The sequence below is a fragment of the Nitrospiria bacterium genome (assembly GCA_036397255.1).
GTDB lineage: Bacteria > Nitrospirota > Nitrospiria > DASWJH01 > DASWJH01 > DASWJH01.
Genome location: DASWJH010000026.1, coordinates 1 through 57,671 on the forward strand (window position 1 = coordinate 1; position 57,671 = coordinate 57,671).

The following is a 57,671-nucleotide window of genomic DNA, read 5'->3' on the forward strand; positions in this document are numbered from 1 at the left end:
GACCGCCCAGTGCGGTTTCTCAAGCGTGAAAGAAAGTTCGTTCAAAAGCTCCATTGATCCTCCTTGCTGATTTTGTTTCCCTACTATACTTTTTCAACGCAAATTCAGCAAGTTGAATGTTAAAATACAGACTCTAATTAAACTAAACCCTTTTCGACCGTTAAACAACTTTACCGCTCTAGTGCTTTTCAATTTAACCTCCTTTAAACCTGATTCCGATCACGGAAAACTACATCTCGGATTAATCCATCTTCGTATTTCCTTTTTTTTAAAAAAAACCGTTAAGGACATCCTTCCCATGTTTTTTTCTTTTAATCTTTTTAAAAAAAATTTTCCTTCACAAACTACGAAGCTCTTTAAAATATTTATTGAAATTCCTATCACGCCCGAAATACCTTGTCAAAAAAGTTTTACATGAAAATCGGGCACTTATTCTAAATCCTTTAGATATCATTTTCCCAAATCATTTACAATAAAAGGAGATTAAAGATATAATGCCTGGGTTACCAAAGGATCCTTCATGTGGAAAAAAATTGACCGGTATTTTTATAAGGAATTACTATCCCCTTTTCTTATCAATTTAAGCTTTCTTAGCGCTCTTCTTCTAATTCACCAGTTATTAAGATTAATGGAACCCTTCCTTACACGTGGAGCGAGTTTTCTCTTTCTTGGGAAAATTTTTCTTTCTTTACTTCCCGTTTTTTTAATTATAACCATACCCGTATCGATGCTTATCACGGCTATGGTCACATTTAGCCGTTTTACCGCTGATGGAGAATTGATTGCCCTAAAATCTGCGGGAATCAGTCTCTATCGAATCCTTCGCCCCCTTTTTATTTTTTCTTTCATCACCATGGCATTGACTTATCTCATATCGTTTAACACCACCCCATGGAGTGGAACCTCCTTTAAGGATATGGCCCTGAACTTACTCAAGGCCAATGCAACGGTGGGTCTGGAAGAGGGAACTTTTAATGATCTTTCAAATAAATTGATGATATATGTTGATCATATTGAATCAGACACGCAATTAAATGGAATTTTTATTTCCGACCTTAGAAAATCCCAAGAACCCATTTTAATTATCGCCAAGGAAGGTCTCTTGGTTTCTTCCCCAACGCCTAATTTAATTGCATTTCGCCTAACCCAAGGCACGATTCACCACAAGGACAAAAACCCTAAAAGTTATGAACGGATTAAGTTTGCCACCTATGATTTAAACTTTGAGTTAGACCCGTCCCTAGATTCTCCATCAAGGAAACAACCCTCTTTAAAAGAAATTAAAAAAATGCTTGCTGAATCCAATGGGGAGGATGTGCAGGCCTTAAGATACCTTCAAGAATATCACCGAAATTTTTCACTTCCTTTTGCCTGTTTGGTTTTTGGGTTATTGGGTGCCCCCCTTGGAATAGGGTTTAAAAAAAGTGGTCGTTTAGGAGGATTTTTCATTGGTGTTTTCGTGGTCATTCTATATTACAGCATTGGGGTCTTCGGCGATATTTTGGTAGCTTCAAAATTTATCCCCCCTTGGTTTGGGGCATGGTTACCAAATATTCTCGCAACGATTATTGCTCCATTTGTGATTTGGAAATTTTCGAAGCGAATTGGATGAAATATATATGAACCGATTAACACGTTATTTGGTTTCTGAGCTTCTAAAATTTTTCTCAATTTGTTTGGGAGCTCTGGTTACCCTTTATTTGACAATAGATTCTTTCGAAAAAATCAGGGTTTTTGTTACCCATGAAGCCACCGTCTCAAACATCCTTTTCTACTTTCTCCTTAAACTCCCAGGTATCGTTTTTGAAATGTGCCCTATCGCCATATTACTTTCTACTTTTTTAACATTGGGTTTGATTTCCCGGCGAAATGAACTCACCGCATTTAAAACCGGAGGAATAAACATTTCCCGGATTATTATTCCGTTTCTGGTTTTTGGGTTGTTGGCCAGTTTGATTATGCTTTTTCTAAATCTCTCCCTCATTCCTTCTTTGAATCGCAAGGCCCAATTTGTTCGGAAGGTCTTAATCGAAAAGAAAAACCCAGATGTGTTTTTCAAACAGGGAAAATTGTGGTTTAAACAAAACCAAAACACCATCTACAATATACAATTAATTGAACCTGCCAAAAATCAATTTTTGGGTATTACCGTTTACCAACTAGGAAGCGATTTTCAGCTTTTGGAAGAAATTGAGGCAAAAGAGTTACTTTACCAAAAAGGAGAATGGATATTAGTCAACGGAATTCATCGACATTTTTTAAATGATGGGAGCATTAATTTTCGTTCTTTTCAAGAAGAGCCGGTCATTTTAAATAAAACCCCAGACGAATTTAGACAATTGAATCTACACTACCAGGAAATGACTCTCCCAGAACTATCCAGCTATGTATCCCGTTTAAAAAAAGAGGGTTACTCTTCCACAAAATATGCGGTTGATCTTCACCGAAAATTTGCTTTTCCTTTTTCGAGTTTTATTATGGTGGTGCTTGCCATTCCCTTTGCTTTGAAGGAAGGGGTGAAAACTCATTTAACCAAAGGGATCGGTTTAAGTATTTTAATTGGCATGACCTATTGGATACTCTTTTCCTTTATTCTTTCCCTTGGGCACGGGGGTATCCTGCCCCCCTGGATTTCAGCCTGGCTTTCAAATATTTTGTTTTTTGGGTTGGGCTCTTTTCTTTTTATAAAAATAGGGCAATAAAAATCCTGTAAGAAATTTTGAGATTGCAGGAAAAACTAAGATAAAAAAAGGGAGGTTTTATGAAACCAGTTTTGAAATTAAATTCATGTCAATATGGTTTTTGACGAGTTGGGCTAAGCTTTCATAATCGGTATTCCTCCGGTGAGAAAAACTACCCTTTTCATAGGATTCAGGAATTGCTTTCTTTTTTCTTTTTTCGTTTAAAAACCAATGCCGGAAAGAATCATTTTCAAATAGCCCATGCAAATAAGTCCCCCAGATCAGTCCGTTTTTTCCGTAGGCCCCTTCTTTTTCCGTAACTTCCCCCCCCCCGTGCTCAATTTTCTTAAAAAGGGGTTTGGCCCCTTCCTGAACCCTGGTTTTTCCAGAATGAATTTCGTAACCGGATAAAGCAAAATCCTGTGGCCAAGGCCCGTCGGAACAGGGTTCTACTTTTACTTGAACGGTCACCTTGTCCTTTTCTAAGACTGTTTCAACCTCCAAAAGGCCCAACCCCATTACCTGCTCTTTCCTATTCTCCACGAAATAGGGATCCCTGATGGATTGTCCCAACATTTGATATCCACCACAAATTCCACCAATTTCTCCTCCGGATTGCGCATAGTGTTTAATCGCTTTTGCAAAACCAGACTCCCAAAGAAAAATGAGGTCATCGATTGGATTTTTACTTCCGGGGATAAGGAGCAAATCCAATTCCGATAAATCTTCATCGCCTTTCAAAAATTGAAGGGAAATTTGAGGCTCACGTCGAAGTGAGTCAAAATCAGTTGAATTAGAGATGTGGGGTAAATGAACCACTCCGATCCGGATCCCATAAAAAGAAACCCCTTGAGGGTTGGTTATATTCCGTGGTTTATCCTCCAACCCCACACTATCTTCATCCGGCAGGAATAAGGCCTCATGATAGGGAATAACCCCCAAAACAGGCTTTTTACATCGGCGTTCTAAATCCGCTAAACCTTTTCGCAGGTGTTGAATTTCCCCACGAAATTTATTAAAAATAAGCCCTTTGACACGGTCCCGGTCCAACTGGGGTAGCAATTCTAACGTCCCAAACAGAGAAGCAAAAGCCCCTCCCCGATCAATATCGGTTATTAACAGAACCGGAGCATCCGCCATTTGTGCAATCTTCATATTGGCTAAATCGGAATCCATTAAATTTATCTCTGCTGGACTTCCGGCCCCCTCAATCACAATCATGTCATACTTTTCAGAAAGTTTTTTATAGGAATCTCTTATAATTTTAAAAATTTCATCATGGTACCCTTTGAATTCTGAAACAGCCATATGGCCGCGGACCTTACCCCGAACGATCACTTGGATTCCTTTTCCAGAATCGGGTTTCAACAAAACGGGATTCATATGGACCGTTGGGATTAAATCACAGGCCCCTGCTTGAACGGATTGGGCATATCCAATTTCCTCACCCTTTTGGGTCACAAAGGAATTTAATGCCATGTTTTGTGATTTAAAAGGAGCAACCCTGATTCCCTCCTGATGAAAAATTCGACACAGAGCGGTCACCAGCATACTTTTACCTACAAAAGAGGCAGTTCCTTGAACCATAATGGCTTTAGCCATAGAGATTTCCTCTCGGAAAAAATTCTTTTTTTTAAATGGAAGAACGATTCAAGCACCAAGGGCACTTTCGGCCCCGGGTGAAATTGATTATTTATCGCTTCCTGTGGGAACCCTGATGGCTTGGTGAAGAAAGAAAAAAGAAAGGTATCTTTTTTTAGATCATTATTCAAATTTAAATATCAAAAATTTTGGGAACCTCTTTTGGAGGCCAAAAAAAAATTCTCAAACAGGTCTCCTTTATTCAACTTTCTATGGGTTCCTTTTTAGAAACAAGAAGAAAAGTGGGATGGAAGGTATTTTGAAAATCATTCATTCCCCTTCCCTTTCTTGAGACCATAATAGAGATATCTTCTTCATCAAAAGAATTTTCAAGCAAAAAAAGTTTCGCTTCGCTTAAAATATCCAAGGAATAGGTATGAATGACCATTATACCGCCGGGTTTCAGGCGATCATAAATGGGCTTTAATAAACGAGGAGTGGAGTTTTCCCAAGCACCAATTAGGACTCGATCGGGATCCGGGATATCTTTCAAAACATCCGGAACCTCCCCTTCGATCACAGTAATAATATCCGCATCAAAACGGTGTATATTCTCGTAAAGATGTCGGGCTTGAACAAGGTCCCTTTCAACCACATAGACTTCCCGAAGGGGAATCAGTCGGCTGGCTTCCACGGAAAAAGCCCCTGACCCTCCTCCGATTTCCCATAAAAGATGTTCAGATCGAAGCTGCATCTTCGATAAGATCACTGCTCGAATTTCAGAGGGAATGATCATCCCCTCTCGATGGGCAATGCGCTCATCTGGAATGCCAAAAGACCATGCCGGGGTTATGGGCTCTACCACTTCGGAAGGGGCTTTTTTAATTAGAATTAAAATACAAAGAGGGGAAAAACGCCGTCGCCCAAGTGGTTCAAGGGGTAGTTCCTGGATTCTTTGCCGTCGGGTATTTACGTCCTGACATAAAAACACCTTGTAATCTTTTTGCCCATCTGCCACAAGGAGTTGAACAATATCATGAGGGGAAAACGAGGGGTCCGTAAAAAAGCCGATCCTTTCCTCTTCCCGTACAAGTTTTACCAAGGCCGATGGTTCAATATCATGAACCGAGGTAATCACAGCCCCTTCCATGGGTTCTTTGATGGCAGAAAAAGCCAGTTCCATGGAGGTAGGATGTGGAATAATTTTTAGATCTTTTCTTGAGAAACGCCTTAACAGATACTTTGAGATTCCAAATAAGTTGGAATCCGTGGAGGCCAAAATAACGGCTTTTTTCTCAGTATTTTTCTTTAAGAATCTTACCAGATCATCCAGATAGTTTGGTAGGGGGACTTTCTCCCCTTGTGCATCTTGGAAAAGATCCGTTAATTTTTGGATTCCCACTAATAATTGAGCATTGTTGATTAATTCTAAGGTCTTTTGGGGGAGGCTCTTTCCCTCGTCTGTACCTACGCCAACTAGTGTAATGACATTGACCATCTTTTATTTGCCTTTCCCTTTGAACTGTTTTATTTTTAAAAATTGGTCCAATATTTATATGCCCCCATTGTTTTTTCCCACCACAATCATCCGATTCCCCTAGAATGTTGAATTTGGACGGGATGTTTTTTTTGTTTAGGAAAAATGGAATGCCTTTTAAATGGTCCAATTTTTGATCCATATTTTCATTCATCTGTTAAATGGTTGCGGTTTGGTAAAAAAGTCAAATTTTATTAAATGGGATTGTAAGAAAGGATGATGCCTTTCTTTTTCCTTTACTTTCTTTTTAAAACTTTATCAACAGCTGCCTTGAATGCGATGTCCATTAATTTTTTGTGATGCCCTTCTCCTGTTTATCCTGTTTGTCTTCTCCGTTTGTTTTTCCAGAAATAAAATAGCTTCCCTCAGCCCAATTGCCCAAATCGATCACTTTACACCGCTGGGAACAGAAGGGCCTGTACGGATTTTCTTCCCACGTGACCTTATGATGACATGTGGGACATTGAATCAACATAATACCGAATTATAAAATAAAGTAGAAAAGGATTCAAGCCTTGTAAAAAGAGGTTTATTTGACTGAACAGTCGGTCCAAACCCAAGGGAACATTGGGGTTTTTATAAAAACTAATGAAAATTTCATGAGGACTCAAAAGAAAAAAAGGACATAGGACGAAAAACTAAAATCCAAAATCAGCCCAAATCCTTACCCAAATTTGATTTCTACTCCCCCAATATAACTGATCCCCGGTGAGGTAAATCCAAAAACCTCTTCAAAATTTTTATCAAAAATATTTAATACACGCACAAACAATTTCATCTGCTCCAGCCATTCCTGATTCTTTAAAACCGTATAAGAAATATTTCCATTCCAAACCACGAAACTCGGTTGGACGACCCGCGTATTACTGTTAAAATTAACATCATCCCGTTTTCCGACATATTGACCGCCCACTCCAACAAATAATGCCTGACCATGATATTCGAACCCCCAAGTAGAACTCCATCGTGGTCTCCGAGTTAACTCGCGATTGATTTGAAAATTCGGGTCTATTATCCCACCATCATTCGTCACCTTTGAAATGAGATAGGTAAAGCCCCCTTGAAACCGAAGGAAATCAAAAGGGTCTAATTGGAAGTGGGTCTCCACCCCATGGGTTTTCGCTTTTTGTATATTCAAAAAATCAGGATCACCGAAGTCTGGATCATTCACAAAAGCAATCAGGTTTTCCATCTCATTCCTAAAATAGGTAATACGAAAACTTCCGGTGCTGAATAAGGCCTGATCTAGCCCTATATCCCAGCTGAAGGACTCCTCTGGTTTGAGGTTTGGATTCCCTACCGAAAAGCTCGTTCCGAATTGCTCGCTAAACCTCGGATTTTTGATCCCTTCTCCGATGGAAGCGCGGATTTTTAAATCAAGGGGTTCAATGAGATAAGCAATGGATCCTTTTCGATTCAAGTGATTCCCGAAAATACTATTATCTTCTACTCGGATTCCTCCCGCTAGGAAAAGCCTTTTCCAAAAACCCATTTGGCCTTGAAAATAATAACCCCAATTGGTTCTGGAAACATCAGTAAAATCAAAAGAAGGACCAAAACCAAAATCCGAAGCCAAGGTCTGAACCAATTCCTCCAGTGTGTACTCCACCCCAAGATTGGCAACCACATGGAATTCCTCAGTGGGATCCCCTTCAAAAGTCCCCATATAATCCGACATAAAACGGCGCTCCCCGGATTGAAAAACGGTCGTAGAGACCCCATCGCATGAAAAAGGAAATCCCCCGAACACGCACGTCCTACCGGGGTTCGGGGGGTCCGTTGAATTTCGGTCCTGGTCCGTTAATCCCAAACGAAGCTGGTGAGTCAGGCCGGGAATAATTCCCTGGCGGATTCCCGTTGAGATGGTTAAGTGATCCTCTTCTAGGAATTGATCGGGGTCTAAAGGGTCGAACCGGTCCCCCGCAGTTTCCGTTGGAAATTCAATCCGCTTATCTTCCAAACGAACCACCAAATCCATTGCAACATTTTCGCTGGGCGAAAAATCCACCCTCCCGCTAAACGAATTCCGGGTTAACCGGTTATTGATGGGAAGGATCCCCGGATCATCTATTCTGGCATAAGACAAAGTGAATCCCTCTCCGGACAAACCGATTCGATTTTCAAAAATGGGTTTATTGTCCTCCAGTCGGTGTCCCGCTGCGGAGGAAACCATACCCTTTAAGGGGCCCTTCCCTTTTTTTGTAATAATTTGGACCACGCCGGCCAAGGCTTCGGAACCGTACAGTGCCGACTGCGGGCCGAGAACCACTTCAATACGTTCAATATTTTCGGTAGACAATTGAGAAAAATCGAATTCTCCACCCGATTTATTGACGGGCACCCCATCCATTAATACTAGAAGGTGGTCACTCTCTCCCCCCCTCGCAAAAACCGATGTGGTGCTGCCCGGACTTCCAAGGGAGGACACGTTCAATCCGGGGACCTGCCTTAAGGCTTCGCTTACATTCCGGATATTTTTCTTTTCAATTTCCTCTCCTGTAATTAAAAAAGTCTGCAGACCGATTTCCTCAACCGGAGTTTCCCCTTTTGTGGCGGTAATCAATACTTCTGATAATTCTAAGACTTCCTCCCTTTCCGATTTTTCAGATCCAAAAACATATTCGTATGGAAAGAAGATACAAATCCAAAATAAAATAATCGCTTTCGATGAAAGGCGCATCCATTCCTCCATTCTGTTATTTGAAAATGCAAAGCCTGCCGCACTCTCCCCGGTTTGGTGAGGATTCTTCAAATATGAGATGTCCCTACAAAAATCCGATTCTTCATTCCCGAATGTTTTAATCGGGAATCCAGAATTTAGAAAAATCAACGTCTCCTAGATTCCCGCTTCCGCGGGAATGACAATCCATTGCAGATTTTTCCATCACCCTGAGGGCCTTCTGAGGCCGCGTCATACTATGCTGAACCCTTTGAAATCGCACAGCCCGGCGAAAACTCCCCGTTCCCTCGACCGAGCGTTCGAACGATCTCACCCCGATGGCCAGTCGAGGCCTTTCCGGGGGTTCTTCAATTAAAAAACCACCCTACTCATCAGTAAGGTTAAAACTTAAAGGAATTCGGACTTTGACCGTTGTGAGACCCAGCACTTCCGGAATCGGCGGCAAGGGAGATGAACGGCGGATCGTATCGATCGCTTCCTCGTCCAAAATTTTTTGGTGGGAGGATTGAAAAATTTTAATTCTGTCTACGTCCCCTTCGGCACCGATGGTAAAATCAAGAGACACTCTTCCCTCAATTCTTTTTTTTCGGGCCAGAGGGGGATATTTTTTTGTTTCCATGATTCGCCGAACGATCTGTTCCTTGTATTTTATTAAATAGTCTTTTTTCCAGTCCCGATTTTTTTCATTCCCCACACCTCCCTCACTTTTCCACACCTCTTCGCTCAGGTGAAAATGGGCCGGTTGCTTTAAAACTTGAAATCGGTTGGGGTATTCTACCGGGATCGCCAAATCCGTTTCAATAATCTTTTGATCCAAAGGTTCCGCATTGCCTTCTTTTTGGGGGAACGGTTCCTCAAAAGATTCCTTGGCCTCATTTTTTGGGGCCTCTGGTTCTTTCTGTTTTTCCTTTGCCTTTTTAGAGACCGGTGTTTTCATTTCCGTTTTAAATGGTTTTTTATTTAGGGCCTCCTCTTTTCCTGATGGAGGGTTTTGGGAAACCGATTCATCTTCATGGTTAAAAAGAAAAACTTGAATTACTCCCTGAGATTTCATGGGTTCAGACTTTTCCAAAACACGGAAATGAAGAAGGCCAAAGTAAATAACCATTCCATGAAAAAACAGGGAGATGAATAAAAATAAAAAAAAAGGTCTTTGAGGGTTAACCATTCCGGATCACATTGGATAATGGCGTTATTCTGGGTTTGCCTGTAACGGGATGAACATCGATTTCTACCTCACAGTGATACACTTTTCGGAGCCACTCAGCCGTTAAAACATTCTCGGGGGCGCCAATATGGGCCATCCTCCCTTGATCCAAAAGGAGGAGCCTTGGACACAATTGAGAAGCCATATTTAAATCATGGGAAACCAACACCAAGCTCATCCCCTGTGTTTGGTTTAAATCCTGTATGATCTCCTGTATCCCCAACTGATGCTGCAGGTCTAGAAATGTCCCAGGTTCATCCAGCAGAAGAATTTCCGGTTCCTGAGTCAGGGCCCGTGCAATAATAACCCGTTGCTTTTCCCCGCCGGATAGATCCGAGAACAAACAATCGGAAAACCGGTCTACCTCGAGAAGTTTCATGGAAGAATAGGCAATGTCATAATCCCTTTTCCCTTCGAAAGACCATCCCCCCAAATAGGGGTATCGCCCCATCAACACCACTTCCAGGACCGTATAGGGAAAAGGAATCATATATTCCTGTGGAATAATTGAAATATGTTGGGCAAGCCTTTTTTTTGAAATTTTATTTAAATCTTCTCCTCTTAAATAGGCTGCCCCCTTTTCAGGTTTGAAGAGCCCCGAAAGAATTTTTAATAGCGTTGTCTTCCCCGATCCATTTGGCCCGATAATTCCTAAAACGTCTCCCAGTTGAATGGAAAAATCGATGTCCTTTAGCACCCAGTCCGCGCCGTAACGGAATCCGAGATCTTTTACGAAAATCAAATCATCGCTTTTCATGGGTTAAAAAACCTCATTCGACTCCTACGCAACAGGAACAAAAAAAACGGCCCCCCGCAAAGAGCGGTAATGATCCCCACGGGGATTTCGGTTGGGGCAATTAAGACACGGCCAAGGGTATCAGCCAACATTAAAAAGATTCCGCCTCCCAAAAAGGACGCCGGGAGCAGGAGGCGATGATCGGGACCGATCAAAATCCTTAAAACATGGGGTATCATGATCCCGACAAAGCTAATCAATCCACTGACCGAAACCACTGCCCCCGTCAACAGGGCCGTTCCCAAAAAAGCCTTTTTTTTGGTCTGTTCCACCCGCAAACCCAGTCCAGACGCACCCTCTTCCCCAAGGGTTAATAAATTAAGCCCTTTTGCCAGGCTCAGCAAAATCGCCATTCCTACAGTTATATAAACCGCCAATACGCCCAACGTTTTCCCCTCAACAGATCCGATATTTCCCATCAGCCAATAAACAATTCCAAAGACCTTTGTGGAATCAACCATATAGGTGATAAACATGATGACGGCCGAAAACATGGCATTGAGTATGACCCCGGCAAGCAAAAGGGTGTGGACTAAAATTTTTCCATGGATTTGTGCCAACCGATACAGGAAAAGAAGGGTGATCAATCCCCCCAGGAATCCAAACAGGGGGGTTGCCGCAAAACCTAATAAAGTAATTTGAAAACCCATCAGCAAAGAAATGACTGCTCCCAAGGCCGTTCCGCTGGAAATGCCGATCACAAAGGGATCTGCCAGGGGGTTTCGCAGTAAGGCCTGGAGGACCACACCCACCGTTGCCAAGGTCCCCCCCACCATGGCCGCCAGAAGAAGACGTGGCAACCGGACCTGAAAAAGGATCACCTCTTTAACCTCGCTTAATTTAACTCCCCCCTGGAGGGTCCATCGATTTTTAATCATATCCAAAACCTGCCCCATCGAAATGTCCTCGGTACCCTGAAGAAGGCAAACCAGGAGAGAAACCACCCATACGGAAAATAAGAACAAAAGAATCTTTAGCCAACGTGAAAAAGTCAGGATCTTCATTCATCAAATTTCATTTTTAATGAGGGGTGAAGCACTCCAGCCAATTCTTCTATCCCGTCTATAATTCGCGGACCTGGCCTGCTCAATAAATCCCGGTTGACCTTATAAATTTTTCCCTCCCGGACCGCCGATATACTTGACCATCGGCTCCAATATTGAATTTGCTCTTTCGTAAGGGGTTGGTCTGGGTCCGTTCCAAGGATAAGAATTTCCGGATCCCTTTGAATCACAAACTCCATTGAAACCAGGGGGTAGGCTTTCGGAATATCTCCCGTAATATTGACACCTCCAGCCTCAAAGATCAGGTCATTTAAAAAACTTTTATTTCCCACTGAAAAAAGGGGGGTTCGGTCCACCACATATAAAACCCGTGGCCTTGAAAAGGGAGAAACCTTTTCACGAAGACCCCTTAAGCGGAAACGAAGCATTTGAACCTTTTGGGTTGCGATTTCCCTCACGCCCCCAATGTCTCCCAGTGTTTCGATCATGCTAAAAATGTCCTCCAACGAGGAGGGTTCAAATAAAAAAAACGGAATTCCAAACTGTTTAAATCTCACCATATTTTCTTCTTGGTAAACCCCAGCGGTCCCAACAATAAAATCAGGTTGAAGGGACAAAATCTTTTCCAAATTTGCTTTCAAACTTCCCACTTTTTCCTTTTTCAAAGCTCCAGCTGGAAAATCGCAGAAATCCGAAACCCCGATCACCAGGTTATCCAGGTCCAAATAAAAAAGGATTTCCGTAACTCCCGGGGCGAGAGAAATAATCCGCTTGGGAGAAACGTCCATTTTAACCTCCCGGCCTAGGTCATCGGTGAACACTTCACCGAAAGCCATTCCTGGAGCTAATAATAAGAGAATCGATAGAAAATGGATAGTTTTCAAACGTACTTTTTTTGAATTTATCATTATAAAAAAGCCCCAAAAATAAAAAATCCCCAAAGTCCCATTGGACCTTGAGGATTGTTCCCTGGTTCTTCACCCCAAAGGTTAATCAGCCATCTCCTGCCAACGAGGATGGAAGATTAAATTGCCCAGGCCGGTCTTCTGACTTATGGATCAGTCTACTTCCCCTACCTTCCCGGCCGGAGGTTTTTAAAACCTTCGGGGCATTTCCCTTTTAGGAAAGAGCCTTTAACCAGTGGTTTTCAGGGGTTTCGTCCCCATATACAGCGGCGGGCCCGTGACGGATTTACACCATCTTCCCGAGCGCCTGGACTTCTAATGTGAAACCTGTATAAAACAAAATCCTTTCGGATGTCAAGAAAATTTTTTGGAAGAAAATTCCTCCGGCCAAAACAGCACAACCGCTCTGGGATCTCTGTTTAGGTGAGGCGTCCTTCATTCGTACCGAAAAAGAGTGTGGAGTCTATTCCGCCGGGATCTTTTTTACCTTCAGAAGGGCCTTGAGGCGGGTCATACTCACCGGCTGATTCTCGAACGCCATGGATTGGACGACTCGCTTCAGCAACACTTTCCGGTGCGCGGCGGCAACCTTTTCCGGTGTATCGTGCCGTCCTTGCCACCTCTGTAGCTTGGCGTTCAGCTTGGCAGGGATTATTGATCGGACCTATTTACAAAGTTGCTTCACTTGTTTCAACCGTAATGGTCTTGGTTCCAGGTTCAGGTTTGTAGTACAGGCGTTCAAAACCGATAACTTCTTGTGTTCGGGCATCCTTAATGAGAACTACTCCCTCACCCGTTTCTTCGCAAACTTGATCTGTTCGAGGCGCTTCCCAGTACACGGTCAGTGTTTCTCCGATGGGATCGTGTATCACTCGGATGTGGGCCATATCTTTTCTCCTTCCTTGATTTTATCCGTCAAATAACATGTTACCACAAAACCTATGTTGTTTGTTCTTTTTACAACTACACACATATGGTATGGCGGTCGAGGGCGGTAGAAAAGATAGACGGTTTTGTCCTGTTTGCTCTGTCTGATCTGATCGGGCAACCGTATGCAATCCTTTGCCGCTTCTTGTTGATCGACAACCTCAGGATGTTTCCCTTGGATCAATGCCCAATAGGTCGCTGTCGTGTGAACTGAGAAGCCAAGTGGGGTAATTAGTTCAAATAGGTACGGAACATTCTCTGGCATTCGCTACCTTCCGGTTACCCTCCCTCGTGTCTTATCCACCCATTATGACAAATCATGAAAGCCGCATGCAGAACCGATTTCCCTGGGAAACCACATCGTAATTAGTGGGGAATGATATCCGCATCAATCCCCAAGTATTCATGAATGAGGATATCGCAAAGGCCGGCGATCTTCTTCCAATCCACCTCCGAATGTTTCCAGCGGGTCTTCTGCGGGATCTTCTTGACCGCTTCACCGATCACTTCCAGGTTTCGGACCACGGCGTCAACGGTCTTTACGTCATGGGCAAAGGTTTTAGATGACATTCCCTTTGTATACCCATTGATCTTTTGAACTTGCTATTCCCCGTAGCTTGCTCCGGGATAGCTATTTAGTTCCCCCTTTGAAAAGGGGGTTAGGGGGATTTGAGAGTTCAGTTTTTTCTCTGAATACCCCGCAAACTTGCTGCGAGGATCTTTATTCATTTCCGAGATATCTTCCAGCCAAACCTTATAGTCCCTGGGCATGGACCGCCTCTTCCAGGATAACACCGCGAAGCCTGGGTTTGATCGCATCGGCAATCACCAGATCCACCCGGCATCCAAACAGCTTCTCCAGAAATGCCTTCAGGTCCATATAGGCATCAAAAGATTTCCTCTCAAACTCAACCACGAAATCAAGGTCGCTCGTCTCGGTGGGTTCTCCTCGGGCGGAGGACCCGAACAGACCCAGCCGTCGGACACCGTAACCGCGAATTTCCTCCCGGTGTTTCTGAAGAACCTTCAAGATCTCCTCACGACTTTTCTTCATTGTCTCTCCATTTGAAACGGACCATGATCATCTCCGATTGATTATAAACTTTCATGACAGAGGATTCAACACCACCCTTACCCGTCCCAAGACAACAATTTATCAAAACGGCCCGCCGGGTATAGTCCCGTCCTCTTTGGGTTCTCTTCATCCGTTTCCCAATTCATGGGATTGTCACGAATATATTGTCGGATGCGGTTTAAATCGTCTTCGGTTCGGAGGATGTGTTCGTAGTAATTACGTTGCCAAAGGGATTGTCCTGAACGCCCAAACCGGCGGTTTACGCCAATTGCAGACAGGGATTTAAACGCACGAATAATGTCCCCCAACGTAGGGGCGCTGCTTGCTGCGCCCTGTTTATTTGGCGTGATGTTTTGATTGGACAGGGCAAGCCCTGCCCCTACATGATCCGTGAAAACCACAATTCCGTGAACATGGTTCGGCATCACGATGGAAGCATCGGTTCCGACGCCTGGGTAGCGTTTCGGCAATTCCTCCCATACCGTCTGGACAACCCGCCCTACATCGTTCATTTGAACCTTTCCGTCCACCATATTCCCAAACAAACATTCCCGGTTCCTTACACATATCGTCACAAAATAGGCACCGGCCTGGGAATAATCAAACCCTTTCAATCTGATCGAATGGCGCTGATGGATGTCGGGGTTGTATTTCATGGATTTTGCCTTTCGTAGGGGCGCTGCTTGCCGCGCCCTGATTGGGGCGAATGTCCTATGTAGGGCGAATACGAGATTCGCCCCTACGAAAACCAACGGTAATCATCAATCCGGTTCAATCATCAAAACGGCCTGCCGGGCACTGATCAATGAATCCTGTCATCATCAATATCAATACCTTACGCTCCGAAAGGTGACAGGCACCTTTTATAATCAATCCGGGTCAATCATGCCAACTGTCAGAACGACCCGCAGGGCACGGTTACACATGACCATCGAGGAAGTTTTCTAACCCGCATCGGTAAACATTAGGTGAAAATGGTTCTAGTACTTTCTCCAATGGTTCCTGTTGATTGTTTTTGCAAACTATCGTGACGCCAGTTTTCTTGGCTTTTTCAATTATCTTGATTAGCCATGCCATCATATAATGATCAGCAGGTGGAAGGCTATATCCTAGAAAATAAAACTGATTGGGACTCTTTTCTAAAAGGAATCGTTCCGCATTTTGCCAATGTCCCGGAAAAATACAATTCCACCCTCCACTTTCACCAACCCAATGTTCCTTTTGGTAGAAAAACGGAACCAAAATTGGGCCATAGGTGTTGTGAGTTTGTTCATTTTCCATATATTGTTTCCACCTAAATAAATAAGCCCATTGTCTATTGTTTCCTTTACCCGGTTTTGGTAGCAATCTCCTAACCGGGAAAACGACAGGTAACCGTGTCTGGGAGTGTTTTAGTTCTTTTCTTTCGAACCAAAGCTTTTCAAGCCAGTTAACTGACCCGTGGAGTTTGTAAATGGGTACTCCCTCTTGTTTGTTGGAAATTCCAGGATAATGATATCTATATTTTGAGCTTAATAGTAATTTCTCCAATATAAGGTCGTAGTTAGTGGTTATAATGACGATAATGCCGCTTTCGTCATGAAGCTTTTTAAACCACTTAAGAAATTTTATTCGAATATCGCGCTTTGGTCTGGAACTCCTGAGATAATCTGCAATGGCCACACGCATATTAACAATCGCTCTTCTGGCATTTCTCTTTGATTTGCTAGGACTAGAATCTGCATAATCTGCCCTGTTATGAAGATAGGACATACATAGTTCAACATCGCCTACATCTAGCATCCAGGATGAAAGACGTCTGTTACCAATTTTAATTTTCCTATCTACACCGCAATTGTCGATCCACCGAGCTTTCACATTATTTAAAACTGAACACAAAAACTCACTCTGAGGGGGAATGCCAGCCAACGCATAGCTCGCACCGGAGCCGAGAAAGAGACAGGTTACGGACTTGGTCATCTCGACGTGGCTTCCTCTACAATCTCTATCTCCTCCTCCGTCAACCCATAGAGTTCGTAGACCAGTTGGTCAATCTGTTTATCGGTCGCGTCAATCTGGCGCTGGAGCCGTGTTTTGTCATCCGGGGTCTTTGCTGCTTTCAACCGCTTATGTAGATCCAGTATTTGCTCGACCAGCATCACCATTTTGTCGTGGAGATCTTTATCATAGGGGTCTGTAAAATTAATAGAGCGTAAAGGAAATGGATTTAGATACGCAGTCTTCAGTCGGAAATATCCTCCTCGCAGCGCCGTGCCCGTCTCCTTCAGGAAATAAGTAAGGACGGGGGAGTTCAGTATCGCAAGAATGAACCGTTGATCACACTGGGTATTTGGCTTAACCACGATGGCATAAGCGGTATCCAAAAGCCACCGACCTTTAGTATCCAGTGTACACGCACCACGGTTGGCTACGTCTGGAAAGACGATTTTCTCTGAAACTTCAAATCGGTTAAGGTTCTGCGGACGCCCGTAGCGATACCAACCTTTTCCTTTAAAGCGGCCTTTCTCCCGCTCATCTAATCTTGGTTTACATTCACGGAGATATTCCAGTGTCCTCGGCGCAAGAGAAGCCAGCTTCTTTTCCAAAACAAGCACGCTTTTTCCATTGATAACTTCATAAGGGACGATAAGAAGTAACTCTTCTTCTGCTATTTCGTAGGCGCCGATGCTACGACCACGTAGAGCTGGTTTTAAAAAAGTAGACTCTAGCAAATATTCAGCGTCCTTTTCAGGGGAGTAAACGCGAACGGAATTCCCTTTCCTACCTCGGAATTCTACCAGGTAAACACTGTCTGCTCTTGTTCCTGTCCCCTGAAAGACATGCGCTATGCTATCCAACCCAGGCCATCGTTTAAGCTTTTCAAGAAATTTTCCATTAGATGAAGGAACCTCCCAAGGGCCCGCCATCAGCTTTGCGGCAAGAATTTTGGAAGTTTTCCACAAGACTGGTGCGTCTTCAGGAAGGGGGCACGGTATCCTCGAGTTATTGACTGGCCCGATGTAGCGTGCCACATCGGCTGAATCTTTTCCGTCTCGGTGTAAAAAGAGGAGACATGTATAATTCGTCGCTCCACGGAAAATCTGAAAGGCTCCAAAGTGAATAAGTCTCTCGAGGTACCTCCCTTCAGAAAGAACAGCCCGCAGATTTTCTCCCACCTGAGAATTTAAGAACTTGTTTGGAAGGATATAACCTAACTTGCCGTTTTTCTTTAGGAAGCTAAGACCTTTTTCAACGAAAATGAGGTAAATATCCCATTCCCTTGAAGATGCTGACCGATAGTGTGACCTGTATAGATCCCAAAGAACAGGATCGCTTTCCTTCAGGGTAATACTTCGCACATACGGCGGATTACCAATCACCGCATCGAAGCCGCCCGCCTTCATAATTACCGGGAACTCAGCCTTCCAGTCGAAGGCATTGACCCGTTGGACCTCTTCATCATCAAACATCGTGGTTTGGCGGTCTTCATAATAATCCGGACCTATGAGGCTATTGCCGCATTTGATGTTACTTCCCAAATCAGGCAGGGCGCGCTCCCGCCACATTCTTAACTGCTTGTTTAGCGTCTCTTGGTTCTCTCCTTCCAACACCTTGAGGAGAAGACTTAACTTGGTCACCTCCACCGCCTGGCTGTCGATGTCCACGCCGTAGATGTTATTGAGGAGAATACGTTTCTTTTCCTGTGTGGTCAGAAACCATTGGCCGCCCGCACCCTGGTAAATTTCCTTTGTGTGCTTCTCAGACCCATCCTTCACATACCAGTCTCGATGGTAATCCAGGAGATAGGTATAAGCCCCGATGAGAAACGAACCGGAGCCGCAGGCGGGGTCGAGAATGCGCAATTTCGAAATCTGTTTTGGGGTCATGCGCTGTAGGGGCGCACCGATGTGTGTGCCCTTGTTATTGGTGTCCGTCCTGTCAGGGCGGACACGCAGATCCGCCCCTACGATTTTTCCCACCGTATTTTTAACGATATAGTCCACAATGTAGGTTGGGGTATAGTAAACCCCGCCGGCTTTCTTGACCTCGGGTTTTTCCTCGATCACCGCCCGATGTCCCGCCGTCAGACGGATGACCTTGCCCAGGAATTGTTCATAGACATTCCCAAGAATATCGGCGCTCAGGACCGAAAACTCATAGGGACTTTCCGGGTAATAGAGGCGTCTAATAATGTCTTTAAGGACCTTGTCGTCAATGGAGAGCATGAGGGTTAACTCATCGGGAGCTTCCGCCCTTCCCTTCTCCGGCTTGAAATGAAAGAGACCGGAGTTATACCGGTCATCTGCAAGGCCGTAAATGTACTGCAATCGCTTATACGTGTTTTCCCCGTTGAGCAATCCCATGAGTTGTCCATAAAGCTCGATGCCGCGGTCCTCGCACATCCGCAAGAAAATGATCCGGTCGATGGTCCGTTGAACGGCGAAATTAAGGTCACACACGGAGAGGTCGGGATTGCGCAGTGCCAGATTACGAGCCAGGGAATCGCGCCAGGTTTCAATCTCGGTCAGGAACTCGGAATCAACTTCGGAAGTGCCGCGCTTTCCCTTTCTCGATACTGCAAATTTATCAAAGGAGCCTTTGAGGACGGCATCCTTAGAAAAAATGGAGGCAACCTCACTCCACCGCGCCGCATATTCATTGTAGGTAAGGTAAAGGATACGGCCTACGCTTGGTTTGTCGTTGGGTTTGGGGGGAATCCGGCAGTCGTAAACGGCAAATTCTTCAAAGTCGGTCAGGATGGAGAGCGGAAGCTTGGCACTCCAGGCATAGCGCCGAAGCTGATAGGCAGGACTGATATCGTCTTTGATACGGATAGTCGGTTTTTTCGTTTCAAGGAAAAATTTCCGTGCCCCACCGATGCGAAAGCAATAGTCGGGGGCCTTGGTCGCGCTGCCGACCTTGATCGCATCTTCATGGATGACGTCCTTGTAAGCCTCGGCATAGCCCGCTTTATTGGTCACGTCCCATCCAAGTGCCTCGAAGAAGGGATCGATGAACTCGCGTCGAAGCTGGGTCTCATTATAGGCCGGACTACGGTAGGATTCGATATTCTGCTCGAACCGATTGACCAACTCGATGACGGCTTGAGGGGGTTGAGCCATAGTTAAACTTTACGCCTTCCTGTGCTTGATTATTGAGAGTTGCAAAACTAATGTCCTATGGTCAACTGCTGGCCACCCCCTCTCCCTCCCCTCTCCCCCTCGAAGGGGGAGAGGATAAAGGTGAGGGGGATTGAATTGATGAGGAAGAGGACACTAGAAATGCAGTTCTCAATAGTATGAATTATTCTAACAATATGAAATTACAGGTATAAATGTCAAACGGTGGAAAAATTTGTAAATTTTCTATCGGGCTCTTCTATTGAGGTTTTCTTCATCCGTTCCCCCATTCATGGGATTGTCACGGATATATTGTCGGATGCGGTTTAATTCATCTTCATTGCGGATGATGTGTTCGAGGGTGGGGCGCACCAATGTGTGCGCCATCATTATCGATACCCGTCCCATCGGGGCGGACACACAGGTCCGCCCCTGCGATTACAATGATGCGGTAAATGTGATCGGACATAATCATCAAATCATCCGTCACAACATTTATAAAATAATTTGAAAAAACAGGCCGCATGCACTAGACTGATCTCCATGAATCCTCATTTTTAAAGGAGAACCCGTTGAAAACGTTAGAAACATTAAAGGAACTTACCTCTTTCTTACTCGAGATTCAACACATCTCCAGTGCAGCAGCCGTTCTTTCCTGGGACCAGGAGACCTACATGCCCCCGGGAGGTGCGGAAGCCCGAGCCGATCAGCTTGCTACGCTTCAAGGCATTGCCCATCAGCAATTCATATCGCCAAAAATGGAAAATCTCCTTTCCCAATGGATCGATTTAAAAACCGGGGCGTTATTGGAAAACGCTGATGAGGCTTGGGATCTCCAATCAAAAGCCCTTTTGAGAGAGACCTGGAGAGACTACTCCAAGGCCAAAAAACTTCCCTTGGATTTTGTAAAACGAATGGAAAAAGAAACCTCCCTTGCTCTTCAGGTTTGGGTGGAGGCCAGGGAAAAAAATAATTATTCCCTTTTTAAGTCACACCTTTCAACCATTATTAAATTAAAAAAGGAGGAATCGGATTATCGAGGATATACCGAATCTCCCTATGATGCTCTGCTGGATACCTATGAACCGGGAACAAAGGCCTCACAAATTGCCCCTCTTTTTGATTCTTTAAAAAAGAGCATTCTTCCCTTATTGGAAAAAGTTCGGCAGGCTGCTCACCCGCCCAAAGATGAAATCCTCTTTGTCTCTTATCAACCGGATCGCCAACTGGAATTTGGGCATAAGGTTTTAAAAGCCATGGGATATGATTTTTCCCGTGGACGCCAGGATCTTTCCCATCATCCCTTTACAACCTCCTTCCACCCAACTGACGTTCGGATTACCACACGGATCTTTGAGAAAGGACTTCCCTCCGCCCTATTTGGATCTATCCATGAAGGGGGGCATGCCCTTTATGACCAGGGACTGGACCCCAAGTTTTTCGGGACTCCCCTAGGGGAATTCTTATCATTGGGTATTCATGAAAGCCAATCCCGTCTCTGGGAAAATTGTGTAGGACGATCAAAAAGCTTTTGGAAATTTTTTTTTCCTTATCTTCAAAATACCTTTCCGGATCAGCTTTCCAAAATTGACCTTCAAACCTTTTACGGGGCCATAAACCTGATTAAGCCCTCCTTGATCCGCGTTGAGGCGGACGAATTGACCTACAACCTTCATATCCTGTTGCGCTTTGAAATTGAAAAAGAGGTCATTGAGGGAAATCTTGAGGTGAACGAAATTCCCTCGGCTTGGAATTCTCGAATGAAGACCTATCTGGGGATCGTACCGGAGAAAGAAAGTGAGGGCCCGCTTCAAGATATTCACTGGGCCCATGGCTCCTTTGGTTATTTTCCCACCTATACCCTAGGAAACCTTTATTCCGTTCAATTTTTCAATCAGGCCAAAAAAGAACTTCCAGATTTACTGGATCAGATTGAAAAAGGGAACCTTCTTCCATTAAAGAAATGGCTCAATCAAAAAATTCATTGTTGGGGAAGGACGTTTCCCACTGAAGAACTTGTAAGAAGGGTTACGGGGGAACCTCTCAACCCCAGTTATTTTATTCGGTATTTGGAAGAAAAAGTAAAAGAGATCTATCATGATTAAAAGTCAATAAAAACTCCAGGAACGGATGTTCGTCTTTTCCCTATATCCCATGAATTGAGAAATGTTTAAACCCAATCTATTTAAAAACAAAACCATCGTTACTACCGGCGGAGGAAGCGGACTGGGAAAAGCCATGGCAGAAGAATTGCTGGGGTTAGGAGCCAACTTGGTTTTGATAGGCCGAACCTCGAAACGGTTAGAAAAAACAGCTCACGAATTGGGCTCTGAGGAAAACATTTTAACTCTCCCCTTGGATGTTCGGGATGCGGAAGGAGTAAAAAAGGGGATGGGAAAAGCCATGGAACGGTTTGGGAAAATTGATGGGCTCATCAACAATGCTGCGGGGAATTTTTTATGTCCTACCGAAAACCTGAGCATCAATGGTTTTAATGCAATTGTGAACACGGTTCTCAATGGGACTTTTTATTGTACCTTGTCGGTGGGGAAACATATGATCCAAACGGGGGGAGGCGTGATTTTAAATATCCTCGCAAATTATGCGGAAACGGGGGCCAGCTATGTTATACCCTCTGCAGTTGCTAAAGCGGGGGTGTTAAATTTGACCCGTTCTTTGGCTGTGGAATGGGGAAAATTCAATATCAGACTGAATGCAATTGCCCCAGGACCCACCCCAACCGAGGGAGCTTGGAAAGCACTTATGCCCGATCCCACCATTGAAGAAATGACTCTTTCAGGAATTCCCTTAAAACGATTTGGTCAACCAAAAGAAATGGCCTTGTTGGCCTGCTATTTACTGTCCGATGCCGCGGCCTACATTACGGGAAACTGCGTCCTAATCGATGGGGGGCAATCCCTATCCGACAATCCTTTTAACCGTCTTGCTGTCCAGCATCCTGACCTTTTAAAGGCTTTTTTAAAAGAAAAATAAAGAAGAGGCTCCTGCCATTTACTGTACCAGCAATTGGCCCCCAACATGTCCCTTGTGGAGATGGCAAAAGTACCGATAAACCCCTGCTTTAGCAGGTTTGAGGGAAATTTCCTTAGATCCGCCTGCCTTAATGACCTCTTTCACATCAAGGCCTTCGATGGTAAACCCATGCTCCTTGTTCACCAGGTTATTCAGGCTTAGTTTGACTTCTTTGCCTTTTTCAACAATGATCGTTGAAGGCAGCCAAATATTTCCCCCTTCACCCACCAAAACCGAAATCAATTTAAAATCTTCATCGGCGTGAGCATTAAGGGGAAAAAAGGAAAGGGATATCAGGAATGCCCCAATAAACGCTTTCTGGATTGTGTTTCCAAACATGAGTATCCTCCTTTTCTTTAGGGTTGGGCGCTTGTTTATCATGGATCATTGATCAGAGTCAATATTCCTTTATCAAGGGGCAATTCTAATTTCATTAAGGGTGAAAGCCACCTATCCTATTCCAAAAACCTGTATTTTTATTTTTTAAAAGATTAACCTTTAAAAAAGGGTCTGTGAGAAAAAAAGTTTTCATCATACATTAGGTTTGACAGGAAAATTCAATTTCGCTATGTTCAATTACACACTTAAATTTTTAAAATAGGTTTTTATCTTAACCTGTTATTTTTACAACAGATTTTAGTTTTTTTTCAATCCATTTTGAATTAAATGGGGAGGTATACTGGATGAGCTGGTTTTTCCTTTTACTCGCGATCCTATTGGAGGTAGCCGGAACCGTATCAATGAAAATATCTCATGGTTTTACAAAAATAACCCCCTCTTTATTCATTTTCATTTTTTATGGGTTAAGCTTCGGATCATTAACCGTAGCCCTCAAAACCATTAATCTCAGCATTGCCTACGCACTTTGGGCAGGAATTGGAACCGCATTAATTGCTGGGGTGGGAATATTTTGGTTTAAAGAGCCCGCAACCAGCTTGAAACTACTTTCTTTGGGCCTAATTATCCTGGGTGTCATTGGTTTAAACCTGGGTGAAGCGACTCAAAACATGAGGTAGCCATGTTACACATTCGTTGTGGCGATGATATATTGTACAAATTAAAAGAGGTAAACTTTCCCGGGAAATACATGAAGTGGGCGGATCCTCTATGCCAGGGCCCGACCCCATCCGGGCTAACCCGCGAACAATGGAGGGCAACCCGTGCTAAATTTGCCTCGGATTTCTATAATATAACTTTAGATTATGCTTTAAATTGCCTCTCTCAACAGGATGAAAATTTAAAAGAATTTTTAAACCACAAAGAAGTCATCCTTTGGTTTGAACATGGCCTATTTGATCAAATTATTCTCATCTATCTTTTGAATTGGTTTTCACAACAGGCATTAGGAAAAACCAAAATTGAACTCATTTATTCCGGAAAACATTTAGGGAATATGAATTCAAAAAATTTGAAGATCCTATTTGAAAAAAAGCACCCCGTCACCCCTCAGGAATTTGAATTGGCCCAAAAAACATGGAAAGCGTTTTGCTCTTCAAACCCTTCCAAAATCCAAAGCATAACCAAGCAGGATTCTTCTTCCCTTCCCTATCTAAAAGGGGCCTTAATTCGACATCTTCAACAATTCCCCTCAAAACAAAATGGATTGAATTTAACCGAACGCTTTTCCCTGGAGGTCATTTCAATGGGAGAATACCAACCCTTTCGCATTTTTGAAGCAGTTCAAAAGAAAGAGGAGAATCCATGGTTGGGGATAACAATGTTTTGGCCATATTTACAGCATCTGGCCACAGGGGATGAACCTCTCCTTTCAATTCGGGGAGATGGACAATGGCGAAGTTTGGGAAAGCCCCATTCAAAATTAACCGTTCAGATGACACAAAAAGGCCGTGAGATATTGTCGGGAAGGAGCGATAATATCAAAGAAAATGGGATTGCCCGTTGGTTAGGGGGCGTTCACCTCTTTGGAGACGAGGCCGAATGGCGCTGGGACTCCTCTACTCAAACACTGGTTCATTGATCCCAATACACAAAATTGGCATACTCAAACTGCTCATTTTGAGATTCATTGGAACTCGAAAAATATTCAGTACCTATTTCCCCCCCCTTTATCATTTCATGGCCAAACTCCTGGGTTGTGTTGTTTGACAGGAAAAAATGGGCTCCATAGGCTCATAGAAATTCATTGAAAAGAATAGATCTGTGGATTTAACCCATTCCTATGAACCCGGAATTCCCCAATGGAAAGTGTCTGCGGTGAATGAAATCCCGGTAAAAGAGATGATTTTTACCTTGTTGGTAATTGACGTTTATGAAATAGTTACCCAAAATCCCCATTAAGCGATATAATTAAAAATATTTATGGGAATAAAAAAGTGACCTTTTTCCCAAGGTGGCATGTGTGGCAATGCGACCGGGGGTCAAAACGCTAAACAACCAAAAAGCAATGACAAACAAGGAGGAAAAATGGACGTTCTAAACAGACTGGTCAATCGTGAAATTGTCACTGTGGAGTACAATGCCTCCCTTCAACAGGCCGCCCAGATTATGAGGGATAAACGAATCGGGTCCTTATTGGTGGTCAAGGATGGGGAATATGTGGGAATCTTCAGTGAAACGGATGTTACCCGTCGAGCGGCAGCGGAAGGTCTAGACCCCAAAAAGGTGACCATCGAATCAATTATGACCACACCGATTATTAGTCTGGAGATTAAAACAGAACCTGAAAAAGCGAATGATTTAATGAAAGATAAAGGAATACGCCATCTTCCCTTAACCGAAAACGGGAAAATTATAGGAATAATTTCGGTCCGAGACCTTCTCCGCTTTTTCAAGGTCTATTATAATGGCATCGGTAGCCTGAAAGAAAAATAAACGGTTCTCAAAAAAATAAATCTTCACATTCCATTTCCTGTAACGCTCCCCACAACCCAAAATTTTTATTTTTAATTTCAGCTTCAGAAAATCTCCAAACCTCCCACCCCTGGCGGCGAAGCCACCGGTCTTTTTTAAGGTTCTCGGTATATTTTTCCAGATTCAGATCGGACTGGTTTTTCTCGGACCGGTTTCCATTATCCGTTTGTTCATCCACAGAAATCACCTTATCGATCTCCATAACAATTTTTCGGCCGGAATAAAACAGGACAAAATCCACCTGGAAGGGTTCTTGCTTAACTTTTTTAGAACGGACATTATTCTCGGGTGTAAAATGAATCCAATTTAACCACACCTGAGGAATCAAAGCCGGATGACGTAAGGTTTCCATGGAAGACTTGGGTTGTCCGTCATCTGGAAAACATCTTTCGCAAATTTCAAAATAATCATGAAGCAATCCCCTTTCCCCTTCGGAAGTAACCAAGGAAGACAGTTCTTTTTTGAAACGGGTCCAGCTATTTTTAAAATCTTTTTTTATAGATTCCTCGGAAAGAAAAGCAATCCAGCAGGGCTTTGTTCGGTGGATCAGGTCTTTCCAGGTAATTTCCTGTTCGATCCGTTCATAATTTAAAATATAGTTCCCTTTACAAGAAATTTCCAGCCCGTTTTCTGGGGATCGGCCAAAATGGATCTCCAATTTATTATTACCAAATATTAATATTTCCACCAGTGTCTCCTTTATAGATCATATAAAAATGGCCCTCGGCTTCTCAGGAGAATTATCCCTGAAGCCCATATTTCTGAATCCGATAGCGAAGGGTATTTCGTGTTACACCCAAAAGCCTTGAGGCATCCGAAACATTTCCTTGGGTTTTTTCCAAAGCCTCTTCGATGACTCTTTTTTCGATATCTTCTATAGAGAGCCCCAGTGATAAAAGAGAAGGCGGCTGTATTAAATTGGATAAAATTTGCCCAAGGTTATCCGGTAAATCCTCGGGTTCCACCACTTCTCCTTTACAAGTCAGGAGGACCCGTTCTACGGTATTTTGGAGTTCACGGATATTGCCCGGCCAAGGGTAATCATCAAGAATTCTTAACGCTTCTTCGGAAAAATGCTTAAACCTTTTTCCCATTTCAATATTAAATTTCTCTAAAAAATGTTCAGCCAAAATACGAACATCCCCTTTCCGCTCCCGTAGGGGGGGAAGGTGAAGAGGAAAAACATTTAACCGGTAATATAGGTCCTCTCGGAATTTTTCTTGCTTGATTAACTCCATAAGATCTTTATTGGTCGCTGCAATAATCCGGACATCCACTTTCACCGGTTGGGTAGATCCCAGGGGTTCGATTTCTCTTTCCTGTAGAACCCGGAGGAGCTTTACTTGGGTTCTGGGGCTGATTTCCGAAATTTCATCCAAAAAAATGGTTCCCTTATTCCCCAGAAGAATTCGGCCGGGTTTGGAAATTTTCGCATCAGTGAAAGCCCCTTTCTCATAACCAAAGAGTTCGCTTTCCAATAGGGTCTCTGGAATGGCGGCACAATTAATTGGCACCATTGAAAAACGGGACCGGTCACTCCGGTAATGAATGGCTTGGGCAAGAAGTTCCTTCCCGGTTCCGCTTTCTCCCGTGATCAAGACCGTCATTCCGGTATTACTAACCTCTTCAGCCAGTTTTTTGACGAGGAATAATGGGGGTGAATTTCCAATGATGCTCTCAAAGCTAAATTTCCTTTTAATCCCTTGGGATAGGGTCTTATTCTCCAGGGTGATATTTTGAACCTCGAGGGCCCTTCGGATGATTAGCTTCAATTCCTCGTTGTCTATGGGTTTGGTGATATAGTCTAATGCACCCCGTTGCATCGCCTCCACCGCCGTTTTTACCGTTCCATACCCGGTAATAATCAAAACTGGAATACCGGGGTGATTTTTTTTCACATGGTCCAACACCTGCATTCCATCCATTTTTTCCATTTGAAGGTCGGTCAAAATCAAATCACAGGGATTGTCCTGAAGTTTTTTGATTCCCTCTGCCCCTCCGCTGGAGGTTATAATTTCATATCCCTCTTGACGTAGAATAAGTTCCAGGAGCCGCCGCATTTTTTGATCATCTTCAATAATGAGCAACTTGGCTTGAATCATCTTTTACACCTTCAGTTTCGTGACAAGGAGGGAAAAGAATGGTAAACGTCGTCCCTTGGTCTTTTTGACTTTGAACAATGATTCGGCCCCCATTGTCTTCGATTAAGCGCTTCACGTTGGTCAGGCCTAACCCGATTCCATATTCCTTGGTGGTAAAGAAGGGGTCAAAAATTTTACCCATATCCTCCGTGGCAATCCCCTCCCCTGTATCCTGAATGGAAATTTCCAACAATCCCTCCTGGTTTTGGCAGACACGAAGGGTAACCGTTCCTCCTTCGGGCATGACCTCCCGAGCATTGTTTAACAAATTAAAGAGAGCCTCTAAAAGGTGTTCCGGGTCCACATTGACCATTGGGAGGGAAAAGGAGATTTCCTTAATTAATTTGATTTTTCCATAGTCTTCTCCTTGGGCCGCCCACTGCCACAGGGATCGTTCGATGATTTTTTCTAAATGGACGGGCTTGTTATCCGGAGGACGGGGACGGGCAAAACGCAAAAAATCATTAATTCGATAGGTTAAACGGTCTACCTCCTCAATAATATACCGACCCACTTCCTTTTTAACTTTGGCCGGTTCTTTCTTGTCGTTTAAAATTTGTGCCGAACTACGAATAATACCAAGGGGATTTTTAAGGTCATGGGTCAGTCCTGCTAATAATTGCCCAATGGACGCCAGTTCATTTTTCACCACCAACTCTTTCTGCTGTTTCTTAATGGTGTGGAGACTTTCTTCCAGGGCAAGAGACATTTGATTAAACGCCTGGGCCAGTTCTTGAATTTCATCACTGCTTTTGACCTCAATCCGCTCCCCGAAATGGTGGCTATTTAAATGTTGAACGTCCTGGGTGGCCAGTGAATAGCTGGCTTGTCCAATGGCCTGTGCCCGTTCCTTAAGGAGAAGAATGGGTTTCACAATCTGTTTTCCAACCAGGTATCCCAGAGAAGAGATTACAAAAACCAACCCAAACCCCAGAATGCCCACCTTGGTCAGGAGACTATACACCGGAGCAAAAGATTCACTGGGGTGTTGGCGAATAAAGGCATACCAGTTATTTTGGTCCAGGCTTAAAGCATCCAATGGTCGCTTAAAGGCAATGGGGGCAAACCCTACGATTGAATCCGTTCCCCCGTGGCCGTCATCATCCGCCACCCCCCATGAAGACTGTGGCTGTGAGATTTGTTTCATTAATCCTTCATTAATCAAATGGTCGGTTGGCGGCAGGATAGGACAGATCAGCGGATTCCCTAGGGAACTGACCAACATGGCGTGGCCTGTTTTCCCAACCCGGACTTCCAAAATGGCCTTCAACAATTTATCCCGGGGAATTCCCATTTTCAAAACACCATTCACCTCTTCTCCTTTTTCGTCCCAAATGGGAACGGCAACATCATAAAAATAATTCTTTCTCCCTTCATCAAAATAAAGATTGCTAACAAAGTTTGCCCCCTCTCCTTTGTGGAAACTGCTTTGGAACCATACGGTTTCGGAATAAAAGGTTTGCTCTGGACTCCGAAGGGCCGCTACCACCCTTCCTTTGGGATCAGCAATTAATATATTGTTGTACTCAAGTTCCCCCTTCCGCTGGCGTTCAAGGGCTCGGAATTGGTCAGCTGCTGGATTTTCCAGCACAGATTGAACCCTCCCTTTTCTTTCGGACTGAAATCCTTCTCCTTTCCCATGGAGAACCGTTTCAAGGGTTTTTCGAATGGCAGGAGAAAGCGCTAAGGTTTGCGCATCCTCAATATCATGATTAATAATGATTTCTACTTTTTTAGCGACGGCTGAGGCAATTTCCTGAAAGTTTACCCCAATAGATTGTGTAAGAATTTTTTTACTGTAAAGGTAGGTTGCAAAAAGAGCGACGATGCCGGGAAGGAGCCCAGCAACAAGAAGGGCCAAAACAAATTTCTTTTTTAGCCCCTGTTGGGAGGATATTCGAACCATGGGACGCTCCTCTCAGGATATCCCTTGGACCTCAGGATCCCCTATTTGAAAAAGGGGGGGAAACTTTACCTATCATATTCTTCTGGAAGCCCTTGTCAAGAAAAATCGTTATTTCCAGCGGTGTTATAAACTAATTAGGTTCTAATCAGTAAAATAAATCAGGAAGGAAAAACAGCTCCCCTCTAAACCCAGGAAGATCTACTTTCTCGACCCCCTAAACTATATAGTGATATTTTCCGGCAAAGAGTTGTATAGTTAATCTCCAACCGCCGGGCGGCCTCTTTTCGATTTCCGTGGGTTTCATTCAGCATGACCCATATGAGTTCCCGTTCCGCCTTTCGGGCCGCCCTCCGGCCAACCTCTTTTAGAGTCGGATAAAGATCGTTTAACCACGGGCTCTCTAACCGCGGAGGAACTCTTTTCTTCTCCCCCTGAAACTTTAGCGACTTGGGAGGACTCTCTGAATTTGTTTCTTCCCCAGGTTTCGGTTTTAGTCTTTCCGTTAGAACTTTCTCATTCCCCAGAAGAACCAGTTCTTGAATGAAATTCTCAATTTCTCTTAAATTACCAGGCCAATCATACATCATAAATCGCTGCATCAAATCTGGGGAGATCGATGAGAAATGTTTATTGAAACGCTGATTAAATTTTACAATAAAAAAATTAACCCAAAATGGAATCTCTTCCTTTCTCTTACGCAAGGGCGGAAGGTAAATTTCAACTTCATTTAACCGATAGAATAGGTCTTCCCGAAAGGTCCCCACTTCAATGGCCTTTCGCATAACTTTATTGGTGGTTGCAACCACCCGCACGTCTACTTTCACATCGGCATTTCCACCGATTCTGGAGAAAATGCCTCCTTGTAAAACCTGCAATAATTTTCCTTGAAGAGAAAAAGGAATCTCTCCGATTTCATCCAGAAAAATGGTTCCTTGGTGTGCAAAATCAAACTTTCCTAATTTTTTCCGCTCCGCCCCTGTAAAAGCCCCCTGTTCATAACCAAAAAGCTCTGTTTCCAATAGACCGTCGGGTAAAGCGGCACAAAATACTTTAACTAACGGCCCTTCCCGCCTTAGGGACCGTGCATGAACCGTTTGTGCCACCAGCTCCTTCCCCGAACCACTTTCCCCAGAAACCAGAACCGTTACATCTGAAAGCGCCGCTTTTGTAATGACTCGGAGAATCTTTTCCATTTTGGGACTCTGGGAAAGAAGAAACCCAAAATCCCTTTGGCCAAAGACTTCTTGAGAGGGCGAAACATCCGGAAAGGGTTTTACCTTAAAAAAAGTTTTAGGATAAATGGCAGCCATTTTTTTAACTTTTGAATTTTTTTTGGAATTAAATGAAATAGGAACGGATTTAGGATCATCACCTAATATATAGAGCAAAGGGAATGCCAACATTTTAAATTTACAGGATTAATCTGTTAATGCAGAAAGATGAATATGGTTTCTTAAGTTTTTACTTTAATAATGGATTGGTTTTTTTCAACCAGAAGAAAAGACTTAATTTTTATATTTATTATATTTACTATACTTATCAAATAGGTAGAAATTGGTGGAAAACCACCGGGGGTGGTGGTTAAGAGCCTTTTTTTATCCACAGGAGTGTTTCTGAGGAAACCAATTTAATCTTTCTCATTAAGAAGCTTCTTTCTTTCCTTTTCATATTCATCGTAGGAGAGGACCTCTTCACAATCCGGGTGTTCTCGGGAATCTTGATAACATTGTCCTCCCCAAAGTGAATGATAGAGTGTTTCACAACCCATGGAAACAGTTAAAAGCATCAGGATGAAAGCGATTTTTATTTTGGTGAATTGAAACATAAACCGTTTATTTTAACTGTCACTCCGGGCTTTGACCCGGAATCCAGTTTTCCTTACCTGGATTCCCGCTTACGCGGGAATAACGGTTTGGGTTTATTGAATTAATAAAAACATATGTTGGATACATTCACTAATAATCGGCTAAAAAATATCCTTTTCGGCCTTTTTGGCCTCTTGCCAAAGAGAGTCCATTTCGGAAAGGGTCATGGAAGAAAGTGATTTCCCCTCCTTCTTCGCTTCCTTTTCAATGAAATGAAAGCGGTCATAAAACCGTTGGTTGGTTTTTCGTAACGCCTCTTCAGGGTCGATTCTCATAAACCGCGCCCAATTCACCAAGGCAAAAAACAGATCCCCTAGCTCGGCCTCAATTCTCTTTTTTTGACCTTCGCTTTTGGCCGTCTCAAGCTCTTTCAACTCTTCACAGACTTTTTCCCAAACCGGTTCCTGCTCTTTCCAATCAAAGCCCACTCTTGCGGCTCTTCCCTGCAGCTGATGGGCCCGCATTAGAGCGGGCAATTCTTTTGGAACCCCATCCAAAGCGGATTTTCTCTTTTTATTCTTCTCCTCCCCACGCTTAATTTCTTCCCATTTCTGCAAGACCTCTTGGGAGTTTTTTGACATGGCATCCCCAAAAACATGAGGATGCCGTCGAATTAACTTCTCTTGCAATTGTAAAAGGATATCTTCAATATCAAATTCTTTTCGCTCTTTTGCAATTTCAGCGTGAAAAATTACTTGAAGAAGCAGATCACCCAACTCCTCCTTAATTTCACTGGGCTCTCCGGTTTCAATCGCCTCCAACACCTCATAAGTCTCTTCCAGAAGAAAAGGTTTGAGGGAGTCCCGGGTTTGCTCCCGGTCCCATGGACAGCCTTTTTCGCTTCGGAGGGTTTCCATAATTTTAACCACACGTTGGTAATTTTCTGACATTCTCCTATTCCTTATCTTGGATATTTTTAAAAAATTGTTGATAAAGCAACTCCGCAATTCGCCGATAACCCTGAGTGGTAAAATGAAGCCCATCATTGGAATATTTTTCGGCCAAACGAAAGGTTTCAGGTTCCGCCGTCCCCATAAAAAGGTCCACGCAGGGTTGATGGTTGGACTGGCTATATTCCATCATGAGGCTGTTAAGGACTTTCCTCGGGGGGATCATGGCATCAAAACCACGAATTGAAGGAACCGTAAGGGAAATGGGTTGTATGCCCTTTTCTTTAACACGCTCATACATAAGGATTAGGTTCTCCATAATCTCTTCCGGTTGAAGACCCCAACCCAAATCGTTAGATCCTCCCAAAATCACCACATAATCCGGTTTCTGTTGAATCACTTGCCGATCAAGCCGTTGGACCATTTCAGAGGTCAATTCCCCGCTGACCCCCATTACTAGAATTTCACTCTTTTCCCCCATCAATTCATGAAGAAAAAGACCATACGGGGTGGGTTCTCCCATAGGGTTTTCGGGTGTTGGGGATTGAAACCCAACGGTTAAGCTATTTCCAAAGGTTACAATTCGCAAAGAGGATTTCCCGGTTGATGTTTATCTCTTATTTGAGATAAACTGTTGAATTATAACCTTTTCCTAAAAGGGTAAACAAGGAGAGTTTTTGATGACTACAAAAATTTTAGACCTGTCAAAAGAATTTCCAAGGAGCCCCAAAGAGAAACTGGGAGGTTTTTTCCACCTTGCCAGAATGGTTGATAAAGCCCGGTCTAAAGGTGCTGGTTCTCTGTGTGAATACATTTACCCCTGCCCACTGGACCAATCTTTATTAGATTTTTTAAATATTCATGAAGAAAAATTCTACGAAGCGGTTCAAAACCAAGACGATCAGGAAATCCTTCAATGGGTTCAACAAAACTCAACTCGACACCCCATCGAAAGCGTAGATCAATGGAATGACTCTTTTTTAAATCGTAAGCCAAATAACCCGGAAAGTATGGAGCATTTTATTGAAATCCGAAATAAGGTGGCTCCAGATCGAACCGATATTTCCACATGGGTGGATCTCATTGATATTGAAGAGGGTCGCCCAGTACCCCCAGCGCCCATTAAAAACTAAAGCGATGAAAGGTCTTTGGTTAGAAAAAAAACACTCAATTTCCGGGGTGACCTGGCCCCCCCACTCCCTCACCTGGAGAAACCGTCGTTCGTGTCTTAAAGGCGGGAATATGTAATACGGACCTGGAACTATTAAAAGGGTATTACCCTTTTACCGGAATTCTTGGCCATGAATTTGTAGGAAGGGTCGAAAAAGGTCCAAAAAATCTATTGGGGAAAAGAGTCGTTGGAGAAATTAACGCCGTTTGTCATCTTTGTTGGGCTTGTGAAAATGGAAGGACGGCCCATTGCGAGAATAGGACGGTTTTGGGAATTGTAAATCGGAATGGGGCTTTTGCAGAATATCTTTCCCTTCCCAGTGAAAACCTTTATGAAGTCCCTTCACAAATACCCGATGATTTTGTTGTTTTTACCGAACCCCTTGCGGCCGCATTGGAAATTCAGGAACAGGTTCATATTCAGAAAAGAGACTTGGTTCTCATCGTCGGGGACGGAAAATTGGGTCTTCTGATTGCCCAAACCCTTTTTCACACCGGCTGCACTCTTCATATCATGGGGAAACATGAAAAAAAACTACAACTTCTTTCCGATTTTGACATCCTCACATTGAAACCAGAGGATTTGGAAGAAAGGTCTTATGATTTTTCGATCGAATGTACAGGAAATCCGGAGGGTTTTTTGCTCGCCCGAAAGGCGCTGCGGCCCAGGGGAACACTGATCATGAAAAGTACCTATTCATCCCACCTCAATATCGATGCCTCCTCCTTGGTTGTGGATGAAATTTCTTTGGTAGGATCCCGTTGCGGGCCCTTTCCGAAAGCCTTAAAAATGCTATCCGAAGAGAACATAAACCTTTCACCCATGGTTCATCACCGGTTTCCTATTGAACAAGGACTGAAGGCTTTTGAAGAAGCCCAAAAACCAGGGGTATTAAAGGTAATCGTAGAGTTCAAATAACGGTATTTCAAGGGGTGTGTGTTGAAAAACTCCCTTGCTGTCATTCCCGAATGTTTAATCGGGAATCCAGTTAGTGTAAAATTAACAGGTTCTGGATTCCCGCTCCCCGATAGAGGCATTCGAGGACAGGTTTCGCGGGAATGAGAGAATTTATTAACTCACTTCCACAAAGAGCCATAAAAGTTTTCCTGGATCATTAGAAATTTAGAAAAGGTTGGACTATATAATGAGGCCCTAATGAAAAAACAAAAAATTCTCCTTTTAATTCTAGGAACCATTGGAGTTTTGTCTCTCATTTTTTCCTCGTTTGCTTCCCAAACCGCCAATTCCTCTCCTCAACCCTCCTGGAAAAGCTTTAAGACCAATTCCCGGGTTTTAAGCCTGGCCAAAGAAGGAAACTACCTTTGGGTTGGAATGCAGCACGGGTTAATTCGGTACGACACCCGAACGGAGAAAAACCATATTTTATACACTGCAGACAAAACACAAAGCGGTTTACTCAGCAATGGAGTGTACACCATTGAAATTGGGCCGGACGGTTCAAAATGGATTGGAACCTACGGAGGCGGTCTCATGCACTTCCAGAATAATAAATGGAAAACCTACACCCCTTTTGGCTATGGTTCAACCCTTGTATATGGAAACCAGTGGACCAAGTATAACCCTGGGCAGGGTTTGGGAGATCTGTGGGTGTATGATGTTGCCTTTGATCGAAAAGGTCAGATGTGGGTTGCCACGTGGAAAGGAGCCAGCCGTTTTAATGGGGATTCTTTCCAAACCTACTCGGAATCGGAGGGACTCATTGACAAATGGGTCTATGCCATGGGAGTGGATCTCGACAATTCACTTTGGTTTGGAACCGAAGGGGGAGTGACCCATTTTGATGGAACAAAATGGAAAAGCTATACCCATGCTGACGGTTTAGGGGCCGAACTGAAAGAAAGTATTAAAGACCCTAAATATTCCACAAACCCCCTCCACCATTCGGACACCTCAAAGCTCCTTGGAATTACAAACCCCAACTATGTTGTTTCCATTGTCATCGACCAAAAAGGCACCAAATGGTTTGGAACCTGGGGAACAGGTCTTTCCCGTTTTGATGGAAAAAACTGGAAAACAATTACCACTGCAGATGGCCTTCCCGGTAATTTTGTCCTTGCCCTTAAAACGGACAAACAGGGGAAAATTTGGGCGGGAACAGATCAAGGAGTCGGCGTTTTTAACGGAAAAATTTGGAAACAATACACACAAAAGGACGGCCTCCTTGATAACTTTGTGTATAGTATTCTGCTTGAAGACAATGGCACCAAATGGTTTGGAACACGACGAGGGCTAACTCAGTTCGTAGGGGAATAAAACTCTCCCAATCAATACTCATTGGTAAGGTAAATTCTTTTGAATATTTTTTTATTTAAATCTTTCCTAAAAAGAGGTAATAAAAAAACACACTATGGGCTATTAATCGGATTTCTTCTCATTTTAGGCTGCGAACCCATTTCGGAAGAAACCCAGAAATCACCCCCCCCTATTGGCCAAATGGTAATGATTCCAGCAGGGAAATTTATCATGGGAAGCGATAAAACGGATGAGACCCAGGAAGGAGTGGAATTCGGGTCCGCCAAACCTTGGTTTTTAGATGAACATCCCAAACGAACCGTTTTCCAACCTGCTTTCAAAATGGATATTTACGAAGTCACCAACAAAGAGTACCGGGGTTTCATTGATAAAACGGCCACTCCTCCACCCCCCACTTGGCCCGAAGGGAATTTCCCCCCGGAACAGGAACAGTGGCCGGTGACAGGAATCACATGGTTTGAAGCCGAACAATTCTGCAGATGGGCAAAAAAAAGGCTTCCCACCGAAGCGGAATGGGAAAAAGCCGCCCGTGGTACCGATGGCCGAGAGTTTCCTTGGGGGAACCAATTCGATGAGAAAAAAGGTAACATCGGGGGTACCAGTTTAAAGCCGGTGGGAAGCTACCCCGAAGGGGTTAGCCCATACGGTATTTATGACATGGCCGGTAACGTATCGGAATGGGTAAGCAATTGGTACAAACCCTACCCCGGGGCCACCTATTCCTCTAAAGCTTATGGAGAAAAGTTTAAAGTGGTTCGAAACAGCAGTTGGGGAGGCTCAGCAGGACATTATACAGTCTCTCACTTTTATAGAACCTCCTACCGATTCTTTCAATTACCCATCCGGCGTTTTCGTGATATAGGGTTTCGATGCGCCATGTAACCTATGGGTCAAAGTAACGGAAGATTTTATCTTGGGGGGTGAGCCAGAGCGATCTGAATTTTTTCGACGGTTTGGCGAATTTGAGGTGACTCGGGTTCATTGGGGTGGGTTTCCAGATAATGCTTAAACGTTTCTAATGCCTTTTTCTGATCTTTAGTGCTATCCAGATAGATAATTCCCAAATTTAAGAGTGCCGGCCCGTTATCCGGGGCAATTTTCAAGTTCTCTTCCAAAAGTTTCACAGCCTCAGGAATTCTTCCCTGCTCCAACCTGGCCAAGGCCATGTTATTTCTTGCGTCCAAATGTTTTGGTTCTAATTCCAATAAATGGTCATATAATTTTGTTGCCTCATCAAAACGGTTAATCATCATTTGGGCATTTCCTAAGGCCATGAGGGCATCCCGATCATCCGGGTATTGATCCAAACGGGCGCGCAGTGCTTGAATTTGGGCCATCGGGTTCGTTTGAGGATGGTTTTGAGGGATTTCATTGCCTATTTCAATTGGAGGGGCTGTAGGACTTGTTAGGCCATCATTGGAATCGTTTTTATGTTCAATGTTGCTGAGAAGCAAAACCGCCACCCCGATGACCGAAACACCTAAGATTCCCGCAAAGACGTATGTTTTCAAGGCTGCTCCTTTGCCACCTCTTTTGCATGGTGATCGATTCCTTCATAGGCCTCAATAAACTTTAAAATTCGATCCTCATCCAATTTATCCATTGTGTCAATCCGCTCCCATGCGGTTAAAGCGATTTTGTTATCCATTAAGGGGTAAGGGGCCAATATAACATGTTCAAACTCTTTCATTTTTCTTTCCAGTATTTGAACCATATCCGGGCAAGGATCAGGGCAATTATATTGGACCAATACTCCCCCATCCTCCAGGTTGTGCACTTGAAGTTCGAGGGGAACAGGGACGGGATGAATCCCCCAATCCGCAACATAGGGAAGATGATGACCAGAGGTTGGTGGATTGCTGTTATAAGGTGTGTGGGGTTCTTGTGGATAGGACAGATGATCATTCCCCAGAGAGGGAACATAACGGCCCGGCTGTTCCTGGCCGATACTGGTTTTCACGGGAAGGACCAGTTTGTCTGAAGGTTTTGAACCGATTCCTCCAAGGCGGTTTAATTCAAATTGGTCTTTGGAAAAATCATTATTGAATTTTACCTTTTCAATTTGAACATGCTGGGTTAGCTTTCCATCAATGATACGCTCCAACCGTTTAGGAAACCTGTAACCCCCGTCGATTTTTTCATAATCATAAAACTTGGTCTCCACAAGGCCTCCAAAACCTCCTTCTTCCCCATGCCCTTTCCCCGAAAAAACAGGGAATTTTTCAACCAGGTTGGTAGGAAACCCGGTCTTTGCATCCACCCAGAGTTGAGAAACTCTTTCCCCCTCCACTTGGGTTCCTATTACAAAATAATGGTGGTCCCCTTCTTTCACCTCCATTACCTGATCCACTGCAAAACCGGTCCGAAGATAAGGAGATCCGGGAACATCTCCCGCTAAGGTCCGGATGGCTTCATCAGAGGAAAGGTTGGGCATTGAAAACACCACGGAAATTAAATCCTGTCGGGGAGTGACCCAAAATTTTCCATCGGGATCAATCGAAATGGTCGTTCCCTCTTTTGCCAAGCGAATCTCATCCTTTTCGTTTTCAATTCGGAGTCCATCCGGACTTTTAAGAAACACTTTCAATTCTTTTGTTTTTTGAACCCCTTTAGAAATTTTAGCATCATCTGTTTTTCCGTGTTTCTCTTCGGAACCGGGTTCTGTCCACGTCACTTTTTCGGTCCAGGAAATATTGTTAAAAGAATTGCTCGTTTTCCCCATCTTGGCCATAACTTCTTTCAAGGTTTTGCGATCAAATTCTTTTTCTTTGCCAATCTGGTCTCGAACTTTTTTGGGAATTTCGATTATTCTCACATCCATTGGATGATCCCCAGTTGTCACAGATCGGTAAACGGTAAGGTTTTTGGGGTCTATTTCCAATAAACGTTTGTTGTTTCTATCCAGTACGTAAAGACGATCCCCAGAGGGTGAAAAATCTCCAGCCACTAAGCCCCCCTCAAGCGTCGTTCTTGCCTCTTCCGTAATCGAAGGCCAGGGACGTTTATTAAAGTCGATCTGGTAACTTATGATATGGCTGCGCTTTGCCCCCTCTCCTTTCCAGCAAAGAACACCCATTCGGGTCTCGTCCTTTGAAAGGATTACTGTCCGGGGGAAAGGGCAAGAAGAAACCTTTCGACCATCACCCAAGCGGTTGAGGAGGGTTAGCTGACTGGTCTCAAGATCTGCGGTAAAGAGAAAGGGGTTTTTAATGGAGGCTTTAATACTAATGGGACTCCTGCCCGTTTGGTAGGAAAGCTGAACCGCTTTGCTGGAATCCTCTTCACCAATGGGAAAAGACACCATATATCCATATCTTTCCCTTGGCCCTTTGGTCATAGGGTCATACTGAACCATGTAGAGTTTATTCCCTTCAGGGTCTGGAGTCATATCATAAACCTGGTTAACATCAATCATCCGCTGTTCAATTGTTTTGAAGGATTTTCCATCGATTCTATGAAAGGCGGAACTAGGCCAATTCATCGTTAAAAACTGCTCCCCATTTGGAGAAAAAACCCCCGGCCCTCTAAAAGGAAGTGAATATATTATTTCATGACTTTTTAAGTCAATGACCGTCGTTGTTTCGGAATACCAATGTTGGGCCCAAAGTTGTTTACCATCGGGGGAAGAAATCAAGCGCCAGGGGGCAACACCTGAATAAATTTTTTTGATCGTTTTTCCCTCATTAAGATCAATTACCTGGATATTATTGTTGGCACCGTTTGCCACATATGCAACAGGAACTTTCTTAGTAAAAGAAGGGAAGGTGAAGCCCATTAACCCTGATAAGCCAAACAAAATAAATAGAAAAACGATTCCGATCAAGCGACTAAAAAGTTTCATCATTGAAAACACTCCCTTTGATGAAAAAGATAGAAAAGGCCTGTGCGCAATTATAAGCACACAGGCCTTCGAATATCAATTTGAGCAGTTTTTATACTAGTTGCCAGTCTTGAAAGTGCTAGTAAAATCCTGGGCCATAGGAGTTCCGCCCAAGTCTTGAACGGCTGTTGTAATTCTCACACAGTAATTTTGTTTTGAGCCCAAGGTTGGATTGGGATCAAAAGTCCACACATCATTGGCTCCACTGACAACACCAGCCACGCTAGGTCCTAGTGTGTCACATGGATTACCTCCACTACCTGCACCCTCATTTAAAAGGAAGCTGTTTGTATCCACCCCGGTAACAGGTTCTGAGAATGTAGCCACAACATTCGTATTTCGGTTAACATTTTTCGCTCCATCGGCAGGATCTATATTGGTAACAGTTGGAGCACCACCTGGAATTGTGGTAGTCGTTGTCGTTGTGCCCCCAGTTGTCGTTGTTGTAGAAATGGTGGTTGTAGTTGTGGTTGTAGTAGTTGTAGTTGTCGTTGGGCCACTCACAGGATACCCTAGAGGAGTTGAGGTATCTCCCGTTCCTTGATCAGCACTTCGGGCTGTTCTGAAGGTCCAGGAAATTTCACTGGCAATGCAGTTATTGTTAAAATCACAGACCACATTTCCCCCGGCGATTCGGGCCGTATAGTTTTCCCTACCAGAAAGGACCACATCATGGGGGAAAATGGCCCATACACCGTCATTAATCTGATCCACATAAGCCGGGACGGTAACACCTCCTGAATCTTCAAGTGTGAAGGTTGTGTTATCAATTCCAGTAACAGGCTCTGTAAAGAAAGCCTTCGGAACCACATCGATATGAGTATCAACCGCCCCGTTGGGAGGATAAAAACCGGAAATATCGGTGCGAATTGCAGGCGGGGTGGTGTCGGTTTGACCTGTAATGTTGATCACCACATTTTTGACCTCCATAGGGAGCGCAGGTGCACCTTCTACAACCGCAGGTTCAACGGTGGGTGTTCGCCCGTCACAGGCCCCATTTAGCACACAGGGCTCAAGGAGAAAATCGGTATCCGTATCTGCTAGATTTCCAAGGAATTTCTCAGCCACAACCGCTTCGAAGGCTTGGAAGTAAACCGCCGCGGTAACTGCAACGGGTCCTACCGTTCCAGGAGGAATCACCACGGAATACCGGTTTAGTGTTGCCGTCGCATCCGTATTGGGCAATGGGCGCAGACGGGAATCAACCAGGAAGGCATCGTCAAACAGGTCACCATCTCCATCCAGGTCATTATATTGGGGAAGACCAAGCGGATTGTTTCGGTCAATGACCGTGCCACCCGAATCAATCGGCATATTATTTGCGTTCACCACCATGTTTAACGGAGTGGCGTAAGGTAAATCTAACGTGGGACAGCCATTACCGAGAGAGGCAACGGCTTTAAATTGCCGTGAATATGGATCAGCTGAACCTGCCGGAACCGTCCAGTTACACCCGGGGTAATTTGGATCGATCATATCTGCCGCATTCAGATATCCCACCCCTAGGGAGGTTCGGCTCCAGAAGGAATCTTGAATTTGAAGCTCATTTCCGCTTGCCAAATCATACGCACGAACCGAAACCCAGGCGTTTCGTCCCTCAGGGAAACCTGTTGGGAAATTGTGACCGCTTCCGCTATTGGTAACACTTAGATTAAGTGCGGGGTTCGTACCGGCCCCTGCACTCGCCGGGCCAGAAAGGCTGATGTCTAGGACGTTACGCATCCGGTCCCAAGCAAACCGCGGGTGTTGGGTATCAGCTCCTTTGTTTGTCACATTTTCCCAATAGGCATTATGGTAAATACTGGTATCATCCGCCGATGAAAAGCTATTAACTGATAGAGTTGGATAAGGTTCAATTGCTCCACTAGTTTTGATATCCGCACCAACCATCTGAGTGATATAAGAATTCCCCCCTACGAAATGATGAGTGAAGAAAACCGGTCGAGTGGGGCCAGAACTGCACACCGTACCATCCGTAGTATCGATCGGGGCAACGGGGTTCCCACTTACATATAATGTTTGTGCTGTTCCCGGCTGGCCGTAATCCTGCTGCATGTGACAGGTTTCGCAATCACGCTTAAAAGCGGGATCAAAATTGCTATTCCCCGCCCTGTCTGCATAACGGCTATGGGACCATTCGGTGTAGGTCCGCTCAATCGGGAAACCGCCTACCCAATTGCCGAGGGCATTTTGGATAGTCATGGGATTTGTTACATCATGACAGGCAGCACAGAATTCGGACCGTTCAAATTTTACATGGTAATATCCATCATGTTTTCCTGAAAAAGAACCCTGTTGGTAATTTATATTGATATTGAATACATCGCTCACGTAAGGATCTATTTGAGCTGTATAATCATCCCAGGTTAAAGGACCAAACCTCTCAGGATTTCCAATGCCATGTGGAGATAATCGAAAAGCCCCCGCCCCGATCCCATACCCTAAATTTCCGCTCGTAGGATTCGGTTCATTTAACGTATCAGGGGGGGTCACAAGCGCGTCTCGATCCCCTGTTCCTAAAGCAGGAACATATTCCGTTCCGGATTTAACATAGTTATGATAGGGCGTGTATCTTGTTTCCACATTGGTATGACAAACCTCGCAGAAAATTCCCTGTTGCCCGCTTAGGGTGTTACGGAATTGTGCGCTGACCTCGGCAAAGGCGGTACCCGTCCCGTCGTCCGATGTGGGATCAAAGGTTGGGCTTACAGGCCCATGTTCCAAACCAGAGGGAGTATCGGGCCCAACCCCCGCCAAATCCACCTGATCGGTATAATTGGTTGGCATATGGCATCGTGAGCAGAAATCATCCATCAAAGAACCGGAACCAGATGTTTGATGGATCGTGGTTCCTATATCAAAGGTTGATGAACAATTCGCTCCGTCCGCAAAGGGATTGATGAGGGCCCTGGTGGTAGCATCCGGAGGATTGGGTGTATCACAGTTTCCATCAGTCGCGGTCAAACGGGCCACCAAAAGGAAGGCGCCTCTCCAACCCGTATCCCGCCACGCATTGGACATCATGGATCCATTCCAATCATTCCAAATCCGTGTATGGCACCCATCGCACGTACCAGGGCTGTTGGTACCCGTCCAGTCCCCTTCAAAAGGAGGAGGAAAAAACGCCGCCTCGTCCACATTATAAGGAGCGGCCTCGGGAATCCGATTCGGAAGCTCCCCGTGCCGCGCAAATGAATTGGAGACAAAAGCCAAGAGGAAAAAAGTAATGGCTAAAAAGCCTAGAAAACCTATTATCGATGTTTTCTTTAAACCCATTTTCAATCCCCCTAAATTTTTTTTGCTCTTTAAATAGCCCATAAAAACAGCTAAGCATTGTTATAATAAAACCTCTACCTCATTTCTGTTGGTCACTCCGACTTAACCCTTATTGGGATTAGAATCCCAATTAAAAAGTTTCTTACTCTTTTGACCTATTTTGACATAATTGTCAATGGGGCTTTGGTACTAGTTTAGTATTAAATTTGGGGTTTTTAATACCAAAATAAACCTAAAAATGAGGATATTAAGGTCTATCTAATGAAATTATTAACTCATATTTAAAATTTTCATGAGCAAGGGAATAGTCCCACAAGGGGGTAAAATCTTTCATTTATTATTGATTTTTATTTTCAGGTTTTGAGGGATGATGGTCAATATTTATATAGGCATCAATAAATTCAATTATTTTATTTTCATCATAATCATTAAATATTTGAATTTTTTCCCAGGCGGTTAAAGCCAGCTTTGAATCCATTAAAGGATAGGGAGCAACCACAAGCCTATCATATTTTCTAGCAAGTTCTCCCATTTGTTTTTTCCACGGATCACAACCATCAGGACAATTATATTGAATCAAAACACCCCCATCCTCAAGATTATGAACCTGTTCCTCAAGTGGGATTGGGATTTCATGAACGCCCCACTCTGCGATATAACGGGTATGAGGCCCTGAGGTTGGGGGATTACTGTTATAAGGCTCATGGGGCACTATTGGATGATCAATATGCTCATTCCCCAAACCCGGAACAGTCCGCCCAGGTTCCTTCTGTAAAGAAACGGTCTTAGCCAGCATTTTTTTCTCAGGTTTAATCCCTAAACCTCCCAATTGGCTTAAATCAAAATGAAAATCTTTCAGCCCGGGATTAATTCTTATATCTTCAAGATAAACCTTTCCAATAACTCTGCCATCCATCAACCTCATCATCCTCACAGGAAGAAAATACTTTTCCTGAACCTTTTCATATAGTAGCTTGGTCTCAGCAATCCCTTTTGGGATCTGACTTCCTTCATGAGGGGAGGGATTGGCCATAATGGGAAATTTTTCTATCAGACTAACCGGAATCATTTTTTCGGCATCAATCCAAATCTGAGAAACCTGTTCACCGGTTTTTTTGGCCCCTATTACATGATATTTGTGATCTCCTTCCTTTACATTCCCAAGAATATCTACAGCAATACCATTTTTTAAAAATGGGCTTCCGGAAACATCCCCGGCCATATGGCGAATAACTTCTTCAACGGAAAGAGAATTAATTGCATAGAGTAAGTAACTCAAATCTTGCCGGGGAAGTGAATAAAACTGACCCCCTGGAGGAATCGCTATCCCCCATCCCTTTTCAGCAAGCCTCGCCCCCCCATTTTGAAATTCCTGGCGAAAATTATCCGGTACCCTAAAAAAGGTGCGGATCTTTTTCGGGTCTATTTCTTTTTCCTTTTCCTTTTTTTCAATTTCAAGGGGATTGGGCTTCTCTTCAACCGGCTTAAACTTTTCCACAAAACTCAACTCTTGAAAGGAGGCACCATTTTTTTTTATTCCGCGGATAATACGTTCCAGTCTGATTTGGTTTTCCCTTTTTTTCCCCCATCGATCACGTTCCCTCTCCTCAACTTCTGTCATAACAAAATCATAAGGAACATCACCTACCGGAATCGCTCGAATTTCCTCCAATGTCTCTAAATTAAAAACCACCAGATTTTCACCCAATTGATCTAAAGCAAAGAGCTCTTTTCCTGAGGGGGCCAGTTTTGCTGTCACTAATCCCCCCCGGAATTTCCTGGCTAAAGCCGGTTTAAATTCTGGCCAAGGCCTTTTTCCCCAGTCAACCTTCATAGTTAATATTTCACTAACCCTTTCTCCCTTTTTCCAACAAATAGCAATTAAATTTTCCTCCCCAGCAAAAATGACGTCTCTTGGACCTGGTACAAGTGTTATTTTGGCTCTGGCGTTGTGTTCATTGATCAGAGTAATTTCGCTTCCATCCACGTTGGCAACCACCAGAAACTCTCCCGTAGGGTCCATTTGCATCCGAATGGAACTGTCCCCCGTGGGAATACTGGTTCCCGCGGGATTTTCCTTTCCCATCGGATAGGAAAGAACATAGCTATAAACCCGCTTGTCACCCTTTGAAATCGGATCATATTGCCCCACATAGAGATTTTTTTCACCCCAGGCCAGTGCCAACTCATAAGGTAATTTGACCTCCGTTTGAATCCGGTCTTTTGCCTTAAAACTTTTCACATAATAGGCCTGCAAGATACTTCCAGGCCATGAGTAGCTCCAAAAAAGGTTTCCCTTTTCATTAAAAATTCCTGGGCCCCTGGCTGGGATTTGCCCAGAAACAATTAAACTGGGAAGGTCTACGGCAACGGTGTTCTCTGAATACCAATGCTGAACCCATAATTCCCTCTGGTCCGGGGAAAAAAGTAATCTCCAGGGAGAGGCACCTGTATATAACTTGGTAAGGGTTTTTCCCGAATTTAAATCAATGATCTGAACATTATTATTTCCCGCATTGGCAACAAATCCTACGGGAACCTTTCCCGCCTCCGATAACACAGGTATAGCCGAAAAGAATAAACTATAAACCAATAGAACGAAACCTTTTCTGAATTTTTTCATTGTATGACCATACCTTTTCAGGACACCCATCCTAAAGAAATGGCCTGTACGCTCACCTTAAGCGCACAGGCCGAATAATGCAAGCAGGAAAGAACTCTAACTGTTCCCGGTCTTAAACGTGCTGTTGAAGTTCTGGGCCAAGCCGGTCGCAGTGGTCACCGTGACGCAGTACCACGTCTTGGTGGCCAGGTTGTTTGTCGGATCCAGCGTCCAAGCCGTTCCCCCTCCGGTAACGGTTCCTGGGGCTTGAGCGCCCAACGTGGCGCACCGGTCCTGGTTCGGACCGAGGGCTACATGCAGCAGGAAACTGCTTTCATCCACCACGCCGCTCGGGGTCTGGTTGAAGGTGATGTCCACATTGGTCGCCGTGAGAATGCCGGTGGACCCATCAGGAGGTTTCACGCTGGTTACCTGAAGGCCGCCAAGCGTCGTCGTTGTGGTAGTGGCTCCAGTGGTGGTGGTAGCTCCGGTGGTTGTTGTTGTCGTGGTTCCTAACGTAGTAGTGGTTGGAACCGGCTCATTGCTTCCCACCTTAAACCCGAAGGTATACTCCCCTCCCGCTGCAGGTCCTGCTGCCAACGGGTTCCCTGCAAAGTCCGTAAGGGCCGACCCATTCCGGGATGGGGCAATATGCATGACATACACCCCCCGATCCAACAACGCCATCTCCTCACTGGTGAACGGGAACAACCCCCAGGTCGTATCATCGATCTGATCCAGAAGGGTGGTAATGGCCGATCCACTGTTATCCGTCAGATAGAAGGTATTGGGATCCACTCCCTGGACAGGCTCTGTGAAACTCACCTTCACAATCCGGAAAGCATCCACATGAAGCTCACCATTTCCCTCTACATCATAATTTCCCGTAGGTCCTCCATAGGGAGAAGGCGACCAATGACGGTTCGCGGGAATCGGAGCGGTCAGATTGGTATCGGCGGTAGAATTATTAATCACCACCTGCGGGGCGACAGAATCTGCCGTCTCATTCACCTGAATCACTGCGTTCACCACTTCCATCGGGACCGCCGGCGCACCCTCGACCACCACCGGATCGAACTTCATCGCCTCCCGTAGCTCCGCGTCCCCAAAGGCACCCGGTTTCCCGACACGGTCACAGGGCGCTTTCAGAACGCAGGGCTCCAGTGTCGGTGAACCGGTCGGGAACCCCTCGTCGGCCTCCACATCATCGGTATTGGCCAGGTTCCCCAAAAACTTCTTCGCCACCACCGCCTCGAAGGACTGATAGTACACCACCGCCGTCACCGCAATCGGACCCACCACATCGGACGGCACCACCACCGAATACTGGCTTGCGTTGATGGTCGCACCCGCATGGGGAAGAGGCCTCAACCGTGTATCCTCCAAAAAGGAGTCATCAAACAAATCCCCGTCCCCGTCCAGGTCATTATACTGAGGCAATCCCGTGGGATTGTTCCGGTCGATCACCGCCCCAGTCGAATCCACCGGCATACCCTGAGCGTTCACCACAAGATTGACGGGCGTCGCGTAGGGAAGATCGAGCGTCGGACAGTTCTGGTCCAGCGTGGCCCACGCCTTGATCAATATGGAATACGGATCAGGTGAGCCTTCCGGAATGATAAAATTACACCCCGGGAACAGCGGATCAGCCTGCGCTGATGCCGTCATATAGCCCACACCAAAAGAGCGCTGATTACCAGCGGCTGAGTTCTGAATCTGCAACTCAACATCATCGGAGGTGTCTGCGGTGTTTTTGGTATCGAACGCCGACACCCGCACCCAGGCCACTCGCCCTTCCGGAAACCCGGTCGGGAAATTATGCCCGGAGCCCGCGTTCGTGACGCTCAGGCTCAAAGGTGCCAAGGTCTCCGTCGCAGGCCTGGCCACCGATCCAGGGGCCGAAAGGTTCATCGTCAATACATTCCTCAGACGGTCCCACGCAAACCGCTCATGCTGGGTCGCAGGGGGCCCTTTTCGAGAGGGTGCCGTGTCGAACCGTGCATAGTTGAAGCGGCTGGCCGGTTCTTTGGAGGAAAAACTGGTATGCAAAAGCTCCGGATAAGGCTGAACATCCCCGCTGCTCTGAGCGTCCGCACCGATCATCTTCGTGATATAGGCATTGCCCCCCACGAAATGGTGCGTCCAATGGGGCGTCCTCGTAATCCGGTCACAACTCGGTCCGCTCAGCGGAGGCACGGACACACCGCTTGCATCATATAACGTCAGCGCCGTCCCAGGTTGCCCGAAGGTCTGGTTCATGTGACAGGTCTGGCAATCCCGTTTAAACGCAGGATCGAAAAACGCGTTCCCCGGACGGTCCGCATACCGGCTGTTTTGCCATTCCGTATAGGTCCGCTCAATGGGAAATCCTCCGACCCAAAAACCATGTTGGTTCTTGATCGTGGCAGGGTTGGTCACATCATGGCAGGCCGCGCAAAACTCGGATCGTTCAAACTTCACCTGATAAAACGTATCATGCTTTCCGGGAGGATTGGCCTGAATATAGTTAATCGGCGTGCCAAATACCCCGGTTAAATACGGATCCTCCGTGGCATTAAAATCGTTCCAGCTCAACGGCCCGAACCGTTCCGGTTCATGCAACGCATGGGGAGAAAGTCGAAACGCTCCCGCCCCTGCCGCATATCCCAAATTCCCTGACGCGGCATCCGGCACGGTCAGCATATCCTCCTGTTCCGGCGTCAGACCGGAATTCCAGCGGGGATTCTGTGAGGGTACCGGATAATACTCCGCCCCGCTTTTGTTGTAATTGTGATAGGGGGTATACCGGGTCTCCACATTGGTATGGCACACTTCACACACAATCCCCGTTTGCCCGCTGTTGCTGTTCACCATTCGCCCTTCTGCCGTTCGGCGGAAACCAAAGGATTCTGGCGTTAACTGTCCGGTATAAGGATCTGTAGTGGTGACCTCCGCCGTTGAATTAATGGATGTGGGATCAAACGTGGGGCTGATCCGCCCATGCTCTTGTGTCGTCGCTCCGGCACCGTGGGGACTTTGATCATCCGTATAGACATCAATGGTCGCATCCACATAATCGGTCGGCATGTGACACCGGCTGCAGAAATCATCCATTAATGAGCCCGAACCGCTGGTGGTAACCATTCCCGTTCCATAATCAAATGTGGAGGTCCCATCCGCATTGGCAAAAGGATTGATCTTATGGGCTGCATCGCTGCAATCGTAGGGAGTCGATCCATCGGGTGGGGGGGGAATATCGGCACAGCCATCCGTTGAGGTCAACCGCGCCACCAAAAGAAAAGCGCCTCTCCAGCCTGGATCGCGCCAGGCGTTAGACATCATGGCACCGTTCCACTGATCAAATATTCCTGTATGACAGCCGGTGCAGGCTCCCACATCATCGATCCCATTCCAAAGGCTCTCAAAAGGAGGTCCGGGATAGGCACCGGGAGTGCCCAAATTAGGGTGGTCCGTTTCCGAAACCACATACGGAGCCGGCTCGGGAATCCGGTTGGGGATGAAATCCTCCTCCCCATGGCGGGCACTTGAATTGGAGACAAAAGCCAGAAGGAAAAAGGTGGAAACTAAAAAGGCAAGAAAACCTAAAATAGTTTTTTCCTTTAAATCCATTTCAATACCCCCTATTTTTATTTCTTTAAAAACTATTAGCGTTAAAAATTAAAGAAAATGCCCTTTGCTCGTTCTCTTTTTAAATTTAATTTACAATTTTAGAAACAGAAATCAAAACAATTATTCTCGTTCTTTTGATCCTTTCTGACCCAAATGTCAATGGGACTCTGGTATTATATTGGTACTAAATTTTGTGAAAATCATACCAAACTAATACCTCCAATGAGAATCTTTGTGATGTTTGCTGGGTTTAACCGAATGTAGGGGAGAAATAAAAGAGCTTAAAGCCCAGAGGAGGTCAATGAGTAATCCATCAACTGGGTTCTTTTTGTCACATTGAGCTTATTAAAAATATTATGGACATGGCATTTTACAGTTTTTTCGCTTAGGTAGAGCTTCTCTGCAATTTCTTTATTCCGCAACCCTTGCCTGACCATTTCATGGACCCTGATTTCTTGAGCAGTCAAACCGTTACCATTATAATATTTCCGATCTTGCATTTTTCCATTTTTAGGGTGGGTTCCGTTTACTTCGATCTTTTTTTGAAACCAAATCCCTCCTTTAAACACCTCCCGAATGGCATCGGCTAATTCTTCATCCCGAATGGTTTTTGAAAGAAAAGCCCTGATTCCGGCATGCATTGCCCGTAACATCAAATCCCCCTGCATCACATCACTTAAAATAAAATATTTTATATTATTTCCTTGGCTTAAAAGGGGGAAAAACTGTTGAATCGAATAGCGCTGGTTTGGGTCTAGGCCTGCAATAAAGATGTCTGTTTTAATAAAATTCTTTGAATTTTTAAACTGTTCTGGATGGGTTAACTCAGCAATAAGCTCAAAATCATTTTGTATCCTAATTAACTCTTTCAGTCGTTCCCGGAGTTTTTTGTCCCTGTCACATACGATCAGATGGATCCGGTGTTCCATTTCTATAACTCCTTGATAATTCAAGGGTTAAAATAGAATTCAATCACTGAATGGTATTACATTGGAACAATGTTGTAAAAAAGTATTACCTAATGTTTCTTATAAAAAAAAATTAACCTGATTGTCAAGCAAACTTCTTTGGCTCCATTTTTTCTTCACAATAAAAAGAGAACTATAAAGCTAAATCATTAAAGGTGGCTCTTAAACAACACCATAATTTTGTTACGTTTTATAATTCTATGGAAGGTTCCATTTCTTGACATAGGTCAAAAAAGTGGTACCTTAAAAAATGATAAAAAAAATTAACCTGTATCCTAATTACTATTCCATAAAATTTTCCTTTCAAGAAATCAAGAGGTGTGAAAAAAAATTCCACTTATGGAGCCGGCTAGCCTCATCTCAACAAACCCACTTTTGAATATGGGGGCTCTTCTTTTGGTTGGAGCCCTTGCCTTTTTTATTGGAATATTTTTAGGGAGAATAGGAATCTCCCAAAAAATTCTAAAAATTACCGAAGAAAAGAAAAAATCCGATAAAAAATCAGCGGAAGAATCAAATTTTAGGAGAACCCTTCAAAATCAAATTACACAACTGGATGAAAAAAACCGGGATTATCTTAAACTCTTTGTCACCCTTCCCGAAGCCGTTAAACGCCTTTGCTCCAATCTGACAATCGAGGAGGTCACCTCTTCGATTGTTCGGCTAACATTTGTTCTAATGAACGCAGGTGAAATTGCATTATTCCTTTTTCGCCCTGATGAAAAACGGTTACAACTTTCCTTGGCTTATGGATTGGACAAAGAAAAGTATTGGGGTTTATCTTATGCCTTAGGAGAGGGAAAAATCGGCATTACCGGGGAAGCAAAGATTGTTCTCACCTCCGATGACTTTAAGTACAATCCCGAAGTATCAGGAAAAATTCCTAAAGACGGGAATCCCCTGGTGGTTGATTTTTGTGCCCCTATCCGCTTTAAGGGCCGCCTTCATGGGGTATTGAGTGTGGGTAAAATCAAATCCCCGGATCAAAATCATCGAACTTTTCTTGCAATGATAGCCGATTTAGCAGCCATTTCTCTTGATAATGTGCAACGGTTGGATGATGTCCAATTAACGGCCCGGGTTGATTCCTTGACCCAACTCTATAACCGGCGTTATTTTGAAGAGCGCCTCATGGAAGAAGCGCAAAAATGTGGGAACTATAATTTTGAATGTTCTATTTTTATGTTCGATGTGGATCATTTCAAAAAATATAATGATCAAAATGGACATCAGGCGGGAGACGAACTTTTGCAAAAAATGGCGAGGCTTGTTCGTAAAAATACACGAGGAACGGACATACTTGCCCGTTACGGGGGAGAAGAGTTTATTGTTTTGTTGTCAAACCAAGGAAGAGAAAGAGCGATCAAATATGCGGAAAATACCTGCAAGTTGATTGAAACCCATATTTTTCCCAACCTGGAGAAACAACCCCTGGGCTTCGTGTCAATCAGTGGGGGGGTAGCCTCTTTCCCTAAGGATGGTAGAACCCTCAATGAAATCATTCAAAAAGCCGACAAAGCCTTATATGAAGCCAAAAACGCGGGAAGAAACCGCGTGGTGGGGTTTGGGGAAACCCCTTAAAAAATGTACTCCACTTTTATGAAACAAAGAGTTTGGCAGATGGATCAAAAATAATTTCCCTATTCAATTTTCCGCTCCTCAACGGTTTTCATTTTTCTTTAATCCTTATTTCCACCCTCAATTAACTCCCCTTATTCAACAAGCCCCTCCCCTGATTCAAAGTTAAAGAAAACCCGCAACCGGAAAAAGAAATTTATCCAGATTTTACATCCAACCAGTCACGAAATCTGTCCCCGAGGAGATTAACCGCCAGAACCACCAGCATGACTGCAATTCCGGGAAAAATCACCATATGGGGGGCCACCAACATATATTGGGCACCATCCCGGATCATACTCCCCCATGAGGGATCTGGGGGTTGGACCCCCAACCCTAAAAATGAAAGACTGGCCTCTGCAATCACGACACCCGCCAAAGAAAAAGTGGCCTCTACTATCAAAGGAGCAAGGGTTAAAGGCAACAGATGTTTTAAAATGATTTGGGTTCGACCTAAACCGATGGCCAATGCCGCTTGAACATGTTCACGCTGTTTGATGGAAATAACCTGGGCCCTGGAAAGCCTCGCAAATCCAACCCAACCAACAACACACAGGGCCATGACGACGTTTTCGATTCCGGGACCTAAAACCCCGGCCATGGCAATGGCCAAAAGAAGGCCTGGAAAGGCTAAAAATATATCCATCAACCTGACCATCCCATGGTCCACCCAACCACCCCAATATCCCGAAAGGGTTCCAACAAAGGTTCCGATCATTAAGGTAATGCCAACAACGCTAATTGAAACCACCAGGGAGGTTGTGGCACCCGCCATCAAACGGTCGGCAATGGAACGGCCCAAATCATCATAACCCAACCAAAACCCTAAACTGGGGGGATTGAGAATTTTTGAGAGATCCATCTGTTCCGGATCTAAATTTAGAAAAGGGCTTCCTAACCCAAGGATGACCCAAAAAAGAAAAACAGTGATCGGAACCCAAAAACCCATGTCAACCCTCTTCGCTTAAACGGATACGGGGGTCCAACCACCCATACACAAAATCAATGCCCGTATTCACCAAAACATAGGTAAGACTAATCATTAAAACGCACCCCTGAACCAATGGATAATCCCGCTTCTGTATCGCCTCAATGGTCAATTGGCCAATTCCCGGCCAGGAAAATACCCATTCAATAATCACCGTTCCCCCCAATAAAGCCCCAAGCTGTAACCCTAAAACGGTTATGACGGGTAGCATGGCATTTCTCAAGGTATGGTACCAAATAACCCGCCACTCCTGAATCCCTTTTGCTCTGGCCGTTCGAATATAATCTTCGCTTAAAATCTCCAATAAGGAAGAGCGGACCATCCGGGACAATATAGCAGACATGGCAAAACCCAGGGTAAAGGCGGGAAGAAAAATGGAAGCGATCCCTTCCCGTCCACTTACAGGGAACCAACCCAATCCATAGGAGAACAATAAAATCATTAAAGGGCCAAGCCAAAAAATGGGTATGGAAACACCTAAAATGGATATCCCGATTGCAAAATAATCCCAGGGAGTTCCCTTGTTCACCGCAGCCACCACCCCTAATGGGAACCCCAATCCCACAGCAACCAAAAGGGAAAAGAACGTTAATTCAAAGGTGACCGGGAAACGTTCCTTTAAAAGGTCAAAAATGGGCCGCTTGGAATGAAGGGACACACCCAAATCCAAATGAAGGAGCCCTTTCATGTACCCCCACCATTGTTGATGAATGGGTTGATTCAACCCTAAAGCCTGTCGGAGGGCCTCTCGGTCAACCGGCCGGGCGGTTTCTCCCAGCATGACCTCCACGGGATCTCCCGGAATCAAGTGAATTAGAAGGAAAACCAAACAACTGACACCCAACATGACAATGGATGCGGAGATTACCCTTGAAAAAAGAAATCGAACCATACACCCGCCTCTTTGATTGAACAGGGTTTATCAATGAAAAAAATTTAAAACCCTTATTGTTTGTTTTTTCTGTTTAAAGAAATCCTGGAAAGTCCATCGTAATTTCCATCCGGGGCCAGTTGATACCCCTCTAAGTTTTTATTTCCAGCGAAAAAATGATCCTCATACCAAAGCGGAATATATGGCAACTGGTCCAAAAGAACCTCTTGGAGGTGGCGGTAAAGGTCCATTTGGGTTTCCCGGGTATCAGCCCTCTGAGCTTGAACAATGAGTTGATCAGCCACGGCATTTTGAAAACGCCCGCGATTTGCTCCGTTGGGGGGAACCGATTCACTATGAAAAATCATATGAAAAATATCCGGGGTTGTGATTCCAACCCAGGTTAGGCTGAACATTTGAAAGCGCCCGCCTTTAATATCCCCATAAAATGTTCCCCAATCATAGCTTCTCACATCCACTTCAAAACCGACCTTCTCCAGTTGGCGCTGAATAATCGTTGCAAGGCGAACACGAAAAGGATCACTGGAGGTTTTATAAGTAATTTTCGGCAACCTTTGTTCATCAAATCCTTCTTGGTTTAAAAAATTTTTGGCCTTTACCGGATTATAGGAATAAAAAATCAAATTCTGATTTCCTGCCCAGTGTTCAGGGGGAAGAAGGGCGGAGGCCGGTCGGGCGGCCCCACCCAAAACATATCGAATCATATCCTCACGATTTAAAGCATGGGCAATCGCCTTGCGTACCCCCAAGCGGCCAACCACAGGATCTTCCATATTGAAACCCAGATAGGTAAAGTTCGATCCCTTCCCTTTGATGACCCGGACACGTTGGTCTTTCGCCAGAAGGGAAACCAGTTCAGGAGGTAGATCGTTTTGCAGCATATCAATTTCCCCCTTTAGTAATTTCAACACCCGCACGGTATGATCCTTTACATATAAAAATTCAAAAATCTGCCCATCAAACATCCGTTTTATTTTCAAAGAACCCTCTTCAGGCCATAACAAAAAGATAAAAGGACCATTTCCAACCGGTTGAGTATGAAATGGATGCTTTTCTTCAATTTTCTTTCGGGGGAGGATTCCCACCCTAAGACGATCCGGGAAAAAGGAGTCCGGACTTTTGAGAAAAATATCAATGTTCCTTGAATCCGGGGTTTCTATTTTTTGGATCGATATAAGGTCCCCTCTGTGGGGGGAAGCATTTTCTGGTTTGAGAATCGATTCCAGTGTAGCTTTTACATCCCCTGAGGTGAATGGGCTCCCATCATGGAACGGTTGAATGGAATCTTTTAAGGTAAAGCGAAATTGGGTGGGAGAAACCCTTTTCCAAACCGCTAAACCGGGAACCGGGAGATTTTGCTCATCAAACTCCACTAACCGCCGATAGAAAAGGCGGTTGAGCCGGGATGAGGTGGCATCTGTGGCATATCGGGGGTCAAATGTAATCGGTGCGCTGGATAACCCAAACCGAAGTGAATTTCTCTCGTAAGGGTTACAGCTGATAAAAGTAAAAAAGAAAATAAAAAGGAAAATAGGAAAGCGTGAAATTTTTAAAAAACCCTTCCCCTTTCTACCTTGAATATATTTTGGTTCGCTCGATATGGATCACCCTCCCGTGGTGGTAGTCACCACCGATAATTGGGAACCGGTCCGAACTTTATTGGGTATATAGAAAAATTGTATCTGTGTCAACAAAACATGGCCCTTCTTTAAAAAGAATTGTCCGGGTCTCTCATTGACAAACAAAAAAATGTTATATAGTCTCTAAGGTCACCCTTCCCTCAGAAATTTACTAGAATCCAATGGATCGAAAAAACGTCAAATTCTCGGTTTGGTATATCGTTTTTGCCCTTTGGGCGATTATGCTTCTTCAAATATTTATTTTCCCCGTTTTTAATCCCACTAAAATCTCCTATAGCGAATTTAAGAAAGCCATCCAATCCGGCAAGGTGGAAGAGGTTTCAATTTCCACTTCGGTCATTCACGGAAAAATGAAAGAGGGGGCGGAAGAGGAAGGGAAGCGCATGTTCGACATCGTTCGGGTGGAAGACCCGGATTTACTCCGTGAACTTGAAGCCGCCAATGTTAAGGTAATCGGTGTGATTGAAAGCACTTTTTTTAAAGATATTCTTTCCTGGTTAATTCCCATTGCCATATTTTTCGCAGTATGGGTCTTTTTGTTCCGCAGATTAGGCCAAGGTCAGGGCGGGTTTATGACCGTTGGAAAAAGCAAAGCAAAAATCTATATGGAAAAAGAGGTCAAAGTCCGGTTTGAGGATGTTGCCGGAGTCGATGAGTCTATTGAAGAATTGCAGGAGGTCATTGAATTTCTAAAAACCCCCGAGAAATTTAGCCGGCTTGGAGGAAAAATTCCAAAGGGAATCCTTTTGGTGGGCCCACCCGGAACCGGCAAAACACTTTTGGCCAAGGCGGTGGCCGGGGAAGCGGCGGTCCCATTCTTCTCCATCAGTGGATCAGAATTTGTTGAAATGTTTGTGGGGGTTGGAGCAGCACGGGTCCGGGACCTTTTCTTGCAGGCAAAAGAAAAGGCCCCCTGCATCATTTTTATCGATGAATTGGATGCACTCGGAAAAGCGCGAGGAATAGGTCCTATGGCTCACGAGGAAAGGGAACAAACCTTAAACCAGCTTCTTGTTGAGTTAGACGGTTTTGACTCCCGAACGGGAGTCATTCTCATGGCCGCCACCAACCGTCCAGAAATACTGGATCCCGCCCTACTTCGTGCCGGCCGTTTTGACCGTCATATTTTAGTGGACCGCCCAGACAAAATAGGCCGATTGGCTATTTTAAAAGTCCATGCCCGTAACATCTCTCTGGGGCCTGATGTTAAATTGGAGGTCATTGCGGGAATGACTGCCGGCTTTGTGGGGGCAGACCTGGCCAATATCATTAACGAGGCCGCCTTGTTAGCGGTTCGAAAGAACAGGGAGGCCGTGGAACAACCTGACTTTGAAGAAGCGGTGGAACGTATCATTGCCGGCCTTGAGAAAAAAAATAGGGTTTTGAATCCCGCGGAAAAAGAAAGGGTTGCCCACCATGAAATGGGCCACGCCCTAGTGGCTCTATCCATTCCAGGTTCTGAAACGGTCCAAAAAATCTCCATCATTCCCCGAGGGGTCGCGGCGTTGGGTTATACCCTCCAGCTTCCCACCGAAGACCGTTTTCTAATGACAGAGTCCGAACTCAAAAATAAAATTGCGGTGCTTTTGGGGGGACGAATGGCTGAGGAAATCGTCTACCAGGAGGTTTCAACAGGTGCACAAAATGATTTGCTCAAAGCAACGGATATTGCTAAAAGCATGGTTAAAGTTTATGGAATGAGTGAGAAGCTGGGGCAAATTTCCTTTGATCGGGATTATCAGCAGCGCTTCCTGCAAATTGGAAGTGAATCCGGGGCGGGAGATTATAGTGAGAAAACCGCAAGGGAAATCGATTGTGAGGTACGAAAAATTATTGATGAACAATACAACCGGGTCAATACCCTTCTCTCAAAACAAAAAGACATCTTAAGGGAGTCCGCACAGCTGCTTCTTAAAAAAGAGACAGTTACCGGGGAAGAAATTAAAGCCGTTCTTTCAAAATATCCTACCCTTTCCAACTAATATTCCCCAGCCCTTTACCTGATTTTCAAATTAAAAATCTATTCTCCCACTTGTAAAAACAAACCCTTTTTCCGGGCAATTTTAAATACCCAAAGAAAAAACAGGGTTCCACCTGTAAGGTAAAGCAGATTTAACCCCATTGCGCTCCAAAAATGACCTGGCATAAATTGGTGGTCCAACAATACAGACCGCATGCCTTCAAATACATGGGCGGCAGGTGTGGCCCAGGCCACTCCTTGAAGCCATTCAGGGAGAACGGAAACAGGATAGAAAACCGCCGCGACCGGTTGGAAGAGAAAAATGACGGCCCAGGCCAGGCTTTCAGCTCCCTGGCCAAAGCGCAGAATTAATGCCGAGACAAACAAACCGATGCTCCAACCCATCAATAAAAGATTGGCAAAAAAGGCCACCAACGGTAAACCCATTTCGAAAATATTAAAGTGGAAAAAAATCTGAGCAAGGACCACCAAGACCCCCACTGCAACCGATGTTCTGAGAAAGCCCACCACCAGTTGACCCGCCATAAATTCTAATGGCGTTAATGGACTGACAAATAAATTCGCCAGGTTTCTGG

The 57,671-nt window shown here is 44.5% G+C and carries 51 protein-coding genes and 1 riboswitch (1 of these 52 running past the window's edge); of the genes, 17 read left to right on the top strand and 34 right to left on the bottom strand.

The features are described from left to right. The first annotated feature begins 520 nt into the window (after positions 1 to 520). Together lptF and lptG are read left to right on the top strand one after the other, a co-directional pair. Complete coding sequence (gene lptF, locus VGB26_03645) at positions 521 to 1,612, top strand: LPS export ABC transporter permease LptF (GenBank protein HEX9756877.1); 1,092 nt, start codon at positions 521 to 523, stop codon at positions 1,610 to 1,612. Positions 1,613 to 1,619: 7 nt separating this feature from the next. Further along, complete coding sequence (gene lptG, locus VGB26_03650; protein HEX9756878.1) at positions 1,620 to 2,702, top strand: LPS export ABC transporter permease LptG; 1,083 nt, start codon at positions 1,620 to 1,622, stop codon at positions 2,700 to 2,702. 57 nt (positions 2,703 to 2,759) lie between these two features. Here the strand turns inward: lptG and VGB26_03655 are convergent, their stop codons facing one another. The 13 genes from VGB26_03655 to VGB26_03715 form a co-directional block, all read right to left on the bottom strand. Further along, positions 2,760 to 4,283 (bottom strand): cobyric acid synthase, encoded by a 1,524-nt coding sequence (locus VGB26_03655; protein ID HEX9756879.1) that lies wholly within the window; start codon positions 4,281 to 4,283, stop codon positions 2,760 to 2,762. Between the two features lie 241 nt (positions 4,284 to 4,524). Continuing rightward, positions 4,525 to 5,760, bottom strand: coding sequence for a precorrin-6y C5,15-methyltransferase (decarboxylating) subunit CbiE (cbiE, locus tag VGB26_03660; protein HEX9756880.1), 1,236 nt, complete (start codon positions 5,758 to 5,760; stop codon positions 4,525 to 4,527). Positions 5,761 to 6,085: 325 nt separating this feature from the next. Beyond that, complete coding sequence (locus tag VGB26_03665) at positions 6,086 to 6,274, bottom strand: DNA gyrase inhibitor YacG (protein ID HEX9756881.1); 189 nt, start codon at positions 6,272 to 6,274, stop codon at positions 6,086 to 6,088. 189 nt (positions 6,275 to 6,463) lie between these two features. After that, complete coding sequence (locus VGB26_03670) at positions 6,464 to 8,479, bottom strand: TonB-dependent receptor (GenBank protein HEX9756882.1); 2,016 nt, start codon at positions 8,477 to 8,479, stop codon at positions 6,464 to 6,466. A 364-nt stretch (positions 8,480 to 8,843) separates the two neighbouring features. Beyond that, on the bottom strand, positions 8,844 to 9,533 hold the full coding sequence (locus VGB26_03675) for an energy transducer TonB (protein ID HEX9756883.1): 690 nt from the start codon (positions 9,531 to 9,533) through the stop codon (positions 8,844 to 8,846). A 106-nt stretch (positions 9,534 to 9,639) separates the two neighbouring features. Further along, the gene (locus VGB26_03680) at positions 9,640 to 10,443 is read right to left on the bottom strand and encodes an ABC transporter ATP-binding protein (protein ID HEX9756884.1); all 804 of its coding nucleotides are present in this window, start codon (positions 10,441 to 10,443) and stop codon (positions 9,640 to 9,642) included. Next, on the bottom strand, positions 10,440 to 11,486 hold the full coding sequence (locus VGB26_03685) for an iron ABC transporter permease (GenBank protein HEX9756885.1): 1,047 nt from the start codon (positions 11,484 to 11,486) through the stop codon (positions 10,440 to 10,442). The genes VGB26_03680 and VGB26_03685 overlap by 4 nt, the downstream gene beginning before the upstream one ends. Beyond that, positions 11,483 to 12,370 carry a cobalamin-binding protein gene (locus VGB26_03690; GenBank protein HEX9756886.1) on the bottom strand — a complete coding sequence of 296 codons (888 nt, stop codon included), beginning with the start codon at positions 12,368 to 12,370 and terminating at the stop codon, positions 11,483 to 11,485. Before VGB26_03690 ends, VGB26_03685 begins: the two co-directional genes overlap by 4 nt. Before the next feature lie 134 nt (positions 12,371 to 12,504). Then, positions 12,505 to 12,737: riboswitch (cobalamin riboswitch) on the bottom strand. A gap of 73 nt (positions 12,738 to 12,810) precedes the next feature. Continuing rightward, the gene (locus VGB26_03695; GenBank protein ID HEX9756887.1) at positions 12,811 to 13,011 is read right to left on the bottom strand and encodes a hypothetical protein; all 201 of its coding nucleotides are present in this window, start codon (positions 13,009 to 13,011) and stop codon (positions 12,811 to 12,813) included. Between the two features lie 48 nt (positions 13,012 to 13,059). Further along, the gene (locus VGB26_03700; protein HEX9756888.1) at positions 13,060 to 13,278 is read right to left on the bottom strand and encodes a hypothetical protein; all 219 of its coding nucleotides are present in this window, start codon (positions 13,276 to 13,278) and stop codon (positions 13,060 to 13,062) included. A gap of 406 nt (positions 13,279 to 13,684) precedes the next feature. Continuing rightward, entirely contained in the window at positions 13,685 to 13,909 is a 225-nt protein-coding gene (locus VGB26_03705; protein ID HEX9756889.1) for a HepT-like ribonuclease domain-containing protein, read from the bottom strand. A 163-nt stretch (positions 13,910 to 14,072) separates the two neighbouring features. Continuing rightward, positions 14,073 to 14,372, bottom strand: coding sequence for a nucleotidyltransferase family protein (locus VGB26_03710; GenBank protein HEX9756890.1), 300 nt, complete (start codon positions 14,370 to 14,372; stop codon positions 14,073 to 14,075). A gap of 77 nt (positions 14,373 to 14,449) precedes the next feature. Then, positions 14,450 to 15,049 carry a transposase gene (locus VGB26_03715; GenBank protein ID HEX9756891.1) on the bottom strand — a complete coding sequence of 200 codons (600 nt, stop codon included), beginning with the start codon at positions 15,047 to 15,049 and terminating at the stop codon, positions 14,450 to 14,452. Here VGB26_03715 and VGB26_03720 point away from each other — a divergent pair. After that, entirely contained in the window at positions 15,048 to 15,341 is a 294-nt protein-coding gene (locus VGB26_03720; protein ID HEX9756892.1) for a hypothetical protein, read from the top strand. The genes VGB26_03715 and VGB26_03720 overlap by 2 nt on opposite strands. On the opposite strand, the gene VGB26_03725 is transcribed toward VGB26_03720, so the two are convergent. Further along, the gene (locus VGB26_03725; GenBank protein ID HEX9756893.1) at positions 15,312 to 16,352 is read right to left on the bottom strand and encodes an SIR2 family protein; all 1,041 of its coding nucleotides are present in this window, start codon (positions 16,350 to 16,352) and stop codon (positions 15,312 to 15,314) included. The genes VGB26_03720 and VGB26_03725 overlap by 30 nt on opposite strands. Then, entirely contained in the window at positions 16,349 to 18,832 is a 2,484-nt protein-coding gene (locus VGB26_03730) for an N-6 DNA methylase (GenBank protein ID HEX9756894.1), read from the bottom strand. Before VGB26_03730 ends, VGB26_03725 begins: the two co-directional genes overlap by 4 nt. Here VGB26_03730 and VGB26_03735 point away from each other — a divergent pair. After that, the gene (locus VGB26_03735) at positions 18,806 to 19,501 is read left to right on the top strand and encodes a hypothetical protein (protein ID HEX9756895.1); all 696 of its coding nucleotides are present in this window, start codon (positions 18,806 to 18,808) and stop codon (positions 19,499 to 19,501) included. The genes VGB26_03730 and VGB26_03735 overlap by 27 nt on opposite strands. Positions 19,502 to 19,738: 237 nt before the next feature. Here the strand turns inward: VGB26_03735 and VGB26_03740 are convergent, their stop codons facing one another. After that, entirely contained in the window at positions 19,739 to 19,882 is a 144-nt protein-coding gene (locus VGB26_03740) for a hypothetical protein (GenBank protein HEX9756896.1), read from the bottom strand. Between VGB26_03740 and VGB26_03745 the strand changes: the two genes are divergently transcribed. From VGB26_03745 to VGB26_03755, 3 genes are all read left to right on the top strand, one after another. Then, positions 19,869 to 20,003: a hypothetical protein gene (locus VGB26_03745; protein HEX9756897.1), complete on the top strand. Its 135-nt coding sequence runs from the start codon at positions 19,869 to 19,871 to the stop codon at positions 20,001 to 20,003. The genes VGB26_03740 and VGB26_03745 overlap by 14 nt on opposite strands. Positions 20,004 to 20,064: 61 nt before the next feature. Further along, complete coding sequence (locus VGB26_03750; GenBank protein HEX9756898.1) at positions 20,065 to 21,597, top strand: carboxypeptidase M32; 1,533 nt, start codon at positions 20,065 to 20,067, stop codon at positions 21,595 to 21,597. 61 nt (positions 21,598 to 21,658) lie between these two features. Further along, positions 21,659 to 22,486, top strand: coding sequence for an SDR family oxidoreductase (locus tag VGB26_03755; GenBank protein ID HEX9756899.1), 828 nt, complete (start codon positions 21,659 to 21,661; stop codon positions 22,484 to 22,486). 18 nt (positions 22,487 to 22,504) lie between these two features. Here VGB26_03755 and VGB26_03760 read toward each other — a convergent pair whose 3' ends face one another. Further along, complete coding sequence (locus tag VGB26_03760) at positions 22,505 to 22,864, bottom strand: cupredoxin domain-containing protein (GenBank protein HEX9756900.1); 360 nt, start codon at positions 22,862 to 22,864, stop codon at positions 22,505 to 22,507. 344 nt (positions 22,865 to 23,208) lie between these two features. Here VGB26_03760 and VGB26_03765 point away from each other — a divergent pair, with 344 nt between their 5' ends. The 4 genes from VGB26_03765 (at position 23,209) to VGB26_03780 (ending at position 25,357) form a co-directional block, all read left to right on the top strand. Beyond that, entirely contained in the window at positions 23,209 to 23,541 is a 333-nt protein-coding gene (locus tag VGB26_03765; protein ID HEX9756901.1) for a multidrug efflux SMR transporter, read from the top strand. 2 nt (positions 23,542 to 23,543) lie between these two features. Beyond that, positions 23,544 to 24,503, top strand: coding sequence for a hypothetical protein (locus VGB26_03770; GenBank protein ID HEX9756902.1), 960 nt, complete (start codon positions 23,544 to 23,546; stop codon positions 24,501 to 24,503). A 182-nt stretch (positions 24,504 to 24,685) separates the two neighbouring features. After that, positions 24,686 to 24,823, top strand: coding sequence for a hypothetical protein (locus VGB26_03775; protein HEX9756903.1), 138 nt, complete (start codon positions 24,686 to 24,688; stop codon positions 24,821 to 24,823). 126 nt (positions 24,824 to 24,949) lie between these two features. Then, positions 24,950 to 25,357 carry a CBS domain-containing protein gene (locus VGB26_03780; protein ID HEX9756904.1) on the top strand — a complete coding sequence of 136 codons (408 nt, stop codon included), beginning with the start codon at positions 24,950 to 24,952 and terminating at the stop codon, positions 25,355 to 25,357. Positions 25,358 to 25,364: 7 nt separating this feature from the next. Here VGB26_03780 and VGB26_03785 read toward each other — a convergent pair whose 3' ends face one another. From VGB26_03785 to VGB26_03815, 7 genes are all read right to left on the bottom strand, one after another. Continuing rightward, on the bottom strand, positions 25,365 to 26,084 hold the full coding sequence (locus VGB26_03785; protein ID HEX9756905.1) for a hypothetical protein: 720 nt from the start codon (positions 26,082 to 26,084) through the stop codon (positions 25,365 to 25,367). Between the two features lie 52 nt (positions 26,085 to 26,136). After that, a complete protein-coding gene (locus VGB26_03790; GenBank protein ID HEX9756906.1) occupies positions 26,137 to 27,498 on the bottom strand; it encodes a sigma-54 dependent transcriptional regulator in 1,362 nt (453 codons plus the stop codon). Further along, positions 27,470 to 29,443 carry an ATP-binding protein gene (locus VGB26_03795; GenBank protein HEX9756907.1) on the bottom strand — a complete coding sequence of 658 codons (1,974 nt, stop codon included), beginning with the start codon at positions 29,441 to 29,443 and terminating at the stop codon, positions 27,470 to 27,472. The genes VGB26_03790 and VGB26_03795 overlap by 29 nt, the downstream gene beginning before the upstream one ends. 182 nt (positions 29,444 to 29,625) lie before the next feature. Then, a complete protein-coding gene (locus VGB26_03800) occupies positions 29,626 to 30,846 on the bottom strand; it encodes a sigma-54 dependent transcriptional regulator (protein HEX9756908.1) in 1,221 nt (406 codons plus the stop codon). A gap of 224 nt (positions 30,847 to 31,070) precedes the next feature. Beyond that, on the bottom strand, positions 31,071 to 31,268 hold the full coding sequence (locus VGB26_03805; protein ID HEX9756909.1) for a hypothetical protein: 198 nt from the start codon (positions 31,266 to 31,268) through the stop codon (positions 31,071 to 31,073). A 141-nt stretch (positions 31,269 to 31,409) separates the two neighbouring features. Further along, positions 31,410 to 32,198: a nucleoside triphosphate pyrophosphohydrolase gene (gene mazG / locus VGB26_03810; protein HEX9756910.1), complete on the bottom strand. Its 789-nt coding sequence runs from the start codon at positions 32,196 to 32,198 to the stop codon at positions 31,410 to 31,412. Positions 32,199 to 32,202: 4 nt separating this feature from the next. Continuing rightward, positions 32,203 to 32,787, bottom strand: a complete 585-nt coding sequence (locus tag VGB26_03815) for a GDSL-type esterase/lipase family protein (GenBank protein ID HEX9756911.1) — start codon at positions 32,785 to 32,787, stop codon at positions 32,203 to 32,205. A 91-nt stretch (positions 32,788 to 32,878) separates the two neighbouring features. Between VGB26_03815 and VGB26_03820 the strand changes: the two genes are divergently transcribed. The 4 genes from VGB26_03820 (at position 32,879) to VGB26_03835 (ending at position 36,525) form a co-directional block, all read left to right on the top strand. Further along, the gene (locus tag VGB26_03820; protein ID HEX9756912.1) at positions 32,879 to 33,331 is read left to right on the top strand and encodes a DUF5069 domain-containing protein; all 453 of its coding nucleotides are present in this window, start codon (positions 32,879 to 32,881) and stop codon (positions 33,329 to 33,331) included. 122 nt (positions 33,332 to 33,453) lie between these two features. Then, positions 33,454 to 34,287 (top strand): alcohol dehydrogenase catalytic domain-containing protein, encoded by an 834-nt coding sequence (locus VGB26_03825; GenBank protein ID HEX9756913.1) that lies wholly within the window; start codon positions 33,454 to 33,456, stop codon positions 34,285 to 34,287. A 237-nt stretch (positions 34,288 to 34,524) separates the two neighbouring features. Further along, complete coding sequence (locus VGB26_03830) at positions 34,525 to 35,643, top strand: two-component regulator propeller domain-containing protein (GenBank protein ID HEX9756914.1); 1,119 nt, start codon at positions 34,525 to 34,527, stop codon at positions 35,641 to 35,643. A 186-nt stretch (positions 35,644 to 35,829) separates the two neighbouring features. Next, positions 35,830 to 36,525, top strand: coding sequence for an SUMF1/EgtB/PvdO family nonheme iron enzyme (locus VGB26_03835; GenBank protein ID HEX9756915.1), 696 nt, complete (start codon positions 35,830 to 35,832; stop codon positions 36,523 to 36,525). A 26-nt stretch (positions 36,526 to 36,551) separates the two neighbouring features. Here VGB26_03835 and VGB26_03840 read toward each other — a convergent pair whose 3' ends face one another. The 6 genes from VGB26_03840 to VGB26_03865 form a co-directional block, all read right to left on the bottom strand. Next, positions 36,552 to 37,154 carry a tetratricopeptide repeat protein gene (locus VGB26_03840; GenBank protein HEX9756916.1) on the bottom strand — a complete coding sequence of 201 codons (603 nt, stop codon included), beginning with the start codon at positions 37,152 to 37,154 and terminating at the stop codon, positions 36,552 to 36,554. Then, complete coding sequence (locus VGB26_03845; GenBank protein HEX9756917.1) at positions 37,151 to 39,487, bottom strand: DUF3105 domain-containing protein; 2,337 nt, start codon at positions 39,485 to 39,487, stop codon at positions 37,151 to 37,153. The genes VGB26_03840 and VGB26_03845 overlap by 4 nt, the downstream gene beginning before the upstream one ends. A 93-nt stretch (positions 39,488 to 39,580) precedes the next feature. Then, positions 39,581 to 42,799 (bottom strand): Ig-like domain-containing protein, encoded by a 3,219-nt coding sequence (locus VGB26_03850; protein HEX9756918.1) that lies wholly within the window; start codon positions 42,797 to 42,799, stop codon positions 39,581 to 39,583. Between the two features lie 337 nt (positions 42,800 to 43,136). Then, positions 43,137 to 45,422 (bottom strand): DUF3105 domain-containing protein, encoded by a 2,286-nt coding sequence (locus VGB26_03855; GenBank protein HEX9756919.1) that lies wholly within the window; start codon positions 45,420 to 45,422, stop codon positions 43,137 to 43,139. Between the two features lie 96 nt (positions 45,423 to 45,518). Further along, complete coding sequence (locus tag VGB26_03860) at positions 45,519 to 49,010, bottom strand: Ig-like domain-containing protein (GenBank protein ID HEX9756920.1); 3,492 nt, start codon at positions 49,008 to 49,010, stop codon at positions 45,519 to 45,521. A 281-nt stretch (positions 49,011 to 49,291) separates the two neighbouring features. Beyond that, a complete protein-coding gene (locus VGB26_03865) occupies positions 49,292 to 49,939 on the bottom strand; it encodes a response regulator transcription factor (GenBank protein HEX9756921.1) in 648 nt (215 codons plus the stop codon). A gap of 378 nt (positions 49,940 to 50,317) precedes the next feature. Here VGB26_03865 and VGB26_03870 point away from each other — a divergent pair, with 378 nt between their 5' ends. After that, positions 50,318 to 51,559 (top strand): sensor domain-containing diguanylate cyclase, encoded by a 1,242-nt coding sequence (locus VGB26_03870; protein ID HEX9756922.1) that lies wholly within the window; start codon positions 50,318 to 50,320, stop codon positions 51,557 to 51,559. A 193-nt stretch (positions 51,560 to 51,752) separates the two neighbouring features. On the opposite strand, the gene VGB26_03875 is transcribed toward VGB26_03870, so the two are convergent. The 3 genes from VGB26_03875 to VGB26_03885 are packed head-to-tail and all read right to left on the bottom strand — an operon-like array spanning position 51,753 to position 54,848. Continuing rightward, entirely contained in the window at positions 51,753 to 52,544 is a 792-nt protein-coding gene (locus VGB26_03875; GenBank protein HEX9756923.1) for an ABC transporter permease, read from the bottom strand. A 1-nt stretch (position 52,545) separates the two neighbouring features. Then, positions 52,546 to 53,475 (bottom strand): nickel ABC transporter permease, encoded by a 930-nt coding sequence (nikB, locus tag VGB26_03880; GenBank protein HEX9756924.1) that lies wholly within the window; start codon positions 53,473 to 53,475, stop codon positions 52,546 to 52,548. A gap of 53 nt (positions 53,476 to 53,528) precedes the next feature. Continuing rightward, positions 53,529 to 54,848: an ABC transporter substrate-binding protein gene (locus VGB26_03885; GenBank protein ID HEX9756925.1), complete on the bottom strand. Its 1,320-nt coding sequence runs from the start codon at positions 54,846 to 54,848 to the stop codon at positions 53,529 to 53,531. A 428-nt stretch (positions 54,849 to 55,276) separates the two neighbouring features. Here VGB26_03885 and ftsH point away from each other — a divergent pair, with 428 nt between their 5' ends. After that, a complete protein-coding gene (gene ftsH, locus VGB26_03890; protein ID HEX9756926.1) occupies positions 55,277 to 57,097 on the top strand; it encodes an ATP-dependent zinc metalloprotease FtsH in 1,821 nt (606 codons plus the stop codon). A gap of 38 nt (positions 57,098 to 57,135) precedes the next feature. On the opposite strand, the gene VGB26_03895 is transcribed toward ftsH, so the two are convergent. Next, positions 57,136 to 57,671, bottom strand: the 3' portion of a protein-coding gene (locus VGB26_03895; protein ID HEX9756927.1) for an ABC transporter permease. Its footprint extends 256 nt past the window's final position; only the last 536 of its 792 coding nucleotides appear in the window; the start codon falls outside the window, past its right edge; it ends in the stop codon at positions 57,136 to 57,138.

Excerpts from the sequence above, each read along its gene's own strand:
- lptF (HEX9756877.1), top strand. The coding sequence starts at position 521 with ATGTGGAAAAAAATTGACCGGTATTTTTATAAGGAATTACTATCCCCT.
- lptG (HEX9756878.1), top strand. The coding sequence starts at position 1,620 with ATGAACCGATTAACACGTTATTTGGTTTCTGAGCTTCTAAAATTTTTC.
- VGB26_03655 (HEX9756879.1), bottom strand. The coding sequence starts at position 4,283 with ATGGCTAAAGCCATTATGGTTCAAGGAACTGCCTCTTTTGTAGGTAAA.
- cbiE (HEX9756880.1), bottom strand. The coding sequence starts at position 5,760 with ATGGTCAATGTCATTACACTAGTTGGCGTAGGTACAGACGAGGGAAAG.
- VGB26_03665 (HEX9756881.1), bottom strand. The coding sequence starts at position 6,274 with ATGTTGATTCAATGTCCCACATGTCATCATAAGGTCACGTGGGAAGAA.
- VGB26_03670 (HEX9756882.1), bottom strand. The coding sequence starts at position 8,479 with ATGCGCCTTTCATCGAAAGCGATTATTTTATTTTGGATTTGTATCTTC.
- VGB26_03675 (HEX9756883.1), bottom strand. The coding sequence starts at position 9,533 with ATGAAATCTCAGGGAGTAATTCAAGTTTTTCTTTTTAACCATGAAGAT.
- VGB26_03680 (HEX9756884.1), bottom strand. The coding sequence starts at position 10,443 with ATGAAAAGCGATGATTTGATTTTCGTAAAAGATCTCGGATTCCGTTAC.
- VGB26_03685 (HEX9756885.1), bottom strand. The coding sequence starts at position 11,486 with ATGAAGATCCTGACTTTTTCACGTTGGCTAAAGATTCTTTTGTTCTTA.
- VGB26_03700 (HEX9756888.1), bottom strand. The coding sequence starts at position 13,278 with ATGGCCCACATCCGAGTGATACACGATCCCATCGGAGAAACACTGACC.
- VGB26_03710 (HEX9756890.1), bottom strand. The coding sequence starts at position 14,372 with ATGAAGAAAAGTCGTGAGGAGATCTTGAAGGTTCTTCAGAAACACCGG.
- VGB26_03720 (HEX9756892.1), top strand. The coding sequence starts at position 15,048 with ATGGATTTTGCCTTTCGTAGGGGCGCTGCTTGCCGCGCCCTGATTGGG.
- VGB26_03715 (HEX9756891.1), bottom strand. The coding sequence starts at position 15,049 with ATGAAATACAACCCCGACATCCATCAGCGCCATTCGATCAGATTGAAA.
- VGB26_03725 (HEX9756893.1), bottom strand. The coding sequence starts at position 16,352 with ATGACCAAGTCCGTAACCTGTCTCTTTCTCGGCTCCGGTGCGAGCTAT.
- VGB26_03740 (HEX9756896.1), bottom strand. The coding sequence starts at position 19,882 with ATGATGGCGCACACATTGGTGCGCCCCACCCTCGAACACATCATCCGC.
- VGB26_03755 (HEX9756899.1), top strand. The coding sequence starts at position 21,659 with ATGTTTAAACCCAATCTATTTAAAAACAAAACCATCGTTACTACCGGC.
- VGB26_03760 (HEX9756900.1), bottom strand. The coding sequence starts at position 22,864 with ATGTTTGGAAACACAATCCAGAAAGCGTTTATTGGGGCATTCCTGATA.
- VGB26_03765 (HEX9756901.1), top strand. The coding sequence starts at position 23,209 with ATGAGCTGGTTTTTCCTTTTACTCGCGATCCTATTGGAGGTAGCCGGA.
- VGB26_03770 (HEX9756902.1), top strand. The coding sequence starts at position 23,544 with ATGTTACACATTCGTTGTGGCGATGATATATTGTACAAATTAAAAGAG.
- VGB26_03780 (HEX9756904.1), top strand. The coding sequence starts at position 24,950 with ATGGACGTTCTAAACAGACTGGTCAATCGTGAAATTGTCACTGTGGAG.
- VGB26_03790 (HEX9756906.1), bottom strand. The coding sequence starts at position 27,498 with ATGATTCAAGCCAAGTTGCTCATTATTGAAGATGATCAAAAAATGCGG.
- VGB26_03795 (HEX9756907.1), bottom strand. The coding sequence starts at position 29,443 with ATGGTTCGAATATCCTCCCAACAGGGGCTAAAAAAGAAATTTGTTTTG.
- VGB26_03800 (HEX9756908.1), bottom strand. The coding sequence starts at position 30,846 with ATGTTGGCATTCCCTTTGCTCTATATATTAGGTGATGATCCTAAATCC.
- VGB26_03805 (HEX9756909.1), bottom strand. The coding sequence starts at position 31,268 with ATGTTTCAATTCACCAAAATAAAAATCGCTTTCATCCTGATGCTTTTA.
- mazG (HEX9756910.1), bottom strand. The coding sequence starts at position 32,198 with ATGTCAGAAAATTACCAACGTGTGGTTAAAATTATGGAAACCCTCCGA.
- VGB26_03820 (HEX9756912.1), top strand. The coding sequence starts at position 32,879 with ATGACTACAAAAATTTTAGACCTGTCAAAAGAATTTCCAAGGAGCCCC.
- VGB26_03830 (HEX9756914.1), top strand. The coding sequence starts at position 34,525 with ATGAAAAAACAAAAAATTCTCCTTTTAATTCTAGGAACCATTGGAGTT.
- VGB26_03835 (HEX9756915.1), top strand. The coding sequence starts at position 35,830 with ATGATTCCAGCAGGGAAATTTATCATGGGAAGCGATAAAACGGATGAG.
- VGB26_03845 (HEX9756917.1), bottom strand. The coding sequence starts at position 39,487 with ATGATGAAACTTTTTAGTCGCTTGATCGGAATCGTTTTTCTATTTATT.
- VGB26_03850 (HEX9756918.1), bottom strand. The coding sequence starts at position 42,799 with ATGGGTTTAAAGAAAACATCGATAATAGGTTTTCTAGGCTTTTTAGCC.
- VGB26_03855 (HEX9756919.1), bottom strand. The coding sequence starts at position 45,422 with ATGAAAAAATTCAGAAAAGGTTTCGTTCTATTGGTTTATAGTTTATTC.
- VGB26_03860 (HEX9756920.1), bottom strand. The coding sequence starts at position 49,010 with ATGGATTTAAAGGAAAAAACTATTTTAGGTTTTCTTGCCTTTTTAGTT.
- VGB26_03865 (HEX9756921.1), bottom strand. The coding sequence starts at position 49,939 with ATGGAACACCGGATCCATCTGATCGTATGTGACAGGGACAAAAAACTC.
- VGB26_03870 (HEX9756922.1), top strand. The coding sequence starts at position 50,318 with ATGGAGCCGGCTAGCCTCATCTCAACAAACCCACTTTTGAATATGGGG.
- VGB26_03875 (HEX9756923.1), bottom strand. The coding sequence starts at position 52,544 with ATGGGTTTTTGGGTTCCGATCACTGTTTTTCTTTTTTGGGTCATCCTT.
- nikB (HEX9756924.1), bottom strand. The coding sequence starts at position 53,475 with ATGGTTCGATTTCTTTTTTCAAGGGTAATCTCCGCATCCATTGTCATG.
- ftsH (HEX9756926.1), top strand. The coding sequence starts at position 55,277 with ATGGATCGAAAAAACGTCAAATTCTCGGTTTGGTATATCGTTTTTGCC.